Raw genomic sequence first — 57,671 nt, 5'->3', positions numbered from 1 at the left:
CAAATTGAAGCGGACCTTGGTGCTGTCCACCGCTGCCGATTCGAAGCTGCGCGCCAGCCTCGGGGATGTGGCACTGCGTTCGGTGGCCTATCCGGAAAATTCGGATACCCGCTGGGCTCAGGCCTACGAAATCCCTAATTCCGGTGGCAAGTTGTCGCTGACGCACAAGGAAAGCATGGACACCCCGGTTCTGATTCTAGGCGCCTTGGTCTTGTTGATTACCGTGCTGCTGGCCATTCCGGTTCCAAGCTCGCGCCGATTCGCCAACTACCGCAATAGCGATTATCGTTTCCGCGAACCTCGCGCTGCGGACGAAGAGCTAGCTGATGGTCATGAAGTCTTGGCCGCAGCTGAAGTTCGCAGCCCCTCAACGGCTACTGGCGTCCTGCCACAAAGCCGTCGCGAGGCTCGTGAGCGGGCCAGTGAGATCCGAGAAAACTTGACCCCGAAGCTCAACGACCGAATTTCGGACGATGAAGCCGAGCAGGAGAAGAAGTAGTGAGCGACGAGAAGAACGTTAACTCAGCGGATTCTGCTGATAAGCCTGAAAGCAAGGCTTCGGAGCAATCTAAGCATCCAATGTCTGCAGCGCTGACCCGCGCCGAAGAAAAAGCTGCCAAGATCAAAGCCAAAATCGACGCAAAGTTGGACAAGGCTCGGGCGAAGGAAGCAACACAACGCGCCAAGGCGGACGCCAAAAACGCTGCTGAGTCTGAAAAGGTTCAGAAGGCGCAGCAGGAAGCTGATGCCAAGGCTGAAGCTAAAGCCGAAAAGGCTCGTTTAGCGCAGCAGGAAGCTGACGCTGCCGAAAAGGCCAAGGCTGGCAAAAAGGCCGAAGCCCTGGCCGCCAAGCAGGCTGAAGCTGAGCAGAAGGCTGCCGCCAAGGCAGAGAAAAAGCCAACTGCTCAGAATCAGAGCGAGCAGAAGCCTGCAGTGACCTCGGCACCAGTTGCCGATCCTGACAAGGCTGAAAAGTCTGACCAGGCTGATAAGTCTGCCAAGGATGAGAAATCCGAGACCATTCAGCAGCCTGAGACTTCCCAGAAGTCTGCAACTTCTGTGCCTCTTGCAGTATCGAATACCGAACCGGCAAATGCTCCAGCGCAGGAGCCTGCAAAGCCAGTCGCTGCGCAGAAGCCTGAGCCGGTTGCTCACAAGGCTGAAGAGCACAAGCACGCCTCGCATAAGGCCGAGGAACCAAGCCACGCATCGCATAAGGCAGAGCCACAGCAGGATGAAACCTCAAAACCTGCACAGCTAGTTGCACCGTTGCCTGCTTCGCAGCAGCTAGGTGCACCCGTAGCTGCCGATAAGGCTTCGGATTCGGCGGCGACCAAGGATCCTGAGAGTGCCCCGCAACCAGCAAAGAGTTCAGCAACACCTGCTGCCGGGACTGCAACTGTTGCCGGTGCTACAGCTGCCGCTGGCGGTGTCGCAGCATCGAATTCCGCAGATGAGAAGAATCAGGTTCCTGCCGCGCAAGAGCCAGAAGACGCACAGGCTGCCAAGCGCCGCCGTAAGTTGGAAAAGATTCGTGCTGCTGAGGCAGCTAAGGAAGAACAGTCGCAGAAGTCGGAGGCAGTGGCTACCGTCCCGGCGTCCGAACCAAAAGATTCAAAGGTCAGCGCCCGTCGACGCAAGCTAGAAAAGGCACGTATTGCGGCGAGCAAGGATGCCGCAACGGCTCCTACTCGTAAGAAGACCGGGGCAGTGCTCCTGAGTCTGGCCGCCGTTGTTGCAGCCTGCGCGGTTGTTGGTGGCGGATCGATTATCGCCCCCAAGGCGGCAGAAAGTACTCTGCCAGCGGCGGTGACCAACCTGCCTGCAGGTGACGCCACGAGTATCTGTGCTTCAACTCCACAGCTGCTCAAGGGTGTTGATGGAACGGATCCGCAGTTTGCTGCCGGTGCCAAAAACGTGAACAGCAACGTGCGTTCCATTGCGGTCTCAGACCTAGCCAAACGTATCCCGGGCTCCTCGGTTGCCAAACTTGATGGTTCCTCACCCCGCACACTGACCAAACGCATCAAGGAAGCCGAAGCGGTAGAAGCTCGCGGCGCAGATGATGCTGGACAGACCGGGCGAGTCAGCAAGATTTCAACGCTGAATAACGTCGAGGGTATCCAGTCGTATTCGTTGCAGCCATTAGGCGGCCTGGCCTCGGAAGGTAGCGCACTACGCAGCTACCAAGCCTCGGACGGTGACCTTGAAGGTTTGGCCACGGCTACCTGCCAGGCACCTGCCTCCAACTGGCGCTTTACCGGCCTGCAGACCAGCACCGGATCAACCAGCGTAATGCACCTGTCCAACCCAACACACACCACCGCTCAGGTTGCACTGCAGCTGCGTGGTCCAGATGGACTGATCGATACCCCAACCCTGCAGAGCATTGTTCTTGCTCCGGGGGAGGACAAAGCCTTGGTCCTCGGCGGCTACGCGCAGAATATGGGCTCTGTTTCGGCTGAGGTCACTAGCGTTGGTGGAAAGATCACCGCAACGGTTCAGCAGGCAGCGCTTCGCGGTCTGACCCCGTCGGGTGTGGACTTTGTTGGTGCCAATGCTTCGGCTTCAAACAGTCAGGTAATCCCGGGCGTCTGGATTGATAGCAAGGAGAACATCTCCTCGCTGAGCAAGGACGATAGCTCCTTGGTGCCACAGCTGCACGTTTCTGCCACCGGGTCCTCAGGTGCCGGCTACAAGGTAAAGGTCCTTGGAGAAAATGGTGAAGTAGCAGCAAGCTTTGACGAGAACTTGGCGGCAGCATCAAACGCAACCAGTGTTGTGGATTTGAAGCAGCTGGCCGGTGGCTACTACACCGTCGTGGTTGAATCTGACGCTCCGGTGACCGCAGCAGTACGCATGGTACGAGGTGCTAACCCGAAGGATTCTTCGGACACCGCGTGGGCAGCGAGCTCCAATGTTCTTGCTGGCACTCAGGCCATGCCCATTTCTGCCAACGGCACCGGAAAATTTGCTTTGGCTGCCGTAGATTCGGATTCCTCCGTGGAAGCCACCGTAGTAACCAAGGACGGCAAACTGCAGAAAGCAAAGAAGCTACAGATTGATGCCGGTTCGTCCATTGTCTTTGATCCAAAATCAGTCTCGGATGATGGTCAGGCAGTAATTTTCTCAACCGACGCCAATACCTATATTGCTCAGGTGGCGCTCGGTTCGGATCGTTCGATTGCTTGGGCTGCGATGCCTCAGGCTAATGCCGGTCGCGACGGCATTGTGGTAAATATCGGCGGGTAGCGCCCCGTCACCAAGGAACAGTTTTATGATTACCCCCTTCGGCTGGCTAGCTAGCCGATACACCTTGGAGCGTCGTGCCTTGCGTGCGGCCAGCTTCACGGCCCTAGCTGCTGCCATCTTGATCATCGTGGGTGGCGGCGTGGTTCGCGTGACCGGCTCCGGGCTAGGCTGCCCGGATTGGCCGGCCTGCACCGATGGGTCACTTGCACCCACGGCGCAGATGGGCATCCACGCAACCATCGAGTTCGCCAACCGAATGCTCACCACGGTGCTCTGCGTCGCGGTGGGTTGGGTCATCATTGCAGCTCGTCTGCAACGCGAACCAGTTCCCACCATTACTCGGTGGGCCTGGCTACAGTTCTGGTTGGTCGTTTTGAATGCGGTACTTGGTGGCGTGACCGTATGGGTCAAGCTCAATCCGTTTATGGTCGCCGGGCACTTCCTTGCAGCGACTCTGTTGCTGACCGCTGCGGCTATTACCTGGGATAAAACTCAGAACCTTGAAGCCAGCGAACCACCGTCGAGCACCAGTGAACTTAGGCGATGGGGCACCATCGCGGTCATCATCAACGCGGTGCTGGTTGTTTTGGGAACCGCCGTCACGGGTTCCGGACCACATGCCGGAGATTCGGCCGACGTTCCACGTATGGGCTTTGACTGGCTAAGCATCACCCTCATCCACGCTATCGCGGCCTTTGCGGCGTTGGCAGTTACCTTGATCATCTGGCGCAAAGCCAAGACTCAGCAGGTCGCAGCGGTGTCTCGTAAGGCCAAGATCTACGTTCTGGTTTTCGCCGCTCAGGGTGTGATTGGCATCGTTCAGGCGCTGACCCATTTGCCTGAACTGTTGGTGGTCTGTCACCTGGTGGGTTCGGCCTTGGTATGGATCGGGGCGGTGCGCCTGATGCTCGCCACCCACGCGCCAGCACAAGTGCCGGCGGCTACGCGAAGCTAAAAGTCTTCGGGATCTTCGGGGAAGTAGGACGGGTCAATCTCGTTGATCGGTTTCACCCATAACTGCGCCACCTCGTGAACCACACACTGGTGAACGAGGTCCATCAGCTCTGCGGTGCTATCGGCGATCTGTTCAATCGGCAGACGATAGATCACCAACTCGGCACGCTTATGAGCGGTGGCCGGAGTTGACGATGCCAACGGGATACGATCGGAGACTGCTTCTGCCTGATTGATGAGTTTCTCGCTGGGCACCGGCTCAATGAGGAAATCAATCTGTTCAACTTTATTTGGCCAGCGTTCAGAAAGCCTTTGAGCGCTGGCCATTACTGCGTCGTCGAACCGTTCCGGACGGGAGCGGTAGGCCGGCAAATGAATGGGGATCAGTGGCCCGCGCCGTCCGCGGCCATGGCGATTACGCCGCGGACCACTGGGACGATCAGGCAACTTCGAGTTCATCGTCTCAGCCTATCGCTTAGCACGCTCATGGACCGGCTCCGGCCCACGAACACTGCTAGATCCCCAGCATCAGGGCATCCCACGAGTAGAATAAATAGCGTGGAAGGTCTTCGTCTTTGTTCTCGCCCAGCGTGCCGTGAAACGGCTCGTGCCACCCTCACCTACGTATACGCCGATTCAACGGCCGTGCTAGGTCCATTGGCTACTTACCCCGAGCCGCACTGCTACGACCTCTGCGCTCGGCACGCCAATCGACTCACTGTTCCCAGTGGTTGGTCGCTGATTCGAGGTGCCATGCCTGAAGTGCTTGAGCCCGAAGATGAGTTGAACGCCCTCGTGGACGCGGTGCGCGATAAGCAGCCGCAACCTCATGAATCACGTCATTCCTCCAGCACGCCAGCAGATTCGGTGCGCTCTCGCGATATCAGCAGCCAGCGTTTTGACTCTCGGGTCCGTTTGGCCATGCTCCCTGACGAAGAAAAGTAGTCTAGGCTCACGTATTTAGCCTTTGACGTCCTGCTTATCTCCTAGCCCAAACGTGATTTAGGTGTGGTAATCCGTCGGTTGAGCCCTTGCGGTGGATAAGCTGAAGGCGCGTGAGCCCTCGGTGGCTTACCAGTAACCTAAAACATCACACCATCGCGCGAATTGCAGGAGGTCTGCTCATGGCTGAGGCGGCGAAAAACCCAACCGAGGGGCAAGGAAATGCGGGTCAGCCTGCACCGGCTGCCCCGGAGCGAGCACCCAAGGCGTCACTGAGCCAAAAAGCAGAAGAGCTTGCCGCGCGTCTGGAAGCTCATAAGAATCAGGCTCAGGCCGAAGTAGCTGCCCGCAAGGAAGCTGTTCGCCGAGCCATGTCTGGCAAGTCTGAGTCTGGCACGAACGAATCCGAGACCAATCCAGCTGCTTCACAATCGTCACCTGCAAAGCCGGCTGAGCAGAAGCAGCCTGAACAGAAGCCTGCAGAGCAAAAGTCGACCGCGGACCAGCCAACTGCGCAGAAGCCTGCAGAGCAGAAGCCAGCAACGGCCCAGCCCGCAGCAGCTAAGACTGAGCAGCAGAAGCCAGCGGCAACTACACCTGCACCGGCAAGCACTCCAGCCAAATCTGCTGCTGAAAAACCAGCCGCTGCCAAGCCAGCAGCGAAGCCTCAAGCTCAAGAGCCGGTAGAAGACGTCATTCGCGCCATCAAACTGCCTCACGAACTTGAAGCAGAGAAAAATGCCAAGAACGAACCTGTTGCTCCAGCAACTACCGTTCAACCTAAGGCTGAGCCCGAGAGCAAAACTACCGTCCAGCAGGTCCCACCGGTAGCAGTTGCACCGAAGACCGGCTCACTGCCAACCACCAAAGCAGCCGTAGCCCAGGCACGCAATCGTGTCTTTGGTAGCTATGAACCAGAGCCAGAGCGGTCCGAAGCAGCACAGAAGCGTCGGGTGGCTCGTGAGCGGGCGCTGAACTCCAAACCACCACTGGGGCGCACTGCGCAGGTTGTTGTTGCCTTGATCTTCCCCGTGCTCACCCTGATTACGGCCATTCGCCTGATCGCCACCCCGGCATTCCTAGCGCTGTCCTATGGCCGCCCAGGATTCCCTAGTGACCTCTTCGGATTCAGCGATGATGAACGACTGACCTACGGCAGCTACGGACTGGACTACCTGAACAACTTTGCTGGCCCGGAATACTTGTCGGGGCTTAAGCTTTCCACCGGTTCAGCTATGTTCACCGAGGGCGAGGTTCAGCATATGGTGGACGTCAAGCACCTTATTGGTTTCTCCTACATCCTTGGCATCATCTTGGCAGTCATCTTGATTGTTGGTGTTTGGTACCTAGCTAAGCGTTATGCCGGTGGGGTACGCCGGGCCCTGTTCTCTGGAGCTATTCTCACTTTGGTGATGATTGCGGTCCTGACTGTCGCCGCGCTGATGGGCTGGGAAACCTTCTTTACCCAGTTCCACGCGTTGTTCTTCTCGCAAGGTACATGGACCTTCAGCGTCAAGGACACCTTGATCCGCTTGTATCCTGAGCAGTTCTGGGTCGACAGTGCCATTGGAATCGCTGTATTGGTTGTTGCCACCGTTGTTGTGGTTCTTATCAGTTGCTGGCCAACCGGACGCCGCCGTGAGGCCGCAAGGCTTCGGCAGGAAGCACGCGCCTTCGGTCTGGGTGGCTAAGAGAAAACTGCATAAAAACGAGCTGAGGTGCCGCACAAAAAAGTGCGGCACCTCAGCTCGTTTATGTCAGGATTTTATTTTGTGTAAAGGCCCTGGATCGTCTGATCAAACTGCTCAATGACGGCTTGACGCTTGAGCTTTAGTGAGTTGGTCAGATGTCCTGAGGCTTCAGTAAGTTCGTCGTCAAGGACCACAAACTTACGGATTGATTCGGCCTTGGAGACCGTCAGGTTTGCCGTATCAACGTAGGTCTGCACCTCCGCAATGACCTCAGGATGAGTGGCTGCCTCAGCCAGGGACAGCTCGCCCAGTCCCTTAGCTTTGCCCCACAAGACCAGTTCTTCATGGTCCAAGGTCACCAGAGCCGCGATGAACGGAAGCTGGTCACCAACAAGCACACACTGAGCAACAATTCGTCCGGCGCGAACCATTTCTTCCAAAGGCCCGGGGGAGACGTTTTTGCCACCAGCGGTGACGATTAGTTCCTTCTTGCGCCCGGTCACCTTCAAGAAGCCTGCTTCATCGAGTACACCGGTATCGCCAGTCTTAAAGAATCCGTCAGCATCAAAAGCTTCGGCGGTTGCCTTTGGATTGTTGTGATAGCTGGAGAAGACGCCGATGCCCCTAATGAGGATTTCCCCGTCCTCCGCGATTTTCACGCTGGTGCCAGGGATGGGCCGGCCCACCGTTCCCACACGGGTTCGAGATCCTTCATTCACCGTTGCCGGCGCGGTAGTTTCGGTCAGGCCGTAACCCTCCACCAGCTTGATTCCTGCCCCGCGGAAGAAGTGCGCAAGATCTTGGTTCAGAGCGCTGGCGCCAGAGATGGCGTAGTCGCATTCGCCGCCAAAGACATTGCGCAGCTTTGGATAAAGCACCTTGTTGAACAGTGCATGGCGGGCCCGAAGTCCTAGAGGGAAACGAGCCTTGTTTCCGCGTGCACGCGCGTCACGGATTTTGGATACCTCGATGGCAACTGCTTCAGCCTTGAGGAAGACCTCGCCCTTGCCACTGCTTTCGGCGGTAGCAAGCGCTGTGGTGCGGATCTTTTCAAAGACGCGCGGTACTGCCAGTAAGAACCCTGGCTTCACAGCGGCCATATCTTGAATCAGGGTGCCCATCGAACTTGAGTGTGCGACGATCGACCCGCCATGGATGCAGGTCTGCTGCACCGCACGGGCCAAGACGTGCGCCAGCGGCAAGAACATCAAGGTACGACGGTCCTTGCCTAGGACGTCGGGCATATTGCCTGCGAGGTTGTGAGCCACCATGGCAAAGTTCGAGTGGGACATATTGCAACCCTTGGGCCGTCCCGTGGTGCCGGAGGTGTAGACCATCGTGGCGACATCTTCGAGCTTCATTGAAGAACGGCGGGATTCAATGAGCTCCTCGTTCACCCGTTCAGGGGCAACCAGCAGCTGGTGTAGACCAGCCGAGGGGATCAGCGACTTGTCCGCCTGATCGGATCCTTCAAAAATGTGGGTGCGTACTTCTTCACCCAATTGTGCCACCGCGCGACGGACGTTGGCACGCAGCTCATGATCCTCGGCAAAGACAACCCGAGCACCTGAATCACGCAAGATCCATTCAATTTGGAAGGGACTGGAGGATTCATAGATGGGCACCGAAACTCCGCCAGCAAACCAGATGGCTTCTTCAGCAAGAGCCCATTCGTACCGAGTGCGAGAAATGATCGCGACCTTGTCGCCGGGCTGCAAGCCATCATTGACCAGCGTGGTGGCAAGGCGTTTCACGTCAACGAGGAATTTTGCTGCACTGATATCGTGCCACTGACTCTCGCGCTGCACGCTGAACAGGGGCAGATCCGAGCCGCGGGCGACGCGGTCAAGGAGTAGATTCGTCGTATTAAACTCGGGCGGTAGCTCGGTTAGTAGCTCGACGGAAACTTCTTGCATGGAAGCTAAATCCTTCTTGAATCGAAAATCATCAAAGTGGCCTATCTTATGGCTTTAAGGCCCAGCGACCACCGGTGCCTAGCCCCAGCTAGGGATCCACACATGGAGGCGCCACAGTTCATCCGCTATCATTTCCCCAGTCCAGATTGACCAGAAGAATGCTGAAGTGACTAGGAATATCACTAGTCCTAAGGTGACCACGACGATGCGTGAGCGGTACACGAGGGCAGAATTCGACTCCCGTGAAACGAACTTGCCAATCATATACGTCAACGAAAGCATCATGAACGGGACCAGCGGCAAGGTGTAGAAGAAGAACATGGTGCGTTCCGGGTACATCAGCCAAGGCAGGAAACCAGCTACAGCTGAGGACAAGATTGCCCCTGCGCGCCAATCTCTCGCGCCAATCCACCACAGGATCAGCAAGAACATGCTGATGGAGCAAGCCCACCACAATAGCGGGTTGGGAAGATCGGTGATGACCTCGGTGCAACGCTTGAGATCACAACCGTTGGCGCCCTTGTCGTAGCCTTCAAAGTAGAACAGCACAGGGCGCCCGGCAAAAGGCCAGGTCCATGGTGAGGACTGCCAGCCATGTTCTGAACTCAGCCCGGTATGGAACTCGTAGCCTGCCTGATGGTAGTGCCACAAGGACCGGAGCGGCGCTGGCAACCAGCTGACTCCTTGGCCAGGATTTTCCTCGGCCCAGTGCCGATAGCGTCCACCGGTTGTGACCAGCCATCCGGCCCACGTGGACAGGTAGGTCATAAATGCCAGGGGCACCATGGTGAAGAAGGAGTAAATTCCGTCACGAGTGAAGGTCGAACGCTGCCACTGATGAATGCCAGCGGTACGGCGAGCAGCAAAATCCCACAGGACGGCGAGCAAGCAGAAAACCGCGACGAAGGACAAAGCGGACCATTTGATCCCGACGGCTCCACCGAGCATGACAGCTGCTACCAGACGCCAGGGACGCCACCAGAGCATGGGACCTTGTTTTAGTAAAAAGTCATCGGGGCGGTTGCCTTCTGGGACGGCTAATTTGCGGGCCAGTTGTGTGCGCCCATGAACCCGATCTTTGAGCAGTGCGTAAAAGGCCGCCAAAACGAAGAACATCAGGAAGATGTCCAACAAAGCGGTACGGGACATCACAATTGAGTGACCATCAATGGCCATCAGTAGACCGGCGATACCGGCCAGTGTGTGGGAGCCGAAGAGCAACCGTGCACACAAGGTCACTAGAAGGACCGCCAAGGTGCCGAATAAGGCGGTGGAGAATCGCCAACCGAATCCGTTGAAGTCGCCAAAGACCAACATGCCCAGAGCGATTAACCACTTACCCAAGGGTGGGTGAACCACGAAGGAGGAGTCTGCGGACAGCTGCGGATTTCCAGCAATGAACTGCGGATCGCTTTCGTCTGCCCATTCGCGCTCATAGCCACTTTGGAGTAGCGAAAAAGCGTCTTTGACGTAATAGGTTTCGTCAAAGATCAGCATGTGAGGGTGGGCAAGATTTACAAAGCGGAGCATTCCGGCCAACAGCGTGACGGCTAACGGGATAATCCACATCAGTGGACCGGAGGCCACAGCGGTTGGCAAGAGCCGAGCTTTCAGGCTCTGAAAAGTGTAGGCCTGCCGTGCTGAGCGGACATGGCCAGCGTCCGCGGAGTATAAAGTCGAGGTGCCCATCACCAACTCATGCTACCGGCGGAAAGTACAGAAAGTGGGCTTTTCCTACTTCGCGTAGGCTTAAGAATGTGCAGATCTCAGAGAATGAGGGCGTAATCGTCCTGGGCGCCACCCCGATTGGCAATTTATCCGATGCATCCCCGCGATTGCGGGAGATGATGACCAGCGCGGATATTATCGCTGCGGAAGATACTAGAAACTTCCACCACCTCGCTCACGCCCTCGGTATCAAGATCACCGCCAAGGTCATGAGCCTCCATGAGCACAACGAAGCTCACAAGCTCTCCGAAGTCATTGAACTGGCTGCGCAGGGTGCCACCATCCTGGTCGTCTCGGATGCTGGCATGCCTGCAGTTTCTGACCCCGGTTACCCACTGGTGGCTGCTGCCCTCAGCGCGGGGGTCCGGGTCACCGCAGTACCTGGCCCATCAGCCGTACTGACCGCACTTGCCCTTTCCGGACTTCCCACGGGACGCTTCACCTTTGAGGGCTTTTTGCCTCGTAAGGCGGGGGAGCGACGCAAACGTCTGGACACGTTGCTCCATGAAGAACGCACCATGGTCTTCTTTGAAGCACCACACCGCCTCAGTGATTTTCTTGACGCTGCCATTGAAGCTTTTGGCGAAGACCGCCAAGCTGCGGTGGCTCGCGAACTGACCAAAAAGTTTGAAGAGGTTCGTCGTGACTCACTGGGTGCCTTGAAGACTTGGGCCGAGCCTGGAGTGCGTGGAGAAATCGTGGTGGTGATCCACGGTGCCGAAGAAGCTGAGCCAGCAACCATTGAGGAACTGCTGCCCAAAGTCTCAGATCTCGTGGAGCAGGGCACCCGAATGAAGCAAGCCGTGGCTGAGGTGGCGGAAAAGTTCGGTGCCAAAAAACGTGACCTGTATGAGGCTGTCTTGGCACAACGTCACGAAGCGAAGAAATAGCAAAATTCGCATAGGCTGATTGCACAATGAATCTACGCTTTTATAGTGCACAGGGCGATTTACAGTTTGCTCATGCCGAGAATAGCGTAGGCATCAACGACGATTAGTTTCATTTAGAGATTCAGGAGATGCGCGTATGTCGATCACTGCCCAGCGCGAAGCAGAACTGCTTGCCAAGGTTCCAACCGGTCTTTTGATTAACGGTGAATGGCGCGATGCCTCGGACGGCGGCACTTTTGATGTGCTTGATCCGGCCACCGGTGAAAAGCTACTGACCCTAGCCAGTGCCACCAGCGAAGACGCCATGGCAGCACTGGATGCAGCCGACGCGGTTCAGGCTGAATGGGCCTTGACCGCACCACGTGAACGTGCCGAAATTCTGCGCCGTGCCTTTGACTTGGTCACCGCACGCAAAGATGACTTTGCCCTGTTGATGAGCCTTGAAATGGGTAAGCCACTGGCCGAAGCCTACGGCGAAGTGACCTACGGTGCTGAGTTCCTGCGCTGGTTCTCCGAAGAGACCGTGCGCCACTACGGCCGTTACATCACCACCCCAGAGGGCAAGAACAAGGTCCTTGTTCGGCACAAGCCAGTTGGCCCATGCCTGTTGATCACCCCATGGAACTTCCCATTGGCGATGGCCACCCGTAAGGTCGGCCCAGCGATTGCTGCAGGTTGCACCATGGTGCTCAAGCCAGCAAAGCTGACCCCACTGACTTCCCAGCTGTTCGCAGCCACCATGATGGAAGCTGGCCTTCCAGCAGGTGTGCTCAACGTTGTTTCGGGCTCCTCGGCTTCGAAGATCTCCGCTCCACTGATGCAGGATGACCGCCTGCGCAAGGTTTCCTTCACCGGTTCCACCCCAGTGGGCAAGCAGCTGATGAAGGATGCCGCAGACAAGGTTCTGCGTACTTCGATGGAATTGGGCGGCAACGCACCATTTATCGTCTTTGAGGATGCTGACCTGGATGCTGCAGTTGAGGGCGCCATGGCTGCCAAGATGCGCAACATGGGCGAGGCCTGCACCGCAGCTAACCGCTTCTTGGTTCACGCTGACGTTGCCGAAGAGTTCACCGCGAAGTTCGCTGAAGCGATGAAGGCTCTCAAGCCAGGACGTGGCACCGAAGAGGGCACCACCGTTGGCCCACTGGTTGAAGAGAAGGCCCGCGACGAAGTGCATGCACTGGTCGAGGCTGCCATCAGCGCTGGCGCAACCGCCGTGACCGGTGGCGCACCAGTTGAAGGCCCAGGCTACTTCTACCAGCCAACTGTGCTGGCTAACGTTGCCAACGACGCCAAGATCCTTACCCAGGAAATCTTCGGCCCAGTTGCACCTGTCACCACCTTCACCTCGGAAGAAGAAGCCATCAAGCTGGCTAACTCCACCGAGTACGGTCTGGCTTCCTACATCTACTCGCAGGACTTCAACCGCATGTTCCGCGTTTCGGAGCAGATCGAATTCGGTCTGGTTGGCTTCAACGCTGGTGTTATCTCCAACGCTGCAGCACCATTCGGTGGCGTGAAGCAGTCGGGTCTGGGTCGCGAAGGCGGCGCTGAAGGCTTGGCCGAGTACACCACCGTGCAGTACATCGGCATCGCCGATCCATACGCTGCAAAGAAGTAATCTGTGCATCCATAGATGCCAATCATGAAATGAGGCCCAGCCATTTGGCTGGGCCTCGTTTCTTTAAGAAACTAGTCTGGGCGTCCCTATCTGGAACGTTGTTTGTCGCGGAGTCCTGACCGTAACGACGGCGGGACAAGGAATGTAGTTAGTCGTTGCCAGACCGACAGCTGAGCACGCAGTTGCTCTTGAATTCTGTGCAGGGCATTGAGCACAGGTACTTCATCGGTTTCACCAGGGTGGCGATCGGCGTAGAAACTCTGCTCAACAACTTGCTGAATCTGTTGGAGCTCTGGGGCCAAAGCCGGGTAGTCAACAGATAATCTAACCGTGTAGTCTCCAACGGACTCGTGAGTACCAGCCGGGAGCTTCGCGTCGGCTCCGACACTGAGCAGTTCCGCCCACAAGGCTTGGGCAGCCTCTGGTGTGCCAGCACGGATTTGTTTCAGACGTTCCTGCCGGATGCGATTACGACGCCAAGGGCCGATGCACAACACAGCGCCAATCAACACCAGCGCCACAGGAAGCAACCATAGGTTCGTTGCACCCTGTTCACTGGTTTGTGGCGTTGCCGCCTGAGCCGAGGGAGTTGCCGATGGTGTACGAGTCGGAGTACTGCGGGTTGTAGGTACTTCAGGTGCGGTGCTTTCCGAAGGGGCCGCGCTCCGGGTTGCTTCTGGCGCATAACTTGGGGTGTAGCCTCGACCTGGTGTTGGCTCAAAGGGAACCCAGCCTAGGCCGGTGATAAATAGCTCAGGCCATGCGTGCGCCTGTTGTCCGCTGACGGTATAGCCTTCAAGTTTGGTGCCAGGCTTGGCGGTTCTTTCAAACCTCTGCGGACTTCCAATTTCTTCAGCATTAATGGATTCACCCGTAGCAACGCCTGGGGCGTAGCCCACGGCAATGCGCGAAGGGATTCCTGCTTCACGCGCCATCAGCGCCATTGCCGAAGCAAAGTGAACACAGTATCCCTGCCTGCGGTCTGGGAACGCCTCGACCACTTGTGCATTGGCTCCGTCGTATCCTTCACGCAAAGGGGTGCGCTCTGAGTAAGCGAACTTTCCAGAACGGAAGAAATCTTGGATGGCTGCTGCCTTAGCCAATTCGGTGTCCGGGCTCGCCCCATCCGCATAGGCTTCGTCGAGGGTCTCTCGCAACAAGGGTCGCAGCGAGTTTTCTTCATCTGTCGGAAGCCGAGAATATTCGCTGGATACACTAGGCCCGCTCATCGCACCCCACCCGGCAAGTTCTTCAACTAGTTCAGGCGTGAATTGAAGTTGTTCATAAGCTACGGAGATATCTTTGGTTGCGCTTAACGCGTCGCCACTGAGTCTGGCCACAGAGGTTTCATGAGTCCAACGCCAATCGCCTTGGATGCCTTGGACAAAATAACTTTGAGTCGGCAGCGGGAGTAACGGGTTGGTGTTGTTATTGGGCCAGGTCATTCGCAGTACTTGTTCAGAACTACCAAACGAGGAGTAATCACTGGTGACCGCGGTGTCACCGTAGTAATCAGAATAGAAAAGGTTCTCGCTCGGTTCCCAGCGTTGCTGGGTCAAATCTGTGATGACTTGGGTCCGCAGATATGGAGCTTGGTCTGCACTGGTGTAATACGTCAAGAACGGTTTTTTACCGTTTGATCGTAGATCTCGCCCCAAATTGATGAGTGGGTCTACGTTATTGGCCAGCAATTCTCCCGAGGGGCGTTTACCCTCGGGGAACATGCCTGCACGAAAACCGGGCATCCATAAACTCGCGGCGAACAGCGAACTTATACAGGCCAGTGCAGTAATTCCAAAGACGCCCAATGTCTTGGCTGGCGGGAATTTATGTTGAGCTGCGCCCTGAGAAACGGAAGTGAACGTGTACGGCAACAAAGCTACATAGCCCAGTACACCAACGACCAGAAGGGCGAGAAAACCTATTCCGGCACCTTCCTGCTTAAACAGGGACGCAACGATAGGGGCAAAAGACAGCGGAATAACGGCCAGCAAAGCGGTGCGTCGGAATGTGGCAAGTATTTGCGTCAGCAGACTCACTACGAGGGCAAGAACCAGTATCGAGAGGTCGATATACGCTGAGCTAGCCACCGGCGGAACTTGAGTTGCCAGTTGCAATCCTGCTTCAGAGATCGAAGAGAAAAACCACTGCATTGGTGATAGACCGTAGGTATTTGAGTCCATGGCGTCGTGGCCCATGACCGCAGCCAAAGCTACAAGGGCTGCAGCTGGCAAAGCTAACCAGCGGATCACCCGGATCCCGCGGATCAACCCGTAAACCAGATGAAGTACAACAACGGGGAAGATCAGGTAGGGCAGCCATGAGGTGCCCTCAACCACTCCGGTCAGTGATGCTGTTCCGGCCAGAACCGCTAGTGCTAAACAAAGCGCGGCCAGGCCTCGGGCTAGTAAATGATCTATTGCTGGCGCGCGAGAAGACTCAACGGACGGCTGAGCCTCAGAAGGGTTGGTCACTGGTGAATCTTGCACTTCGACACCCACTAGTTTCCCCAAATCTGTTCGACGCCAGAGGTGCCGGGCAGGAGATGAATTTTCCAACCGGTTGTTGAGAGCTCTTGCTGAACCGCCGCATATCGTTCTGGGTGGGTAACGAGAATAAATAGCTCCACACGTCGTACCGTGCGAGCCAATGTTGCTAGCCAGCTGGCTTGGGCAACGGTGAGTTCTCCCAAGATCATGATCACTGGTTCTTCGCGAGAATCTAGCATGTCCTTTTGCAGACCTGAACCCAATAATTCAGTTGGGTCAGTTGCTTGAGTGCTCGTGTCTAAAGCAAGTCCTGCTGTGGCGGCATGGAAAGTGTCAAAGCTTCGATGCGCTGAATGATCCGAAGCTACCTGGTGCTGTCCGACGATAATCGGTGTTCCCGATAGGTCACGGAACGATAAGTTGTAGCCGCTGCTGGCAAAACGAAGTCCGATACTGCTTGCCAAGGACAGCGCCGTCTCAAAGCGACGGCTACTTGGTAAGTCTTCTTGGGAACCGTTGGGGATCGCTAGACGAAGATCTGAACCATTTTGACACCAGTGTTCATGGTCAGTATCCAAAATCAGCAGAGCATGAGCGGTGGCTACGTGATTCTCTTGACGAACCATTAGCTTGCCTTGACGCGCGCTAGCCTTCCAATGAACCTGTCGGATGGAGTCACCCTGTTGATAGTCACGGATGGCCACGTCATAGTAATCAGCTGTGGTGCTATGCGAATGTCGTGCATCGCCCGAGAGCATTTGTTCGCCGAGGTTCGCGAAGCGCTGGAGATCCAAGAGCTTGGAACGGACAGGGACGTTGAGGGTATCTCCTGCGTTGACCATCCCACGGATGAGGCCCAAGGAGTCGGTAATGATTTGCTGTGCCGGACCAACCTGGTGGACGCCACGGGTTCCGAACACCAATTCGTACTCACAGTAGCCGGGTGCATCAAGAACTGGTCCACGGGCGAAAGGCTCAGGTAGCTGCTCCTGAATCATCGATGATTCACTGGCGCTTAGACGGAATCTAGATACGTCCCCGACGCTGGGTTCCACGGAAACAAGTTCTCGGTGTATTTGAGTACGTGCTCGAAGGCTTGATGCCAACGCCCAACTGATGATCGCCAAGACCAGTAAACAGATCCCGAGAGCCATCAACTCGTGGCGACCGAATAGATAAGCCAAAAAAATCATGAGGGCTCCTGCACCAATGGTGCACCAGCCACGAATCGTAAATAGATCTAATCGGAATCGACGTAGCGCTAAGGGCACAGAACTTTCCGAGCGTACCCACGAAAGAGTATCGCTTGAGTCATAGCGGGGGATCTTGCCCATGGGGTGCCAGCTAGCTAACCGGGGTATTGGACAGCAGGTCTTGAATAATGTTTGACACTTCTGCACCTTCAGCGACAGCACGTCTGGTCAAAATCAATCGGTGGTTCAAGACCATGTGTGCCACACTGCGAATGTCTTCTGGCAAGACATGGTCCCGGGCGTTGATGGCCGCATGCGCTTTGGCCGCACGGACCCACTGAAGAAGGGCACGCGGTGAGGCGCCTAGCTCTATTTGCGGATGGTTACGCGTTGCGCGACCAAGATCCACCACGTAGGTCCCCAGCCGTTCGGTCACGGTGACCGAATTGACCTGTTCGATCATTTGCTGCAAATCGACGAGCTGAAGTACTGACTCCAATGACTCAATCGGTTCATGCTGATGGTGGCCAGCGATCATTGAGATCTCGGCTTCTCGTTCTGGGTACCCAAGTGAAATTCGTGCCATGAAACGGTCACGCTGTGCTTCAGGAAGAGCGAAAGTACCTTCTGAATCCAATGGATTCTGTGTGGCAACAACCATGAAAGGATGCTCAAGAGTATGAGTGATAGAGTCCACCGTCACCTGAGCTTCTTCCATACATTCAAGAAGCGCCGATTGTGTTTTAGCATTGGCACGATTGATCTCGTCAGCAATGACAATGTTGGCGAATACCGGCCCAGGATGAAAAGTGAACTCGTGTGTTTGTGGTGAATACACCGAAACGCCAGTAACGTCGCTTGGCAGAAGATCAGGGGTGAACTGGATGCGATGAACCGTGCCGTTGACGCTCTTTGCCAAGGACTTCGCCAGTATGGTTTTGCCGACGCCCGGGACATCTTCGAGTAATAGATGGCCCTGTGCCAACAAAACGATGAGCGCGTTAGTGATGACCTCTGGTTTACCGGTGATCACCGTTTGCACAGCACCAGATATCCGTTCGCAGTTTGTACGGAATGTTGAATCCAACGACGGCATCGTGGGGTTGGCACTCATTCAAGTTCCTCCTGCGCAGTGGTTCAGTCGCGAGACACTTCGCATCCTGAGGTATTCAGCAAACTCTTAGTGACTATCATATGGGCATGTTTTATCCGTATAAATAGGCTAACTGGCTCAATGACAAAAAATAAATGTGGCTCATTTGCGAGTTGATGACAGACTAAAATTGATAGTGGTCTGTAGTAACAAAGTGCAAAGGAAAATCGTGTCAAAGAAGTTGGATACCGACATCACCCGAATCCCTGAGGCCTACCGACCCACGTTGGAAGAGCTGCCGGCTGGTCACGAGGGCCGGGCTCGTAAGAGCGAAAGTGAAAAGGGTGGCAGTAGACGGAACCTGCAGTATCCCGAAGCGCCCGAAGCCTTGCCGATAGCCGTGGTAGATAACCATACGCATTTGGATTTCTTAGACGGCACCGTCAAAGTCTCACCCGCTGATGCACTGGCCGCAGCCGAATCTGTAGGCGTCCAAGGACTGATCCAAGTCGGTTGCGACGTAGAGTCATCGGAATTTGCCGTGCAACTTGCCAACGAATACCCGAATGTTCTGGCAGCAGTCGCCATCCATCCCAATGATGCTGCACGACTTGCCGAACGCGACGAGCTGACAAGTGCACTGGCGAGAATTGAAGAGCTGGCTGCAGACCCACGGGTACGTGCGCTGGGGGAGACCGGCCTGGACTACTTCCGTACCGGTGAGGAGGGACAAGGCGCTCAAGAGCAATCCTTCCGTGAACACCTTCGGATTGCAGTCGAGCTGGGCAAAGCTGTGCAGATTCATGACCGTGACGCGCACGAAGATGTGGTGCGAATTCTCAAGAGTTCCAAACTCCCTGAGAAAGTGGTCTTTCACTGCTTCTCCGGAGACAAAGACTTGGCGCAGATCTGTAACGACAATGGCTGGTACATGTCATTCTCTGGAACGGTGACTTTTAAGAATTCGTTTGGTCTTCGAGAAGCGCTGCAGATTGCTGACCCAAAGTTGCTGCTGGTTGAAACTGACGCACCATTTTTGACACCGCATCCATTCCGCGGACGCCCCAACGCAAGCTACATGATTCCGTACACCACCCGGTTCATGGCGCAGTCATTGGGTATGGATCTTGAAGAACTCTGTGCACAGATTAATGCAAATACCGGTGAAGTGTACGGAGGATTCTAGACCCGCTTGCTGTGCGTCTGGTTACAGAACTCTTGCAATGAATATAACGATTCGGTTACGGTAGATGTGATGTTCGAGATAATTCCTGTCAACTAAAGTGGCGGCGTTGAGTCGAGGCAGCCTGAAACTCGCCTGTTTATCAAGCGAGAAAATGGCCAAGAATTTGATTACTAACTAAGCAGCGGGTGCTGCTGGGCTCAACTGAAAGCTGAATTACCTTCAGCTCCTGAGCCATTAAACGATGGGGATCTCACTACCGTGACTCACTTGCTCAAGAAAACCTGGGTTAAATACCTGGCTCAGGCGCTCGCCGTGGCTGTGGTTATCGCCGGTGCCGTGTTCTACGTTGCCGGTCAAAAATCCGTAGTCATCTCCGTTGACGGAGAGCAAGAAGAAGTCTCCACTCGTGCAGCAACTGTCAGCGAACTGCTGAATCAGCAAGAAATCACCTTGGCGGAACGCGACGAAATTTCTGCCGCGCCAGAATCCGGACTGTCGGACAACCAGCAGATCGATATCAAGCGCAACAAGTCCGTTGAAGTAACTATCGACGGAACCGAGCGAGTCGTTCACACCACTGGCATGACCGTGGCAGACGTCGTTAACCAACTGAACCTTGATAAGGGCTCAGAAGTTTCCCTCGATGAAGACATGCAGCTCACCGCAGTGAGCGACGAACTTGAAGTGATCACTCCTAAAGACGTAAAGCTGATTGTTAACGACAAAAAGAAGACTGTCGCAAGCACCGCATCAACCATCAAAGAACTGCTCGCCGAGCAGAAAATCAAGGTTGACGACAACGACGAAATCAACGTCAAGGTTGACGATAAGAAGGACAAAAACGTCAAGGCCAGCGTAGCTATCGAAGCTGGCGCTGAAGTTGAGGTTATCGACGTCTCCATAAAGACTTGGGACGAAACCCGCGACATCGACTTTGATACCAAGGAAGTTAAAGACGACTCCTTGGAAAAGGGTGAAACCGAAGTAGAGACCACCGGCGAAAAGGGCGAGCGCGAGCTGACCCTTCGTCAGGAAACCCGAAACGGCAAAAAGGGTGAGGAAGAAGTTCTCAAGTCCAAGGTCTCCAAGGAACCTGTGGTTGAGGTAGTCAGCGTCGGCACCAAGGACTCGGCCAAGGAAGCTCAGGAAGCCAAGGAAAAGGCCGACAAGGAAGCCGAAGCGAAGGCTGAGGAAGAAGAATCTTCAGCTAAGAAGAGCGAAGCTAAGGAAGAGAAATCATCCAATAGCAGCGAAGAAAAGGAAGAATCCGCTCCGAAGCCTTCCACCAACACCAGCAACATTTCCTCCACCTGGAAGGCTCTGGCCAAGTGTGAGTCCGGTGGTAACTGGGCGATCAACTCCGGAAATGGTTACTACGGTGGCCTGCAGTTCTCTGCTTCTTCATGGAGGGCAGTCGGCGGTACCAAGTACGCACCACTTCCACACCAGGCTTCGCCTCAAGAACAGATCGCAGCAGCTGAAAAGCTTCGTGCATCGGGCGGCTGGGGCCACTGGCCAGCATGCTCGTCCAAGCTGGGCCTGCGCTAAAAATTAACAAGCCTAACGACGCGACGCGTTCACCATCACGGTGGACGCGTCGCGTTGTTATGTTTGGATCTATCTGACTGAACTAGAATTGGACTTGTGATGTCTAAGGAATCTTTGCCGCTGCTTGGGGCCACCGAAATCCGTCGTCTGGCCGAAGAGCTAGGAATCCGCCCTACCAAGACCTTGGGGCAGAACTTTGTGATTGATGGAAACACCATCCGTCGCATCGTTGCCGCCGCCAACGTTGACCCAGCCGAGACCGTGCTGGAAGTCGGCCCGGGGCTCGGTTCGCTGACCCTTGGCATCATGGATGCTGCAGCCAAAGTTGTCGCGGTGGAAATTGACCCTCCACTAGCCAAGCGCCTGCCACAGACCATGGCTGAGTTCCGTCCAGGGCGTGAAGATGATCTGACCGTGATCCTCAGTGATGCCATGAAGGTCACCGAACTGCCGCATAACCCCACTGCATTGGTGGCCAACCTGCCCTACAACGTTGCGGTACCGGTAGTCCTGCACTTACTGGAGCACTTCCCAAGCATCCGTCATGGACTGGTGATGGTTCAGGACGAAGTTGCTGACCGCATGAGCGCAACTCCGGGCAACAAGATTTACGGCATCCCATCGGTCAAGGGTGCCTGGTATGGCACCATGCGCAAGGCTGGCGTTATTGGTATGAACGTCTTCTGGCCAGCTCCGAAGATCCACTCTGGTCTAGTCTCGTTCACCCGGGACAAGGACCGCAGTGATGCGCCGGATCGCAAGGAAGTTTTTGCCATCATCGACGCCGCTTTTGCCCAGCGCCGCAAGACACTACGCGCAGCTCTGTCCGGATGGGCAGGCTCCGGTATTCGTGCCGAAAAGATTTTGGTGTTGGCCGGTATCGATCCAAAGGAACGCGGCGAAAAGTTGGATGTCGAGAAGTACATCGATATCGCTCGAGCCGCACAGCAGGTTCCTGCCGACAAACTAGCCAGCGAGGGCTAATCGTGGCCAAGCAACGAGTCATCGCCACTGCGCCGGGAAAGATCAACTGCTATTTCCGTGTTGGTCCGCCTCGCGAAGACGGCTATCACGAAGTGGCAAGCCTGTACGTAGCAGTGTCACTGACCGAGCAAATTGAAGCCAGCGTACGCACCGATGGTGAGCTTCTGCTGAGCTTGGAACCAGATTCGCCGGTAGTCCACGACCCAGAAAACTTCCCCTTGGGTGAAGGCAACCTCGTGTACCAAGCTGCTTCGCTACTGCGTGAGCACACCGGAACCACGCTGGGTGCAAACCTTCACATCACCAAGCGGGTACCCATCGCAGGCGGAATGGGTGGGGGATCAGCGGACGCTGCCGCCACCCTGGTGGCCTGCAACGAATTATGGCAGACACACCTAGACCGCGAGGAACTAGGACGATTAGGTGCACGGCTTGGCGCTGACGTACCTTTTGCCTTGATGGGTGGCGCAGCCATCGGTTTGGGCATTGGAGACAAGTTGGCTCCATTGCTTACCCGCGCCAAAACTCAGTGGGTACTCATCCCCGCCAGCTACGGTCTGTCCACGCCTCGGGTCTACGGCATGTTAGATCGTTTGCGCGCAGGTATGGAAATTGACGTACCTCAGGAAATTGATCCTGCAGTCATTGAAGCGTTGATGGCCTCTGACGCACCGGCTCTTGCCGAAGTTCTGGCCAACGACCTGACCCAAGCGTCCCTAGCCCTAGCACCAGAATTGGGCACCATGCGTGATCTGGCCGAAGGCGCCGGTGCGCTACGCGCGATGGTTTCCGGCTCAGGGCCAACCCTTGCTCTACTGGTGCGCGATCACGAGCATGCTCAGGAAGTCATCGCGCAGTTGGGCGATGAGGTAGGAGTAGCCACGATCCCGGTTACCGCCCCAGCTGCCGGAGCATATGTCACGCTCAGTGAGTAGCTGACCTTACTTTGTAGATCCTTGTAGCTTCGTGTAACCGCAAAGTTAACTTCCACCCATGCCTCTTGTCGTGCAATAAAACTGGTCATAGGCTGATTTCCAAGCGATGAATGAAAGTGGTTCATTTACGGAGTTCGGGGGAGTAGACCATGCTCAATGGACAGGTTTCGCATTGGTGGCAACAAATTGGTGCTCAGGAGCCTCGCCCCAACCTGCGCGGGCACGGCACTTTTGACGTCGCCATTGTTGGCGGTGGTTTTACCGGATTGTGGACGGCCTATTACCTAGCCAAGTCGGCTCCTGAACTGAATATCGCGATCTTTGAAGCTAGACATGTTGGCTACGGCGCTTCAGGACGTAACGGCGGTTGGCTGACAAATACCATCACCGCTGGCCGTGAACGCTACCTGAAAACACATCCGGTTCAGGCCATCAATGATTTCCAATTAGCCATGAATGACTCCGTTGAAGAGGTCATCAAGGTCTGCGAAACGGAAAATATCGATGCTGATATCTTGCGCGGTGGAGAATTTGAAGTCGCTTACACCCCTGCCCAAGAACATCGGCTACGCGCTCAAGCAGAAGCTGATCAGGGCTGGGAGCACACAGATGTTCGATTGCTAGAGGCCGCCGAAGCACAATGCAAGATCAGTGTTGCCGGAACACGAGCAGCCCTATGGCACCCACATGCTGCAAGAATTCAACCAGCAAAGCTTGTCCGAGGTCTGGCCCAAACGGTGGAACGTCTCGGCGTGAAAATTTACGAAGATACTCCGGTGCGCTCTATTCGTCCCCGTCAGGTTGATATCGAAGGCGGGACGGTTAGCGCGGAATACATTGTGCGTGCCACCGAAGGATTCACCGCGCAACTTACCGGTCACAAGCGGCTGTGGTTGCCCATGAACTCGTCGATGATTGTGACCGAGCCACTGCCGTCTTCTGTTTGGGATGAGTTGAATTGGAGCCAGGGAGAAGTGTTAGGCGACTTTGCCCATGTCTACATGTATGCCCAGCGCACCGCCGATAATCGAATCGCTATCGGTGGGCGTGGAGTGCCCTACAAATATGGTTCGCGCACCGACACCGATGGGCAAACCCCGCAAAGCACCATCGATGGATTGCAGGATGTTCTGCACAGGATGTTCCCACAAACTCATCACGCAAAAATTGATCATGCCTGGTCTGGCGTTTTAGGTGTTCCTCGGGACTGGGCTGCCACGGTGGGGTTGGACCCCATGACCGGCATAGGTTGGGCCGGCGGATACGTGGGCACGGGAGTAGCCACAACCAATCTTTCTGGTCGCACGTTGCGAGATTTGATCCTTGGGGAACAAACGGCACTGACAGAACTGCCGTGGGCCAACCATGCTGTACGCAAATGGGAACCTGAACCCCTACGCTGGCTGGCCACCAAGGGACTTTATGCTGCCTACGGCGCAGCGGATCGAAGCGAGCTGCGTGGAAGGGAAACGTCTTCGCCACTAGCCCTGCTTGCCGACAAGATCACCGGCAAACCCTAACCGCAGGGCCGCACATGTGATGTCGGGTTACAGACCCTCAATACGATAGTCGCGCTGGATCCCTGTAGTCCCTTGACCCCATGCACTGGAAGCCATGCGCTGCTGGTGCGCGTGGAAAGCTGAGGGACTGACGAATCGCTCAGCGACCTCCCACACCAGCGGGTCTTCGGTGGGTTGCACTTCAAATGAAATACAACCTTGCTCGGCCCGAGTCAGTTGGATATGGCTCGGCAATAAAGCACGTACGGTATCCGTTTCAGAAGGATTGCGGCAGATAAGGCGCCCGGTCAGGCTAACAATTTCCATATTTAGAGTCTGTCATATTCGCTGTGCAGCGCTGGCAGCAGTGGCTGAATACGACGTTGGCCCGGAATCTCAAAAAGATTCCGGGCCAACGAATGGTTGTCGCTCGCAGCTAGCGGGGACTACTCAAACAGTTCAGTCAGTTCCAGCCAGCGCTCTTCCAGCTCATCAATTTGAGCTTGGTATTCATCGATTTCCGCGGTGAATTTGCCCAGACCTGCATAGTCGCTTTGGTCATGACCAGCCATTTTGGTATGCACCTTGGCGATTTTTTCGTTCAGCTGTGAAACCTTGCGCTCGTTCGCGTTCAGTTCCTTTTGAGCCGCACGTAATTCGGCGCCGGAGGGACCTGCTGGCTTGGCAGCCGAGGAGTCACTCTGAGACTGCGATGGGTTGGAACCACCAGTAGAGCCTTCAGCGGCGCGAAGCTTTAGGTACTCATCTACGCCACCTGGCACATGACGGAATTTTCCGCCCAAAATGGCGTACTGCTGGTCAGTGACTCGTTCAAGTAAGTAACGGTCGTGGGAGACCACGATCAGGGTGCCTGGCCAAGAATCCAAGAGATCTTCTAGAGCCGCCAACATGTCGGTATCAACATCGTTAGTCGGCTCATCGAGGATCATTACGTTGGGCTCATCCATCAGGATCATCAGCAACTGCAGGCGACGACGTTGCCCACCAGAAAGCTCAGCGACCTTGGTGGATAGGTGTGCCGAAGAGAAACCAAGGCGCTCCAGCAGCTGTGCCGGAGTCAGGTCCTTGCCGTCCACATTAAAGGTCGTGCGGTAGCGGGCCAGGATTTCGCGGACCTTGTCCTGTCCGATCTGCTCCAGCTCGCGGAACTGCTGATCCAGTACAGCCAGCTTCACGGTTTGCCCCCGCTTGATCTTGCCACCGGTAGGTTCGACGGTGCCAGCGATCAGACCCAGCAACGTAGACTTGCCCGCTCCGTTGGCGCCAAGCAAGCCGCTGCGCTCGCCCGGACCGATTCGCCAGGTAAAGGGTTTGAGGACTTGTTTGGAACCGAAGGAAACCTCGGTATCCAACAGATCAATGACGTCTTTGCCCAGACGGCTGGTGGCCATCTTTTGCAGTTCCAGCGGGTTACGCGCCGGTGGCACATCAGCAATCAGCTGGTTGGCGGCTTCGATACGGAACTTTGGCTTGGACGTACGGGCTGGGGCGCCACGACGTAGCCAAGCGAGTTCCTTTTTCATCATGTTCTGGCGCTTGTTTTCGGTGACCGCGGCGATGCGGTCGCGTTCTACGCGCTGCAGTACGTAGGCGGCGTAGCCACCTTCAAAAGGTTCCACGATCTGGTTGTGTACTTCCCACGTGGTGGTGCACACTTCGTCAAGGAACCAACGGTCGTGGGTGACAACCATCAGGCCGCCGGAGTTTTTGGACCAGCGGTTGTTAACGTGCTCAGCCAACCAGGAGATGCCTTCAACATCAAGGTGGTTAGTAGGCTCATCGAGGATGACAACGTCCCAGTCTTGAACCAATAGAGCAGCTAGGGCAACACGGCGGCGCTGGCCGCCGGAGAGCGTGCCGACCTTTGCCTCCCAGTCCAAGTCGGCTACGAGACCGGCAATGACGTCACGAATACGAGCTTCGCCAGCCCACTGGTGATCATCCATCTCGCCGACCACACTGAAGTGCACGGTAGCCTCAGGATCTAGGGTGTCAGACTGATCCAACACGCCAACCCGCAGGCCGTTGCGTGAGGTGACACGTCCGGAATTGGGTTCGATTTTGCCCGAAAGCATACCGAGCAGCGAGGACTTGCCTTCGCCGTTGCGTCCCACCAAGCCGATACGGTCTCCATCGGAAATACCGATGGTGATCGATTCGAAGACAGTATGGGTGGGATATTCGAGATGTAGGGCTTCGCCCCCGAGTAAATGAGCCACGATTTCTATTTTACGTTCCGGGTGCAAATCGAAGTCTGAGCGCGGTGCCAGGTGCCACTTCGTGTACTCGTATTTAGCCATGGCGTTTTGCGATTTCACTCACGGGGCCGAACATGGCAGAATAATTAGCGTGCTTGTGGGGGATGACCCACATAAGCCGTTTTCCGCCCTGGTGTAATGGCAACACTCCAGCCTTTGGAGCTGTGTATTCTAGGTTCGAATCCTAGGGGCGGAACCAAAGAAAAAGCGTCACGCATGTGGCGCTTTTATTCTTTAACCAGTTCAGCCAATCTGGCTATGCACGTTAGACTTGTCTAAGGGTTATTCTTCTCTGCCCGAAACCTTGAATCTAATATGCAGGAGAACGCACTTGAGCGATCAGGTCAATGCACCAGTAGCTGTCATCGTCCTCGCCGCCGGCGCTGGTACCCGGATGAAGTCCGCCAAGCCGAAGATCATGCACGAAATCGCAGGTCGATCCATGATTGGGCACGCACTTCACGCAGCTTCTGCATTGGAACCAAAAAATCTTGTGGCCGTGGTTCGCCACCAGCGAGACCTGGTAGCTGAGCACATCCTCAGCCAGTTCCCTTCGATCACCGTCGCTGATCAGGATGAAATTCCGGGCACCGGACGCGCAGTTGCACAGGGCCTTGAAGCCGTGGACCCATCCCTTGAAGGCACCGTCGTGGTGACTTACGGTGATGTGCCATTGCTCACCAGCGAAGTACTGCAGGATCTTGTGGCTACCCACGAGACCAACCGCAACTCGGTGACCGTGCTGACCACCTCGTTGGAAGACCCCAACGGATATGGTCGTATTCTGCGCGACGAGAACGGCGAAGTTGCTGGAATCCGCGAGCAGAAGGATGCTTCGGCAGATGAACTGCTGATCAAGGAAATCAACTCCGGAATCTACGCATTTGATGCACAGATGCTGCGTTCGGCACTGACCGAGGTCACTACCGACAACGCGCAGGGCGAGATGTACCTGACCGACGTTTTGGCTATCGCTCGCGGTCGTGGCGGCCGTGTTGCTTCCTCGCAGATCGCTGACCGTTGGCAGATTGAGGGCGCTAACGACCGCGTCCAGGTCTCCAACTTGGCTCGTATTTACAACCAGCGCAAAACCGAATTCTGGATGCGTCAGGGTGTAACCATCGTTGATCCAGCCACCACGTGGATTGATGCAGACGTGATCATCGGTCAGGACACCACTCTGATGCCAGGCACTCAGCTGCACGGCGAAACGATTATTGGCGATAACGCCATCGTCGGCCCAGACACCACATTGACCAACGTCGTGGTTGGCCAGCGGGCCACCGTCAAGCGCACCGACGCCACCGACTCGCGCATCGCTGCAGGCGCCTCGGTTGGTCCCTTCGCTTACCTTCGCCCAGGTACCGATTTGGGTGTCGATGGCAAGATTGGCGCTTTCTACGAAACCAAGAACGTCACGATCGGTCGTGGCTCCAAGCTCTCGCATCTCGGCTACGCCGGCGATGCTGAAATCGGTGAATTCACCAATATCGGGTGTGGCAATATCACCGCGAACTACGATGGCGAAAAGAAGCACCGGACCAAGATTGGTTCGCACGTGCGCACCAGCTCTAACACCGTATTTGTTGCCCCAGTGGAAATTGGGGACGGCGCATACACCGGAGCTGGCGCCATCGTCCGCAAAAACGTCCCCGCCGGTGCCTTGGCACTGTCTGTGGCCCCGCAGCGTAACTCTGAGGGGTGGACGCTTGAAAAGCGCCCAGGTACCCCTTCGGCAGACGCCGCATTCAAGTCCTCTCTGAATTCCTCGGGCACCGAGTAATCCGGTCACGGACTTTATTTCCTCGACAACAACCTCATACGTGATAGCGAAGCGAGCGAGAAAGCATACCCAATGAGTGAAATCAGCCATAACGTCGACAAAAAGCTGGTGCTGGCCAGCGGTCGTGCACACCCGGAACTAGCCGCCGAGGTCGCCAAGGAACTTGGCACCGAACTTCTGCCGCTGAACGCCTATGACTTCGCCAACGGCGAGATCTACGTGCGCTCGGACGAGTCGGTCCGCGGTAAGGACGTCTTCCTGCTGCAGTCCTACCCAGCGCCAACAAACAACTGGCTGATGGAACAGCTGATCATGATTGACTCGATGAAGCGCGCTTCGGCTCGTCGTATCACCGTGGTAGCTCCGTTCTACCCTTACGCACGACAGGACAAGAAGGGCCGTGGCCGCGAGCCTATCTCGGCTCGTCTGGTTGCCGACCTATTCAAGACTGCCGGCGCAGACCGTATCATCTCTTGCGACCTGCACACCGCGCAGATTCAGGGCTTCTTCGACGGCCCGGTTGACCACCTCTTTGGTTTCCCAATGCTGGCGGACTACATCAAGACCAAAATTGATGTTAACGAAGCCACCGTGGTTTCCCCAGACACCGGACGTGTTCGCGTAGCAGAGCAGTGGGCTGACCGTTTGGGCGGCGTTCCTCTGGCCTTCGTACACAAGTCCCGCGACTTGACCGTGCCTAACCAGGCAGAGTCCAAGACCGTTGTGGGTCAGGTTGAGGGCCGCACCGCGATCCTGATTGACGACATGATTGATACCGGTGGAACCATCGCAGGTGCTGTGCGCGTGCTGAAGGAAGCCGGCGCCAAGGACGTCATCATCGCAGCTACCCACGCTGTCTTCTCGGATCCTGCTGCTCAGCGTTTGGCTGATTGTGGTGCACGCGAAGTTGTTGTCACCAACACCCTGCCAATCCCTGAAGACAAGCGTTTTGAGAACCTGACGGTGCTGTCCATTGCACCGACTATCGCTCGCGCGATCTCGGAAGTATTCCACGACGGTTCGGTCACGAACCTGTTTGACGGCCGCGCTTAGTAGCCCTCGTTTCGCATAGCTTCTGGCCGGTCCCTTTTGGGGCCGGCCAGAAGCGGTTAAGCCGAGTTGCTGAGAAGCTCAGGTAAAGGGCTTGAGCCTCTCCTACACTATGCAGAATCAACGTCCTCTAGTGCAGTTGAAACTGATCGAGATAGTAGCCGGACGGCTGTGTCTAGACAAAATCAAAACGGTCTTGGTTGGTGAAACCATGACTGGGCAGATCCGGACTGACAGATGGCGCAGGCATTGGCCAGCTGAACGACGTCTGGTCCGGATTCGTAATTGGCATGGGAAAGGCACGCCCTCCGACTTCATCCATTAGAAGATTTGAGTCAACCTCAAGATCAGCCTAGAGGCTCAGCCCGTAATTTGATCGCTGATGAGTGCGACAGTATCCGTCAGTATTTGGGTGACTTAACCTGTCGGTGACGCACGGTAGGGTCACGAGTGAGGGTACTAAGGAGAAAAGCATGGGTACGTGGATCACAAGTATCAGAAAACTCGACGGCGACTACATCGGCGGCAAAGAAGACTATTGGCTCGGGAAAGCAATCTATGACTTATGGGACGAGCGCTCTTTACACAAAGTAGAGGATGGGAAAACGACCTATCAGTATCGTCTGTCCGGCAAGGTTCAACCTGTCTTGGATCGAATGAAGACGGAACTGGACAAATCATCCGTTCCATCGTCCATTGAACTCTATTCAGGGATTGTTGAGCGGCTTTCAGCACTTGATCCGGACTCAGAACTGTACATAGAACTTTTTGACTGGTGACTCATTCCCTTTTGGGAAAGGTAGTAATTTGTAGATGCTCTGCTGCCATTCCAGTCTCAGTGAAAACACTCCGGATCATTGGTTAGTCAGGGGCAAGACACCACGCCGAGACTAGTCGGCAGACAGTCCCTATGATCCTCTTTTGGAGACTGTCAAAATAGATAATGGGGAGAGAGGCATCGATGCGAGTTGCCCGGTCGATGGCTTTTCCATGGAACGGGTGACTCTGAATGGAGGCAACGACTTGACCTTCGCCTACTCTGATCTCTGCCTTTGGATGACAGTGAGGACCTTCGCTGTGAGCCGCGAAGGCATTCTTCGTGGAATCTAACTAAGCAGCGGGGGAGCGTTATTACCGAATTGTTATCGTTTCGACAACTAAGCTGATTTAGTGGCGTTCGCTACAGGTTTTCTTCCTTGGAAGCGGAACTGGTAGAATTATTGACTGTGCCCAGGCGAGGGAATCACCAGAAATGGTGGGACCGTTATCGACAAGGCCGGAAAAGCTCTAGATCTCTTAGATGTTAGTTGCTTCCCGAGTCCACGCAAGGGCCTTAACGAAGCATCTATTTCCTAAGGAGAATCATCATGGCATCTGTAAACCTTGACGCCGTAGTACGCACCGATTTCGGTAAGGGCGCTGCCCGCCAGGCTCGTCGCGACGGCCAGATCCCAGCAGTAATCTACGGTGCAGGCTCGGAGCCACAGCACGTATTGCTGCCAATCCACGAAACCACCCTTGCTGTTCGTGACCGTAGCGTTGAGCTCGTTCTGAACGTTGAAGGCAAGACCGTAAAGACCAGCATCAAGGACATCCAGATCCACGCGCTTAACCGCACCGTTGATCACCTGGACCTCTTGATCGCTGCCTAATTCCAGCGAACTAGGTTTTAGCTAAGCATCATGAGTGATGGCACTTGGCTCGTAGCCGGACTCGGGAATCCCGGGTCCGGCTACGCTGGCAATAGACACAATATTGGGCAAATGGTGCTCGATGAACTGGCCAACCGTGTGGGATCGAAATTCAAATCTCACTCCTCACGGTCACAAATCGTTGAAGGCCGCATGGGTGTCGGCGGTCCGCGCATCGTGCTGGCCAAGCCGACGGTATTTATGAATCTCTCCGGAGGGCCGGTGGCCAACGCCGCTAAGTTCTTTGGAATCGACGTTGATCACCTGATCGTCGTTCACGATGAGATCGATATTCCTTTTGACACCGTCAAACTCAAACGTGGCGGGGGAGAAGGTGGACATAACGGTCTGCGCGATATCTCCAAAGCAATGGGTTCCAAAGACTATCTGCGCGTTCGCGCAGGAGTTGGTCGTCCACCAGGACGCATGGACACGGCTAAATGGGTCCTGCAAGATTTCTCGAAGACGGAAAAGCAAGATCTTCCGTTTTTGATTGATAACTGCGCAGACGCTGTTGAGCTACTAATGAGCTCGGGTCTCGAAGCAGCCCAAACAAAATTCCATACCAGCTAATCTGTATCACGTTGCCTTGCATTGTGCTCACACTTAGTTTTCGAGGATCGCGGGATGGCTCAGCCAACTCACCGCGGTCCTTGATCCGTTAAATAGGTCCCGTTTGAGGTGTTACTTACTAAGGCCAAACTTAGATGTACTTCTTGAGCCGGAGTGGAATAATTACCCAATGTACACCTTGCCTAATCCTTCAACGGTTTCTGACAACCGGCGAAACATGGCATCCCATGACAATTATTCGGAGGACCACGTGCAGACGATGACCGGTCAGCCAGAAGCCAATGTATCGCTCAGCGCCGTCGAGGTTCAGCGAATCAAGGCAGACTTTGAAATTCTGGAGCATCAAGTCAACAGCACCGACGTCGTGTACTTAGACTCTGGTGCAACCAGCCAAAAGCCACGTTGCGTGTATGAAGCGGAGCAGCACTACTACGAAAACGCTAACGCGGCCGTACACCGTGGCGCTCACACGCTAGCCGTTGAGGCCACCGAAATCTATGAAGAGGCGCGCGAGACCGTCGCGAAATTCATCGGCGCACGCACCAATGAACTGGTGTGGACCTCCAACGCAACAGAAGCACTGAACTTAATCAGCTACTCAATCTCCAATGCCTCATTGGGCCGCGGAGGAGAAGCCGCGGCACGCTTCCGCATTGGTCCTGGCGATGAAATTCTCACCACCGAAATTGAGCACCACGCCAACCTGATTCCGTGGCAGGAACTTGCGTTCCGCACTGGTGCTACCTTGCGTTACGTTCCTGTCAGCGAAGACGGATCATTGCGTTATGACTTGATCGATGAGTTGGTGACCGAGAAGACCAAGCTTGTAGCCTTCACCCACGTCTCCAACGTCTTGGGAACTATCACCGATACTCAGCGTTTTGTCGATGCTGCCCGCAAGGTTGGTGCACTGACTGTTCTTGATGGTTGCCAGTCAGTACCGCACCTTCCGGTAGACGTGAAGGCCCTTGACGTGGATTTCATGGCTTTCTCAGGACATAAGATGCTCGGGCCAACCGGCATCGGGGCGCTCTATGGTCGTGAAGAACTACTGAACGCCATGCCTCCGTTCCTCACCGGCGGATCAATGATCACCGTGGTTGATATGGAGCACGCAGAATTTCTTCCGGCTCCGCAGCGCTTTGAAGCCGGGACCCAGCGCATTGCCCAGACCCATGGTTTGGCTACCGCGGTAAGTTACCTGCAAGAAATTGGCATGGACCGCATCGCTCAGTGGGAAGAACACCTGGGTACTTTGCTCTTTGAAGGATTATCCAAGATTGAAGGCGTGCGCGTCTTTGGACCAAGCGACGTCCGTCGAATCGGTACCGTGCCATTTGAGGTCGTAGGAGTGCACCCACACGACGTAGGGCAATACCTAGACTCGCGTGGCATTGCCGTACGAGTAGGACATCACTGCGCACAACCACTGCACCGAGCCCTGGGCGTCACTGCGACCACTCGTGCAAGCACTTATCTGTACAACACGGAAGACGATATCAAGGCTCTACTAGTCGCCTTGAGCTCCGTGCGCGAATACTTTGGAGTCTAAGTGAACGAATTAGATCAGCTATACCAACAGGTCATCCTGGATCACTCCAAGCGACGCTTCGGCTCGCCACTGGTGGAGACCACCGAAGGGCTTCTGCACGGTGAATCACACCAGCACAACCCCATTTGTGGTGACCAGATCCGCGTGCGCGTGGAATTGAACGATGAAGACCATTTTGAAGCCATGAGCTGGGAAGGCGATGGCTGTTCTATCTCCATGGCCTCGGCCTCAGTACTCAGCGAGATGCTCCCGGAGATGACCAAGGAAGAGTTCTTGGACAAGCTGGAGATCTTCCGCGAGATGATGCGCTCCAAGGGAACCTTTGAACCAGATGAAGAGGTCCTAGAGGACGCTGCCGCCTTCGTGGGCGTCTCCAAGTTCCCTGCTCGCGTCAAGTGCGCGATGCTCGCTTGGGTCGCTGCTGAAGCGGCCATGTTTGGCGCTAATAAGTAGCCAGCACGCAAAGAACTGTGGCGCTTGCTCTCCATCCCGGAGGGCAAGCGCCACAGTCTTTTAACTACTAGCTACGAATTCTGCACGCTAGTTATTTTCGCCATCTTGCTGATACACATCAGGCACACCATCAGCATTAGCGTCCCGAGTCTCACGCTCATTGATCACCTTGTAGCGACGATTGCGCGGGACAAGCCACAGGGCGCCGAGGATAGCTGCGATAAACGAACCGCTGAGGATGGCAACCTTCGCATGCTCATAGTGAGCAGATTCCAGACCAAAGGACAGCTCGGAAACCAGCAGCGAGACGGTGAAGCCAATTCCTGCCAACAGGGTTACCCCGAGCAAGTCACCCCACTGAGCATCCTTGTCCAAGGAAGCCTTGGTGAATTTGGTCAGCAACCAGGTTGATCCCATGATGCCAATCGGCTTGCCCAACACAAGACCCAGAACAATGCCCCAGAAGACAGGGTCAGTAAATACGTTGCCACTGGCTGGATCGGATGAAACTACGCTCACGCCGGCCGCAAAGAACGCAAAAATTGGGATGCAGATACCGGATGACAACGGGCGGAAGCGATGCTCAAACTGTTCAGCAAGCCCGATTCCTTCGCGACCGTCCGTGCGCTTGACTGGGACACAGAAGCCCAAGACTACGCCCGCGATGGTGGCGTGAATGCCGGAGCCAAAGACGAAGATCCAGGTGATGATGCCCAATGGCAACAAGATCACCCAGGCAGCCCAAGCATGCTTGGCAAAGAACTTGCCGAAGTAGCGTGCCAAGAGAGTGAAAAGAATGATCGGGATCAGCGATAGCCCAAGATAGGCCAGCTTAAGTTCATCAGTGAAAACAAAGGCAATGATGACGATGGCGATTAGGTCATCCACCACTGCCAAGGTGAGCAGGAAGATTCTTAGTGCGGCTGGAAGTGCCGAACCGATGACGGCCAGCACGGCGACAGCAAAGGCAATGTCAGTGGCTGTTGGAATGGCCCAACCGCGTAGTAGTTCTTGGCCACCGCCAGAGCCCGAAGCAATGGCCACAAAGATGAGCGCCGGTACGAGGACACCGCCGAATGCTGCAGCCACAGGGACAGCTGCAGTCTTCACGTTACGCAGGTCACCGATGACAAATTCTTTTTTCAGTTCCAAACCGGTGAGGAAGAAGAACACCGCAAGCAGCGCGTCCGCAGCCCAGTGGCCGATGGAGAGATTTAGATCTACACCTAACAGCGTTGGGCCAAAGTGGAAATCACGCAGTGCAAAGTAGGACTCGCGTAGGGGAGTGTTGGCCCAGATTAGTGCCAGCAACGCTCCGGCGATAAGCACCATGCCACCGACGGTTTCTTTGCGCAGGATATCTCCGATGCGCACGGACTCTTTGTAGCTTGGGCGGGAAAACAGGCTCTTGTCGGAACCCGAAGACGGAGTTTGGTTCATGCGTTAACTCGCTTACTTCGTTAAATGAATATTTCTCGCCGACCAGACTTCCCGGCACACCTTATTCCAGCTTATCGCGATCGATGATCAAGAGCACAAATCCCCGGATGTATTGCGAAATTCGCAGATCCGGGGAATGCGCTCAGAGCGATCTTTTGAGTCGTTGGCCTACTTGGAGAGCCAAGCGTTAACCTGTTCTGCCTGCAAGTTCAGGGCCTTGCCAATGTAGGGTTCGGCGGCGGAAGCAAGCTTGCCGCCGATGAATGGAATCGAGGAAGAGACTTTGGCATCAACGGCTAGCTGCGAGGTTTCGCCTTGTCCGGTGAGCTGCTCGGTGCCAGTGACAGTCACAGGAACGCCGCCGATGGTGATTCGCACTCTTGCAGAACGGCTTCCGCCGGCATCCGGTGCGGTCCACTGTTCTACCTGAGTGATTTCAATGGAGGCTCCAACAAACTTGCGAGCGAAGTCAGGAACCCGGTCAGTAGGCACGGAACGGACTGTCGTTAGCGTAAAGGCCCCTGCGACATCGCCATCTACGGTGAATTCGTTCAGGGTGCCGTTGGCGACCTTGGTCAGATGCTCGGCGAAGCCGCGATCGCTTAAAGTAGCGATGACCTGCTGTGCAGGATGGCCGATCTGAGTACTTGCGTTCAATGCCATGAAAGCTAATCCCAATCTGGAAATTTGGCTGGGCGGGCAACAAAAAGTGCACGCCCGGGGACGGACAGTATTAACACTATCCGCTGGGATGTATTAGGTAGGCTAGGACTGCACCTAAAACAACATATTGGCGTTGAGTCGACCGCGGAATATCATTTGCGGTCGGTGTTCGTGGTGTCGAATTGGTTCAGGAATACAACTGAGCACACGGCTTCAAGCGCCTGCACGAGAGGATACGAACCCCCATGAGCCTGAGCGGACTTCATGACTTCCTGCGCGAGGAACCATCCTTCCGTCGCATCCACCAAAGTGCAGCGAACAGCTTTTCGACGCGGAGTGAAGAGCTGGAGATCGCGGCCCCGCAAGGCATGCGTGCGATCCTCGCCGCCCAGATTTCTCAGGCGCTGAGCGAGAGCAAACATTCTGGAGTGACCCTGATTGTCACTGCCACCGGTCGTGAAGCCGAAGAAGTATCAAGCTCACTGAACGCCTTTCTTCCAACAGAGCAGATTGCTGAATTCCCATCGTGGGAGACCTTGCCGCATGAACGCCTTTCGCCTCGAAGCGACACGGTGGGACGTCGCCTCGAAGTACTGCGCCGGCTACACAACCGGGACGAAAATCTCAACGTGGTGATCGCACCCATCCGAGCAGTGCTGCAACCACTCGTTGCTGGCCTAGGTGAACTGCGCCCGGTGACCTTGGAACTAGACGCCGAACCTGGATTTGATCAGGTCATCAAGGATCTCGCATCAGCTGCCTATGCTCGGGTGGACATGGTCACGCACCGAGGCGAGTTTGCCGTACGTGGTGGCATCATCGATGTCTTCCCACCAACGTTGGACCATCCGGTCCGTATCGATTTTTTCGGTGACCAAATTGATTCGATGCGTTTCTTCGCCATCGCCGATCAGCGCTCCACCGATGACCAGGGCCCACAAAAGATTATTGCCACGCCGTGCCGAGAAATGTTGATCACACCACAGGTCATGAGCCGGGCTGCCAACCTGAAAAACCATTTCCCAGCCGCTGAAGAAATGCTCACCAAAATTGCTGGTGGCATCGCCGTGGAGGGTATGGAATCTCTGGCACCCCTTCTGGTGGACCACATGGTTCCGTTGCTTTCCCTCCTGCCGGAATCCTCGATTGCACTGGTCATGGAACCAGAACGAGTGCGCGCCCGTGCACAGGATCTGAATGCCACTAACGCGGAGTTCCTTGCGGCCGCGTGGGCTTCGGCCTCAGATGGCGCCACAGCCCCACTGGATTTGAACACCGCCAGCTCGGAGCGCAAGCTCGCTAGCGGCGATTTTGCCTCGCTTTCCGAAACCCTTGAGCACGCCAAGGCCGCGAAGGTGTCCTGGTGGGCGCTGACCGCCATGGGCGCGGATGAAGAGCTGGAAGTCGGCGCGTCAACCATTCGCATCCCTGCGCGGGAACCACACGGCTATCAAGGCGACATTGAGGCGATGATGGAATTCATCGCTTCACGAGTTAAAGATCAGTGGCGTTTTGTTGTGGCCACCGACGGACCTGGTCCAGCGCAACGGCTATCTGAGCTGTTCGCTGAATTCAGCATTCCAGCCCACCGAGTTGAAACCCTTGACCAGGCGCCAACCGCGGGACTTATCGAAATCACCCAAGCGACCGCTGGGCGTGGATTTGTCTTTGAAGAGCTCAAGTTTGGGCTACTCACCGAAGCCGACCTTTTGGGTCGTTCAAGCGCGTACCCAAATCGTAAGGGACGCAAGCTCACCGCAAAGCGCAAGCGCAATGCCGTAGATCCACTCAGCCTGCAGGCAGGGGACTTCATCGTCCATGAGCAGCACGGCATCGGTAAATTTGTTGAATTGATGGCTCGCAAAGTTGCAGGTTCAGGCAAAGACGCCAAACGAGAATACTTGGTCGTTGAATACGCCTCCTCCAAACGTGGCGCACCGGGGGACCGACTATTCGTTCCCACAGACCAGCTGCACATGGTTACCCGATATGTCGGCGGCGAAGCACCCACCCTGTCCAAGATGGGTGGCTCAGACTGGGCCAGCACCAAGTCCAAAGCGCGCAAAGCGGTCAAGGAGATCGCTGGCGATTTGATCAAGCTGTATTCGGCACGCATGGCCAGCCGTGGGCACGCCTTCGGCCAAGACACTCCTTGGCAACATGAACTCGAAGAGGCCTTTGCCTTCATCGAAACTCCTGACCAGCTAACCGCAATCAATGAGGTTAAGTCGGATATGGAAAAGGAAATCCCGATGGATCGGTTGATTTCTGGTGACGTGGGCTTCGGCAAAACCGAAATTGCTGTCCGTGCAGCCTTCAAGGCCGTTCAAGACTCAAAGCAGGTTGCGGTACTGGTACCGACCACATTGCTTGCCTCCCAGCATCAGCAGACGTTCACCGAACGCTATTCGGGATTCCCGGTTCGAGTGAAAACACTGTCACGTTTCCAGACGGCCAAGGAATCCAAGGAGATCATGGCCGGACTGCAAGATGGCAGTGTTGATATCGTCATCGGTACCCACCGTTTGCTCTCCAAAAACGTTCAGTTCAAAAATCTTGGCCTTGTCATCATCGATGAGGAACAGCGTTTTGGTGTTGAGCACAAGGAAGAACTTAAGAAGCTGCGCACTAACGTGGATGTGCTGGCAATGAGCGCCACGCCAATTCCGCGTACCTTGGAAATGTCGCTCACCGGAATCCGTGAGACCTCCACTTTGGCCACGCCACCGGAAGAACGTCATCCGGTCTTGACCTACGTTGGCCCGCGAAGCGACAAGCAGATTTCGGCAGCCATCAAGCGTGAACTCATGCGCGATGGGCAGGTCTTCTTTGTCCACAACCGAGTTTCATCCATTGAGCGAGTGGCAGCAGAACTTCGCGAGCTGGCCCCTGAAGCGCGCATTGAAGTGGCGCATGGCAAGATGAGTGAGTCACGACTGGAACGGATCATCCAGGACTTCTGGGAAAAGAAATTTGATGTTCTGGTCTCCACCACCATTATTGAAACCGGCTTGGACATTTCCAACGCCAACACTTTGATTGTGGACCGGGCCAACAACTATGGTCTCTCCCAATTGCACCAGCTTCGTGGACGAGTCGGTCGTGGCCGTGAGCGTGCCTACGCTTACTTCCTGTGGGATGTAGAAAAGCCGTTGGGCGAGATTGCTCTTGAACGCCTCAAAGCGGTAGCAGCGCACAATGAGTTGGGTTCCGGCTACCAACTAGCGATGAAGGACTTGGAGCTGCGTGGAGCTGGCAATCTACTTGGTGGAGAGCAGTCCGGACATATTGCTGGGGTTGGCTTTGATTTGTACCTGCGCCTCGTGGGCGAGGCTGTCGCCGACTACAAGGGTGAGGGTGAAGAAGAAGCCACCGAGATGAAAATCGACCTGCCGGTCAACGCTCACCTACCGCACGACTATGTTCCCGGTGAACGTCTGCGCTTGGAGGCTTACCGCAATATCGCCGCCGCGGAAACCGACGAGGCGCTGACCGAGGTGCGTGAAGAACTGGTGGACCGCTACGGAAAGCTACCGCAACCGGTCGAGAACCTGATGCGGGTAGCAGCACTGCGCATCCGTGCTCGGGCTGTCGGGCTCAATGACATTCAGCAGATTGGCAACAACATCAAGGTGTCACCAGCCAAGATTGAAGACCTACCAGCGTCACGACAAGTCCGACTGGAACGCCTGTACCCAGGGGCAGCAAATAAGCCAGCGCTTAACTCGATCTTCATTCCAAAGCCAAGAACTTCACCTATTGGCGGGCGCGACCTAGTGGACGAAGAAATTTTGGAGTGGGCCGAAAAGCTGCTCTACGCGATCTTCGAACCAACCCCGGCACCGGCTACGAAATAACCGCCGGCCAGACGGAGAAGGGCTTAGCTTTGCGCTACGCCCGGGGCGGAAAGGTCCTGGGCGTAGGCGGATAAGGCTCTGGCGTAGAGTTTGTTCGCTGGCGCCAGAGCAGTCACAGCAATTCGCACGGCTTCGGTCTGTCGACCGGCATCCGATAAGGCGAGCGTGAGAAACCCCTGTGCGTCGATGTGTAAGTCGGAGTCGGGGGAAACCTGTTCCAACAGGCTAATTGCTTGGTCAAAATCTCCAAGATTTCGCAATGTGCTCGCTAGTTGGATCCGAGCCTCATCCTGCTTTTGACCCGGTAGACCAGCCTGCAGTGCCTTGCTGTAGGGCTCTACTGCCAGTTGCTCTTCACCGAGAAAATCATGCAGGGAAGCAATTTCAAATAGGACACGTGGATCATTGGGGTCCAAGCCGGATAGCAGTTCATCAAGTTCAGCACGAAGCTGCTCGCCGCTCTTTGCCGCCGAAGCGTTCCAATAATCTTCTACCTGCTGATCCCACGACTTATCCATAACCCAAGTTTATGGCCGGCTTTTGGATTCACTACAGCTTAAAGAAAAGTTGGGCGATCCCGTAGGACCGCCCAACTATCGAAAGTCTGAATTACTGCTGGTGAGCAGCGCTTGCAGCGATGCGAGCTTCAGCCTTTTCGGAGTGGCTCATCAGGTGCATTGGAATAGCAAAAGCCAAGAACATCAGGGCGAAGCCCAGAAGAGTTGGCAACCACGCATTGTCCAGTTCCCAGAAGCCCAGGGTGTAAATGCCAGCTGAGAACATCACGAAGAAGATCACAAAACTAACAATGTTGCCGACAAGGCGGCCTTCACCTGAATGGGCAGTGTTCTTGCCGTTCGAGTACACTTTTTCTCCTTGAGGAAACAGATCGGTGCGATGTCCTAGTAGCTGGAACCGCTTTGCTCTCCTTCTAGGATAGCAACTCCTGAGCTAGATCCCAGACGGGTTGCTCCAGCGGTGATCATGGCACGGGCAGTTTCAACGCTGCGCACCCCGCCGGAGGCCTTAACGCCGAGTTCAGCGCCGACGGTCTGGCGCATCAATGCGACATCTTCAACAGTGGCCCCGCCGGTGGAGAAGCCAGTGGAGGTCTTCACGAAGTCAGCACCTGCTGCCTTAGCGGCCTCGCAAGCCAAAACCTTGGCTTCTTCGGTGAGCAGGCAGGTTTCGATGATGACCTTCAAGATCGCGCCACCCTCGTGAGCGGCCTGAGCGATAGCAAAGATCTCGTTGACCAACGCGTCGCGATCTCCGCGCAGTGCAGCAGCAATATCAATGACCATGTCGATCTCGTTGGCACCGTCAGCTACTGCGTGCTTGGTTTCAAAAACCTTGGTGTCGGTGGCCGAAGCACCAAGTGGGAAGCCGATCACCGAGCAGGTCAAGACGTCGGAGCCTTCAAGCTCGCGAGCCACGGTGGAAACCCACAGTGGGTTGACGCATACCGACTTGAATTCATACTTCTTGGCTTCTTCGCAGATCTGCACAATCTGTTCCCGGGAGGCGTTGGGAGCCAACAGGGTGTGATCAATGTAGCCAGCAATGTCGCGGGCGGTAAGTTCAGTCATCTATTCCTCTAACAAATACGGGTTCAAGCCATTCAGCTGAAAGTCTTGAAGGGGTAAGCCTAGTTGGCATTTAGGTATGCTGCCAATTCCTGCTTGATGGTTTGGACCTGAGCGGTGGCGCGTTCACGTGCAGCAGGAACCTGTTCCAGCTGGTCAACCGGTTCAATGGTTTCCAAGTAGCACTTGAGTTTTGGTTCGGTGCCCGAAGGACGAACGATGACGCGTGCGCCGGAGAAGGTGTGCAAAACAATGGCGTTGGTTGCCGGCAGCTTATCTGTGCCCTTGGACAGATCCGTGACCTCAGAAACTTCCGAACCACCTAGGGACTCAGGAGCGTTCTGACGGAAGCGATCCATCAACACAGGGATCTGCGCCAGGTCCGTGAAACGCAAAGACAATTGGTCGGTGACGTGCACACCATGACGGGCAGCTAGCTCATCAAGGCGGGCCGAAATTGTGCTGCCCTCATCCTTGAGCTGGGCAGCTAGGTCGGCCAATGCGATACCGGCAGAGATTCCATCTTTGTCGCGGACAAGATCTGGAGCGACGCAGTAGCCCAGTGCTTCTTCATAACCAAAACCAAGATCTTCAACTCGTGAGATCCACTTAAAACCGGTCAAGGTTTCCTCATGCTCACGCCCCGCGTCCTTGGCAATAGCTGCCAGCATCCGGGAGGAAACGATGGAATTAGCCAGCTTTTTGCCCTCGGGCAAAGTCTTTGAAATTTGGTCACCCAAAAGCCAACCGACTTCATCACCGCGCAGCATACGCCACGTATCCCCAACGATGATCGCTGCTGCGCAGCGGTCAGCATCCGGGTCATTGGCGATTACTAGATCCGCGTTCACCTCACGAGCCAAGGCCAAAGATAAATCAATGGCTCCTGGTTCTTCAGGGTTTGGGAACTTTACAGTGGGGAAGAGTGGATCTGGACGCTCTTGTTCGACAACCATGTGAACGTCGCTAAAACCGGCATTGAGCAATGCCTGTTTCATGGTGTGCCCACCAACCCCATGCATGGCAGAAACAACAACGCGCAGGTTCTTGCGGGACGATCCTTCGGGCTGATCTTCTGGGATCACCGGATGAATCGCAGCCAAGTAAGCTGCCTCAATATCACCTTCAGTGCCCAGCGCGGGAAGTACTTCCCAGCCAGAGTCCGCCAGCTCAATCTGTGCAACAGGCTGTTGGTGATCAATCAAGGCAGCAATCTGAGCATCAATAGGGGAGACGATCTGTGCGCCACGGCCCGAATCATCGGTAATCCGCCCGCCCACGTAGACCTTGTAACCGTTATCGCGTGGTGGGTTATGGCTTGCCGTGACCATGACCCCTGCTTCAGCAGAAAATTCACGCACTGCCCACGCCAAGACGGGTGTTGGCAGTGGGGAAGGCATCAGCAATACCTCGAAGCCGGCGGCGGCGAACACGCCGGCCGAGTCCTTGGCAAAAACGTCAGAGTTAAACCGAGCGTCAAAGCCGATCACAACTTTGGGGGTATAGGCAGATGCTGCCTTCTCTTTGAGGAATCGAGCGATACCTGCGGCGGTACGCAAAACAACAACGCGGTTCATGCGCATTGGACCGGCACCCAGTTCAGCGCGCAGCCCGGCCGTGCCAAATTCGAGCACACCAGAAAAACGGTCAGAGATGTCCTCGAAGGCCAACGCGTCACCTTCGGTGACCCGCTCGATGAGCAAGTTCAACTCTTCTTGAGTCTCGGCGTCCGGATCTTGGGCAGCCCATTTGCCGGCCACATCGAGCAGCTCGATCTTATCTGTATGATTCACTGATTTCCCTTTGAGAAAAACACCATTATTTGCCTATACCGCCCGGAGAACCTTAGAGCTTGGCGATGATCTGGGCTAGAAGTTTGGAGATGCGCGGGCCAGCAGCCTGGCCAGCTTCGATGACTTCTTCGTGGCTCAGTGGAACTGGGCTAATACCAGCGGCCAGGTTCGTCACCAATGACATGCCAAAGATCTCCATGCCAGCGTGGCGTGCGGCAATCGCTTCCAGCGCGGTGGACATGCCAACCAAATCTGCACCAATAGTTTTGGCGTATTGCACCTCGGCTGGGGTTTCGTAGTGTGGGCCGGTGAACTGCGCGTACACGCCTTCATCTAGGCTTGAATCTACTTCGCGAGCGATTTCACGAATGCGTGAAGAGTAAAGATCGGTCAGATCAACAAAGGTGGCGCCTTCCAATGGGGAAGTGGCCGTGAGGTTGATGTGATCGGAGATCATCACTGGGGTGCCGGGGGTCCAGTTCTCATTCAGGCCACCGCAACCGTTGGTCAGTACCAGGGTTTCGCATCCTGCGGCTGCAGCGGTGCGGATTGGGTGGACGACCGAGCGAACGCCGCGTCCTTCGTAGTAGTGGGTGCGTGCGCCCAGTACGAGCACTCGCTTTCCGGTGGAGGTCAGGATCGAGGAGATGCTGCCCTTGTGGCCTGGGACGGCCGAGGCGTGGAAGCCTGGAATCGTGGTGGCGTCCAAGGTGTGGGTGGTTTCGCCGATCAATTCGGCGGCCTGGCCCCATCCGGAGCCCAGCACTAGCGCGATGTCGTGTTTTTCGACGTTGGTCTGCTCAGCGATTACCTGTGCAGCCTGCGCTGCTAGAGCCTGTGGGTCATTATGCGTATCAGTCACGGGCAATACGCTACCGGTAGCGGGGCTATTTGTCAGGTGAAGCTAGTGCTTCAGAATCAATGTCACGTCCAAAATCTGGCTTTCGATGTGCGCATTGAACGCACATGGTGAACAATAGAAATTGTGAGCGCAGACAGTAGTAGTGAAGCAACCCGTTTAGTAATTCTCGGCGGAGGACCTGGTGGCTATGAAGCTGCCATCGGAGCAGCCCAAATGGGCGCCAACGTCACCGTTGTAGAACGTGCCGGCATGGGCGGTTCGGCAGTGCTGACCGATGTCGTCCCATCCAAGACCCTAATTGCTACCGCCGACGCTGTGCGCCGCGTAAAGCAAGCTGAAGCATTCGGAGTCCACGTTGAAGGACTCGACTCAGCGGTTACCGACTTCTCGGTGGTCAACCACCGACTCTTGGCCTTGGCCAAAGAGCAGTCCTCGGACATTCGCAACACCCTAGAACGTGGTGGCGTGCGCATTGTGATTGGTGAAGGTCGTCTTCTCGACGCGAACACCGTCGCTGTGGCTCACCCGGATGGAACCGAGCAGAACATCGATGCTGACGCCATTCTTCTGGCCGTCGGTGCCCACCCACGCGAATTGCCTACGGCTAAGCCAGATGGCGAACGCATTTTTAACTGGACCCAGATCTACAACATGAACGAGGTGCCAGAGCACCTGATCGTGATCGGTTCTGGTGTCACCGGCGCTGAGTTCGCTTCCGCCTACAAGCTGCTAGGCGCCAAGGTCACCTTGGTGTCCTCGCGTGACCGAGTCCTTCCGGGCGAGGACGCAGACGCAGCGGCAGTGCTGGAAGATGCCTTCAAGGAAAACGGCGTTAACGTTGTTTCCCAGGCTCGCGCCGAAGGCGTAGAGCGCAAGGGCGACAAGGTCTTTGTCACCTTGGCCGATGGCCGTGTACTTGAAGGAAGCCACTGCCTCGTTGCAGTTGGCGGCATCCCCAACACCGCAAACCTCGGTCTGGAAGAGGCTGGCGTACAGCTCAGCGAATCTGGACACATCAAGGTCGACGGTGTTTCGCGTACTACCGCAACCAACATCTACGCCACCGGTGACTGCACCGGCGTCTTCGCACTAGCATCGGTAGCTGCGATGCAGGGCCGTATTGCCGTAGCTCACCTTCTTGGCGACACGGTGAAGCCGCTGAACTTGGATTTGGTTGCCTCGAACGTTTTCACTTCCCCAGAAATCGCTACCGTTGGTGTCACCCAGCGCGCAGTAGCTGAGGGCAAGTACCAGGCGAACATCATCAAGGTGGACTTGAACACCAACGCTCGCGCCAAGATGATGAACGTGGAGCACGGCTTTGTGAAGATCGTTTCGCGCAAGGGCTCAGGCACCGTCATTGGCGGTGTGGTGGTAGCACCGCGAGCTAGTGAACTGATTTACTCGCTGGCCTTGGCAGTTCAGAACGGCCTGCACGTTGATGACGTGGCAGAGACCTTCACGGTCTACCCATCCTTGTCCGGTTCGTTGGGCGAGGCGGCACGTCGCCTTCACCGACACCTCTAAACACCGGTTAGCATCCAAGAACGGCAGCTGAGTTTTCACAACTCAGCTGCCGTTCTTGTGTTGTTTAAGGGGAGTCGCAAGTAATAGTGATTGCTTTCACCTTGACCCTGCCTTCAGCGGAAGAAAACTTTTCTTTTTGCTAGTCATATCTCATTATATGAACGGCGAAATTCGGCTATTTCCCCGGGAAGTAAGAGGGTAGTGAACGTCAGGTGGGGATTTAGTGTCCAAATAATGGACATCAATATCCGAATACTGGGCAGCGAGGCTTAAGATTGTGACATTCGTAAATGACCGACCAACTCGTACTTTCACTCTAAGGAGCAGCCTCAATGTCGCAGGCTAACCAGACAGTGGTGCCCAAGGGGAACTCACGCGGACGCGTGCTATTCGCCAGCATGATTGGCACTACAGTCGAATTCTTCGATTTCTACGCCTACGCCACCGCGTCGGTGCTCGTGTTCCCAGCACTGTTCTTCCCGAACGCCACCGCAATCAACGCGATCCTTTCTTCGTTCGCGATTTTCGGTGTTGCCTTCCTGGCCCGTCCATTGGGATCGATTGTCTTCGGTCACTACGGCGACAAGCTGGGACGTAAAGGCACCTTAGTTGCCTCGCTGCTGCTCATGGGTATTGCGACATTCCTGATTGGCTTCCTGCCGCCAGCTGCCGGTCACTGGACCATCTTGGCGCCGCTAGCTTTGGTCATCCTGCGCTTTGCACAGGGCTTGGCCTTGGGTGGTGAGTGGTCCGGTGCAGCACTGCTGGCCACAGAAAATGCTCCAAAGAACAAGCGTGCCATCTACGGCACGTTCCCACAGCTGGGCGCACCAATCGGTTTCATCATTGCCAACCTAATCTTTGTGGCTCTGCAGACCTGGAGCACCCCAGAGCAGTTCCAAGCATGGGGCTGGCGTATTCCGTTCTTCTTCTCGGCTGTTATGGTTCTCATCGGTTTGTGGGTTCGCCTCAAGCTGGTTGAGTCCGCTTCCTTCCAGAAGGTTCTGGATCAGAAGAAGGTTGTAAAGTCGCCATTCGCGGTGACCATGAAGAAGCACTGGCGTCCAACCTTGGCTGGTACCTTCATCATGCTGGCAACCTACGTGCTGTTCTACCTGATGACTTCCTTCACCCTGACCTATGGCACCCAGCCCGCTACCGTTGAGACGGCTTCTGCGGCTGCTGCAGCCAAGGGCAAGGCCTTTGACGCAGCCGGATTTGTTCCAGGCTTGGGCATTGAACGTCCAACCTTCCTGACCATGCTGATCATCGGTGTTGTCTTCTTCGGTATCTTCACCGTTGTCTCCGGCCCACTGGCTGAGAAGTTCGGCCGTCGTAAGTTCCTGATGTGGGTTTCTACCGGCATCTTGGTCTTCGGCCTTGCCTGGACCTTGTTCTTCGGTCCAGGTCAGGCAGCCGCTATGGCAGGCTTGATTGTTGGTTTCGCGCTGATGGGCATGACCTTTGGCCCAATGGCTTCCTACCTGCCTGAGCTCTTCCCTTCCAACGTTCGCTACACCGGCTCTGCGGTTGCCTACAACATGTCCTCGGTGATCGGCGCTGCTCCTGCATCATTTGTTGCAGTAGCCCTGTGGAAGGCCGGAGACGGCAACACCGTTGGTGTTGGTATCTACCTCTCAATTGCCGCAGTACTGACCTTGATTGCCTTGTTCCTCACCCGAGACACTTCGGATGTTGACATGGAAGAATTCATTGAATAATTGAACTGCGCTTCACGCCTAAGGCCTGCCCAAACACCACATGATGGTGTTTGGGCAGGCCTTAGTTCGTTGTTTCCGTTCGTTGCATCCGTACATAGATGTGCGAGCATGCGAACACAGTCACTGTGGATCAAAAAGGAGCAGTCATGCGCGTTGCAGTTGCCGGAGGCACCGGAATGTTAGGACGCCAAGTCGTTGAAGTACTCAGAACTCTTGGTCATGAGCCGCTGGTTCTTTCACGTTCCTCAGGATGCGACCTGACTAACCAGAACTCCGTACGGCAGTGGCTGACCGACTGCGAATCGGTCATTGACGTCTCTGGCTCCGCGACCACCAGCGCATCAGCTTCGATGCGTTATTTCACCCAGTCCACCGCGAACCTGGTCAGCGCCGGACGCGAGGCCGGGGTGCAGAACCACGTGGCTCTGTCCATCATCGGTGCTGCAGCTATCGACTCCGGCTACTATGCCGGCAAAGCTGCCCAAGAACGTATGCTGCAAATGCTGGACGGCGGATACACGTTGTTGCGCACCACTCAGTTCCATGAATTTGTGGGTCAAAACATCACTCGCCTTGGCGCAGGCCCCGTGCAAATGGCCCCAAAAATGCGTCTCCAGCCGATTGCCGGCAGTGAAGTAGCGATCGCGCTAGCCGAGCTGGCGTTGGCTCCTGCTCAGGGTGTGGTTCAGGATCTGGCCGGACCGCAAGAAGAGAGCATGCCGGATCTTTTTGCCCAGTACCTTGCACACCAAGGCAAATCACCAAAGATCGTTGAAGTCCCGGTTCCCGGTGCCATGGGTAAAGCGATGCGTACTGGCGGAATCCTGCCTGGTAGCTCTGCCCGGCTAGGACAAGTGAACTTCACCGATTGGCTTGCTGCCCAGTAGCCATACAGGAAAGTTAAACACCGGTGGGGGTTCTTTCAAGGAAAATACCTTAAAAGAACCCCCACCAGTTTTGCGAAAGAAACTAGCTTGCGTCACCAATCGAAGCGATCACAGCACCGGAAGACAAGGTCTCGCCGGGAGCTACCTCTAGGCCACTAACCACACCATCGCGGTGCGCGGTGATCGGCTGTTCCATCTTCATGGCTTCAAGCACCACGATCAGATCGCCCTGAGCTACCTCTGCGCCATTTTCAACGGCGACCTTCACGATCGTTCCCTGCATAGGGGAGCGCAGCTCAGCGCTGTTGGCACTGGAGCCAGCAGCTGCCTTACGGCTGGACTTACGCTTCTTCTTAGCTCCGCCCTGATCGGCGCTGCCGGCAGAGATTGAGCCCAGCGAGGAAGGAAGGGTCACTTCTAGGCGCTTCCCGTTAACCTCAACGGTGACGCTGGTGCGCTGCGAATCTTCAGCGTCCTCTGACGCTCCTGGCATTGGGTGCGGTTCAATGGCGGTGGCAAATTCGGTCTCGATCCAGCGGGTGTGGACCGTGAAAGCACCTTGTGTAGGAACAAATGCTGGGTCGCTCATCACTGCACGGTGGAATGGAAGAACGGTAGCCATGCCATCAATCTGGAATTCCTCCAGTGCTCGACGGGCACGTGCTGCAGCAATTTCACGGGTGCCGCCGGTGACGATGAGCTTAGCGATCATCGAGTCGAAGTTACCGGAGACGCTTTCGCCCTGCTCGATACCCGAGTCAACACGCACGCCAGGACCCGAAGGCAGGTTCATCTTGGAGATGGTGCCCGGGGTTGGCATGAAGTTGCGGCCAGCGTCTTCACCGTTGATGCGGAATTCGAAGGAGTGACCACGAACTTCTGGATCGGTGTAGCCCAGCTCTTCGCCACGGGCGATGCGGAACTGTTCGCGAACCAAGTCCAGTCCGGTCACTTCCTCGGAGACTGGGTGCTCTACCTGCAGGCGGGTGTTGACCTCCAAGAAGGAGATCACGCCGTCCTGGCCCACCAAGAACTCGCAGGTGCCAGCGCCGGTGTACTTAGCTTCACGCAAGATCGCCTTGGACGCTTCGTAGAGTCGGGTGATCTGATCTTCGCTCAAGTATGGTGCCGGAGCTTCTTCAACCAGTTTCTGGTTGCGGCGCTGTAGCGAGCAGTCGCGGGTGGAGACAACAACAACGTTGCCGTGCACGTCGGCCAAGCACTGAGTTTCTACGTGGCGCGGTGCGTCCAGGAAGCGTTCGATGAAGCATTCGCCGCGGCCGAAGGCTGCGACGGCTTCGCGAACTGCAGAGTCATAAAGCTCGCCAATTTCCTCGCGGTTGCGAACCACCTTGATACCGCGTCCGCCGCCACCGTAGGCAGCCTTGATGGCTAGTGGCAGACCGTGCTCATCGGCGAAGGCGTAGACCTCGTCAGCTGAAGCGACAGGATCTTTGGTACCTGGTACCAGCGGAGCGCCAACCTTCTCAGCGATGTGGCGGGCCTTGACCTTGTCACCGAGCTGATCGATGGAATCTGGCGAAGGGCCGATCCAGGTCAGGCCGGCGTCGATGACTGCCTGAGCGAATTCCGCGTTCTCCGACAAGAAGCCGTAACCCGGGTGGATAGCGTCCGCGCCGGAGCGTTCGGCAGCGTCCAAGATCTTCTCAATGCGAAGGTATGACTCGGCAGCGGTGATGCCGCCCAGCGCGTAGGCTTCATCAGCCAAACGCACATGCAGTGCATCGCGGTCGGAGTCGGCGTAGACCGCTACGGACTCGATTCCTTCATCGCGTGCGGCACGGATAATGCGCACTGCAATCTCGCCGCGGTTGGCGATTAGCACCTTCGTCAATTGATTCATCGTGAACCTGTCTTCAAAAAATAGGGTTTCTCATCTAGGAGCCTATCGTTTTTGTGGGAACTATATGTAGTTAACCCGCCAAACCCGGGTGTTTGAGATGAAACTTTGGAGGAATCCTACAAATATTAGGTCTCTGAAAGGCTGTTCAGCGGAGCTGAGCAGAGCCAGCGGGGTAGGCGCGGCTGAACGTGAGGGGACGTAGGAGGAACTACAAGTGAAAGCTTGATTGCTGTCCGGGATGTCCGCGTGGGATTTTGCCGATGAACCTTTAGGCCTGACGCACGCGGTGGCGACGGACCGCAGCTCGATTGGCGCAGCGCACCGAGCAGTAACGCTGTCGTCCATTGCGCGTTACATCCACAACCACCTGGGTGCAGGGTTCGGCTTCGCATCGACGCAATCGGTGCATGCCGCGGGTGCTCAGATGCAGGGCCGTTCCCACCGCAATGACCGACCGCAGTACCAGTGGCATATTCTGCCCGTTATCGCGATAGTGCAGATGCCACCCTTCTCCATCGTGATTGACCATGCGTGGATACGCGGAAGCTTGGGCCATCTGCAGATTTAATAGCTCAGCACGTTCTTCATCCGAAGCCGCATCAACGATGCGCAACCAGTCATCAATCATGGCGCGCGTTTGACTATGGTCGGCACTGCGCCGCGGAAAAGGCATGGTCATGCCGACCTCGCGAGTGCGCGCTTCGATCTCATCGCGGTTTTCCGGCCAGTTATTTGCCAAGGAAGCAGCGAGTAAAACCGCATACTCTCCGTAAGGGTTGAGTTGCATAAGGACATTACATCATGCTGATTCTATGACCACAACGAACTACAGCCCCAGCATTGATCAACGATCCTCAACGACCAGCCATGAGCACTTCTGGGAAGTGCAATCTAGTCACCAGACCTCCCAGGGGATTGTGCAATACCTACAGTGCCACGACTGCCGCACGCACCAGGTGCGCCAGCTTGGTTTGAGCGCGCAGACAACTTTGGCCAGCAAAGAACTACGCGCCTAGGAGCAGTGCTCCTAGGCGCGTGATTCAGTGATTATTTCCAAAGATCTATGATGCTGATTCCGCCTTGAGTCAAAAGCTTGCGTAGAACAAATACGTCCACACCGACAACGTTCTGGAAGTTGCCCTCGATGGATTCGATAAAGGCTGCGGCCAGTCCGTCGATGGTGAAGGCTCCGGCGCAAGGTAGTGGCTCACCACTGGCCACGTAAGCCTGGATCTCCGCCTCTCTGACCGTGGAAAAATGCACGACCGTCGAGGAGACTTCTCCAGCAGATTTGCTTGGATCATTTGGATCAATCAGCCAATGACCAGAATGCAGAATTCCGGTGGAACCGCTTAGTTGCTGCCACCGTTCACGCGCAACCTGTTCAGTGTGCGGTTTGCCGTAGGCTACACCGTTCAGTTCAAAGACCGAGTCGCAGCCAAGCACCACGGTGCCTTGAGGATGCTGGCCAGCTGCGACATCTTCAGCTTTGGCCTTAGCCAGTAGCTGCGCTGTTTGCGCTGGACTCTGTTGACCGAACTGAGCGACTGCATTGGCTAAAACCGCATCTTCATCCACCTTCGAAACCTGAGTTTCAAATTGCAGACCAGCATCGCTAAGCACTTTCTTGCGTCCCCATGAAGCCGAGGCCAAAACCAGTTGCGCTGTTGATTTATTCAAATCGCTCATACCGAGACATTTTCCTTGGTGTAGTCCTGATCTCGCTCATCATCGTTGCCAGAGTCCTCGGACTCAAGCATCTGATTTAACTTAGATCCTTCCACATCAACATCGGGCAGGATCTTGTCCAGCCACTTTGGCAGGTACCAAGCCTTGTCGCCCAGCAAGTGCATCACTGCAGGAATCAAGGTCATGCGGATGATGAAGGCATCGAAGAGCACTCCGAATGCCAAGGCAAAGCCCAACGGGCGGAGCATGGCCAGATGCGAGAACATAAATCCGGCAAAGACGGAGATCATGATCAACGCTGCCGCGGTAACCACCGGAGCCGCCATCGAGAAGCCGGAACGAACTGCATCCTTGGCTGGCTCACCGTGCGCGTAGCGTTCACGCATGGCCGATACCAAGAACACTTGGTAGTCCATGGCCAAACCAAAGAGGATACCGGTGAGCAGAATCGGCAGGAAGCTGAGCAAGGGACCGGGGACATTGACGTCGAAGATCTTGGAGAACCAACCGAACTGGTAGACCAAGGTGCTCGCGCCAAAGGCCGCTGCCAAAGACAACAGGAAGCCGCCGGTTGCCAAGAGCGGAACCACCACGGAGCGGAAAACCAAGAGCAAGAGAATCAGCGACAGACCAACCACAATGCTCAGGTAAGGAACCAGTGCCGCGGTGACTTTTTCAGACACATCGATCTGAGCGGCCACCTGACCGGTCACCGCGATGCTTGCGCCGGTAGCGTCCGCAATCTTGGTGTGGTCAGCACGTAACTGGTGAACCAGCGCCTCGGTCTGTTCGGAGGAGGGGCCGCCGGTCGGAATGACCTGGATGGCTGCCAAACGGTGGTTATCGGTCATTGTGACCGGAATGGCTGCGACCACTCCGTCGTATTCACGGATCTTGTCAGCCACGTCCAACGACTTGGTCTGCGCATCCCGCTCGTTCAGGTTCTCCGGCAGATCAGCCAGGACCAGCAGGGGACCGTTGTAGCCGGCACCAAATTTATCGCTGGTCTGCTCGAAGGCTTGGAATGCCTGTGAGTCAGCCGGTTCAGCACTGCCATCTGGCAACGCGGTGCGCATCTGGGACGCAGGCAGGGCGATTGCCCCAAGGAGCACCACAACCAACAGCGTGACTGGAACGGCAAACTTGGTGACGGTGCGAACCCAACGTGCGGACAGCGGCTCCTTGATTTCTGGGTTCTTTACCATCGTCGCGGCCTTGTTGCGGGCACGCTTGGAAACCAGGCGGTGTCCGACCAAGGAGAGCAATGCGGGCAGCAAGGTGATGTTCAACAGTACCGAGCAGAACACGGTGAACGCCGCCGATAGACCCAGCACGGTCAAGAATGGCAAGCCCGGCACTGCCAACGCGGCCAGCGCGATGATCACGGTCAAACCGGCGAACACCACGGCGTTGCCACTGGTGCCAACCGAACGCGCTATGGATTCACCCACCTCCATGCCACCAAGTAACTGCGTGCGGTGACGGTGAATGATGAACAGTGCGTAGTCGATACCCACCGCGAGGCCCAGCATCAAAGCGAGGGCGGGAGTAATCGAGGCCATGTCAATCAGTGAGGAGAAGGCCATGGTGGTACCAACGCCGGCACCCACACCCAGTATTGCTAGTACCAGCGGGAGACCAGCGGCAACAAAGGTGCCCAGCATGACCAGCAGAACGATGGCCGCAATGACCACACCAATGATTTCCGAGGAGCCGAAGACCTCAGACATATCCTGCATGATGTCCTTGGAGAACAGCACCTCAACACCATTGGCCTGCGGGCCAGCGGCGATGGCTTTGATCTGTTCGCGGTCTGCCGGCGTTAATGCATCGGTCTGCACTTTGAAGCTGACCTGGGAGACGGCAGTGCTCTGATCTTCAGAGACAAAACGCATATCCGAATTGGCGCCAACCTGACGTGAAGCGAACTGCAGTTCGGCCTGGCCAGAGGCTAACTCTTTCTCGCCCTTTTCTACGTCTTTTTCGCCTTGTTCAAGCTCGGCAGTTTTTTCCTTAATGGTTTTTTCGCCGGTCTCAAGCTTTGCTTTGGCCGCGGCAAGCTGCGCCTTACCTTCGAGGAACTCGGCCTTCTTCTGGTCGAATTCTTGCTGACCAGCATTCAGCTTGGCCCAACCAGAATCTAGCTGTGCCTGCCCCTGATTCAGCTTGGCTTTGTTAGCTGCAATTTCAGACTTTGCCTTATCCAGCTCGGCCTTTGCGTCAGCCAGCTGAGACTTGGCTGCGGCGAGTTGGGGCTTATTGGCGTCCAATTCTTTACGGCCCGAGGTGATCTGCGCTTGGCCATCATCAAGTTTTTTCTTTGCCGCATCAAGCTTGACTAAACCAGCTTCGCCCTGAGCAATCTGGTCCAACGCGGCATTGGCTTCTTCCTTGCCGGCTTGGGCTTGCTTGACCCCTGCTTGCGCGGTGGCCTTGCCCTCTTCAGCTTGCGCCAATCCGGCTTGGAGCTGAGTTAGTGTTTCGGTGTATTGAGCAACGGCTTGTTCATCCTCATCGCTCTTTGCTTGTTCTAGTGCCTTTTCGGTGGCCGAGATCTGCTCGTTGAGCTGTTTGATGGAGGCATCTGCCTGTTCAACACCGGCAGTGGCCTTGGCCAGTCCATCCTCCGCCTGCGAAAGGCCCGCCTGTGCTTTCTTCTTTCCTGTAGCTAATGAGGCTTCGAATTCGCTTCGTGAAGAGTTGCCTAGAAGCTTCTTTTCTCCGGCTTCATACTGCTGTTCACCGGTAGCCAGCTGCTTTTGTGCGGCGGCAAGTTTGTTTTCTCCCGCGGTGTACTGAGCCTGGCCAGCATCATAAGACTGCTTGCCCGCTTGGTACTTCGCTAGACCGTCGTTGTACTTGGCTTCACCGGCCGCAAGCTTGGACGCTCCGGAGTCGAGTTCGGCTTGTCCGGCATTCAGCTGCGCGCGACTGTCCGCCAGCTTTGTTTCGGCAGCGGTGATCTGAGGTTCGCCATCTTTGATCTTCTTTTCGCCGTCGAAGTACTGTGCCCATCCGGTTTTTAGTTCTTCGCGACCGTCTTCGAGCTGTACCTTGCCGTCAGCAATTTTCTTTTTGGCGTCTTCTAGCTTCTTCTGACCATCAACGAGCTTCTTATTGTTTTTATCAAGTTCAGGCTGGGCATCATCAAGCTTCTTTTGAAGCTCAAAAGGGCTCATCGCGTCAGCAACCTGTGGGTGCAGTGAAAGCTGCTCCAAGGACTCGCCAATGGATTTCTGCTGAGAGGGGCTTAGCTGTTTGCCGGTGCTTTCGCGGAAGACGATCGAGCCAGAGCCGCCGGCCAGATCAGGAAGTTCTTCCTTCATCCGGTCCAGGGTTCGCTGGGTTTCAGTGCCGGGCAAGGTGAACGTGTTGGAGAGCTGTCCCATGAACAGACTGGCGCAGATTCCGATGAAAATGAACGTTGCTAACCACATGGAAATGACCCGGAAACGGTGCAGATGTGCCCACCGTGCCAGGCGGTAGAGGAATGATGCCATGAGCTTAGATGTCCTTCGAAGTGCTGATGCTGTTCATCGCAGGTGGTGCGAATCCTTGATCCAGTGTGTTCATTGCCTTGGTTACCAATGCGTGGAACTTAGCAATGAGCTCAGGAGTGATGTCCATGCTTGCGTTCACATTGGACGGGACGTGTTCCATCCATTCATCAAAGGCGGCTTGGCCAGCGCCCAAAACTGAATGGGTGAGAACACGCAGTGAAAAACTGTCTGCTTGCGGGTAGCGGGCGATGACTTTTGCAAAGAGATCATTGGTTGCCTTTTGCCATTCGCTGACATTGGCCGGCAGGCAACGGCTGTCTTCATCGGCTATGACAAAAGCGCCAAAGTAGGCCACCTGACCCAGAAGCTGAGCAACCTTGTCAGATTTTAGAGCCTGCATAATCGAGTCAAGCAGGGTGAAAGTCTCGGTCGGCTCACTCATGGTTTCCACCGTGACATCTAGTAGCTGATGCAGGGGATAGGAATAGACGGCGTCCACTGTTGGGAAGTAGTTGAACAGCGTGCGCCTGGAAATCCCAGCAGCGTCGGCGATGTCGTTCGCGGTCGGTGCAGTTGAGGATCCTTGATGGAGAAGCTGCGCAACAGCATCCACGATGGCCTGTTTAGTGGCACGTTTGTTTTGTTCTCGGCGAGTGCCGGCGCTCAGGGTAGTCACATAATTACACTACGTGCAAACTTGCACGCTGTGCAACTTCTTTTGGTTTAAAGAGATAGGTGATTAACGACAATGGCGTCCGAGCTCAATTGCTCGGACGCCTTCGCGCTAGTACTCAGAAGCTATTTGGCAGCTACTGGCTCTGCGTTTGTGTTGTTATCCGAAAAGGAATCCTCAGCAAATGGGTTGCCGTTACGCGCAGCGTTGTACATCTCAAGATCCAAGATGCCCTCACGTTTAGCCACAATCGTTGGGACCAAGGCTTGGCCAGCAACGTTCAGCGCGGTACGGCCCATGTCAATGATTGGGTCTACGGCCATAAGCAGGCCCACACCGGCAAGTGGCAATCCCAAAGTCGACAGGGTCAGGGTCAACATGACCACAGCGCCGGTAGTACCAGCGGTAGCAGCTGAGCCCAGCACCGAAACAATGGCAATCAAGATGTAGTCCGTGAAGCTCAGATCAATATTGAAGAACTGGGCGACAAATACCGATGCCACAGCTGGGTAAATCGAAGCGCAACCATCCATCTTGGTGGTTGCACCCAGTGGCACTGCGAAGGATGCGTAGCCCGAAGGTACACCGAGGTTTCGTTCGGTGACACGCTGGGTCAAAGGCAAGGTGCCGATTGACGAGCGGGAGACAAAGCCTAACTGCACGGCTGGCCACACACCAGAGAAGTACTGCTTGACGGATAGGCCATGGCTACGAACCAAAATTGGGTAGAACGCAAAGAGCACTAGGGCGAGGCCAACATAGATAGCTACGGTGAACTTACCCAGGGCACCAATGGTGTCCCAGCCGTAGGTAGCGACGGCGTTACCGATCAAGCCGACGGTGCCAATCGGGGCAACGCGGATGATCCACCATAAAACCTTCTGGATGATAGCCAGTGCCGAAGCGGAGAAAGTCAGGAATGGTTCGGCAGCTTTGCCAACCTTGAGTGCGGCAACACCCACGGCGATGGCAACAACGAGAATCTGCAGCACGTTGAAGCTGACCGAGGTGGTGGCTGCACCATCTGCAATAGTGGTGCTCGCTCCCAAGCCGAGGAAGTTCGATGGCACTAGACCGGTAAGGAAGCCGAGCCAATCGCCGGTTTTGCCTTCGTAGTCTGCTGGTGCGCTCTGGCCGGTGTTGGCGCCTGGCTGGAATACTACGCCCAGGAGCATGCCGATGGTTACAGAGACCAGTGCGGTAATTGCGAACCACAGTAGGGTCTGCCATGCCAAACGTGCGGCGTTGGTGACCTTGGAAAGGTTGGCGATAGACGCCACTACTGCGAAGAAGATCAGGGGGATTACTGCGGTGCGAAGCAAAGAAACGTAGCTTGAGCCAATGATCGAAAGGAATCGACCTAGCCCGTTTGGTTCCTCGGCGGTGCTACCGGTGTACTTTGCAATAAGACCCAGAACGAGACCGACAATCAGTGCTGCAATGATTTGCGGCCCGAAGCTGGTCATCCATTTAGGGAGTTTGGATGATGGCGCGGAGTTAGACATGTCTTTAAGGCTAGGGTGATCGCTAATCTCCGCCGCACTCAATAGTACGAGGTGTTACAAATAAGTGCTCATTGTGGGTATTGACATACTTTTCGCGGTCTCCAAGCGCTGAAATAAGGGAATTTTCGCCAATATTCCCTCGACTCTCTCACCGACAATTTCTGCGTGTTTGAGGCCGCGGGCACCTCAGCGCTTAGGTGTGAGTTGGATTAGTCAGTCAGTGTGTGGCATACGTCAGGCCTGCGCTCAGGCCTTGAGAAATGCTCACAGCATGGAAAGCTGAGAGTCACTGATATATGGAGCAAAGCTAAGGACTAAGGGAATGCGCGTATACATCACTAGCGTCTTTGTTGATGATCAAGAAAAAGCCAAAGAGTTCTACACAAACATTTTGGGTTTTAAGGTTAAGCATGATGTGCCAGTCGGCCCCTACAGTTGGCTGACCCTAGTCGCACCTGATCAGGAAAATGGGCCCGAGCTTCTGCTGGAGCCTGCGGCCCACAGGGCTGTTGGACCATATCGAGAAGCGCTCAAAGCTGATGGTGTCCCCATCACCTCGTTTGCCGTCGATGATGTTCAAGCCGAATATGAGCGCTTGAGCGACTTGGGTGTGCACTTCACGCAAGGCCCAACGGACGCAGGCACTGTCTTTGTCGCAACTTTCGATGATACTTGCGGAAATCTGATTCAGATATCCAGCTATCAGCCATAAAAAGCTGGGCTCCGAATAATCATTCGGAGCCCTGGCTTTTTGGCAATACTTACTTAAGTAGCGCGCGCTTCAAGGTGTCCAGACCGA

Annotated in this window: 47 protein-coding genes and 1 tRNA gene (2 of these 48 cut by a window edge); 26 read left to right on the top strand and 22 right to left on the bottom strand. The window is 55.6% G+C overall.

Going from position 1 to position 57,671, the window contains the following annotated elements:
- The 3 genes in view from EYR88_RS12910 to EYR88_RS12900 are tightly spaced (at most 25 nt apart) and all read left to right on the top strand, a layout consistent with a single transcriptional unit that may run on beyond the window.
- Nucleotides 1-499, top strand: partial view of a glycosyltransferase family 2 protein gene (locus EYR88_RS12910; RefSeq protein WP_131090168.1) — the final stretch only. It extends 3,032 nt beyond the left edge of the window; the window shows 499 of its 3,531 coding nt (coding positions 3,033-3,531); the start codon falls outside the window, past its left edge; the stop codon is at nt 497-499.
- Nucleotides 499-3,252: a DUF5719 family protein gene (locus EYR88_RS12905; RefSeq protein ID WP_131090167.1), complete on the top strand. Its 2,754-nt coding sequence runs from the start codon at nt 499-501 to the stop codon at nt 3,250-3,252. The genes EYR88_RS12910 and EYR88_RS12905 overlap by 1 nt, the downstream gene beginning before the upstream one ends.
- 25 nt (nt 3,253-3,277) lie before the next feature.
- Nucleotides 3,278-4,207 carry a COX15/CtaA family protein gene (locus EYR88_RS12900; RefSeq protein ID WP_131090166.1) on the top strand — a complete coding sequence of 310 codons (930 nt, stop codon included), beginning with the start codon at nt 3,278-3,280 and terminating at the stop codon, nt 4,205-4,207.
- Here EYR88_RS12900 and EYR88_RS12895 read toward each other — a convergent pair.
- The gene (locus EYR88_RS12895) at nt 4,204-4,665 is read right to left on the bottom strand and encodes a metallopeptidase family protein (RefSeq protein WP_131090165.1); all 462 of its coding nucleotides are present in this window, start codon (nt 4,663-4,665) and stop codon (nt 4,204-4,206) included. The genes EYR88_RS12900 and EYR88_RS12895 overlap by 4 nt on opposite strands.
- 99 nt (nt 4,666-4,764) lie before the next feature.
- Between EYR88_RS12895 and EYR88_RS12890 the strand changes: the two genes are divergently transcribed.
- Nucleotides 4,765-5,151 carry a DUF3499 domain-containing protein gene (locus EYR88_RS12890; RefSeq protein WP_131090164.1) on the top strand — a complete coding sequence of 129 codons (387 nt, stop codon included), beginning with the start codon at nt 4,765-4,767 and terminating at the stop codon, nt 5,149-5,151.
- 179 nt (nt 5,152-5,330) lie between these two features.
- On the top strand, nt 5,331-6,839 hold the full coding sequence (locus EYR88_RS12885) for a TIGR01906 family membrane protein (protein ID WP_131090163.1): 1,509 nt from the start codon (nt 5,331-5,333) through the stop codon (nt 6,837-6,839).
- Nucleotides 6,840-6,913: 74 nt separating this feature from the next.
- Here the strand turns inward: EYR88_RS12885 and EYR88_RS12880 are convergent, their stop codons facing one another.
- On the bottom strand, nt 6,914-8,755 hold the full coding sequence (locus EYR88_RS12880) for an AMP-dependent synthetase/ligase (protein ID WP_131090162.1): 1,842 nt from the start codon (nt 8,753-8,755) through the stop codon (nt 6,914-6,916).
- Between the two features lie 78 nt (nt 8,756-8,833).
- Nucleotides 8,834-10,444: a phospholipid carrier-dependent glycosyltransferase gene (locus EYR88_RS12875; protein ID WP_131090161.1), complete on the bottom strand. Its 1,611-nt coding sequence runs from the start codon at nt 10,442-10,444 to the stop codon at nt 8,834-8,836.
- Between the two features lie 68 nt (nt 10,445-10,512).
- Here EYR88_RS12875 and rsmI point away from each other — a divergent pair, with 68 nt between their 5' ends.
- Together rsmI and EYR88_RS12865 are read left to right on the top strand one after the other, a co-directional pair.
- A complete protein-coding gene (gene rsmI, locus EYR88_RS12870) occupies nt 10,513-11,373 on the top strand; it encodes a 16S rRNA (cytidine(1402)-2'-O)-methyltransferase (RefSeq protein WP_131090160.1) in 861 nt (286 codons plus the stop codon).
- 136 nt (nt 11,374-11,509) lie between these two features.
- Complete coding sequence (locus EYR88_RS12865; RefSeq protein ID WP_131090159.1) at nt 11,510-12,997, top strand: NAD-dependent succinate-semialdehyde dehydrogenase; 1,488 nt, start codon at nt 11,510-11,512, stop codon at nt 12,995-12,997.
- 86 nt (nt 12,998-13,083) lie between these two features.
- On the opposite strand, the gene EYR88_RS12860 is transcribed toward EYR88_RS12865, so the two are convergent.
- From EYR88_RS12860 to EYR88_RS12850, 3 genes are all read right to left on the bottom strand, one after another.
- The gene (locus tag EYR88_RS12860) at nt 13,084-15,471 is read right to left on the bottom strand and encodes a transglutaminaseTgpA domain-containing protein (protein ID WP_131090158.1); all 2,388 of its coding nucleotides are present in this window, start codon (nt 15,469-15,471) and stop codon (nt 13,084-13,086) included.
- 26 nt (nt 15,472-15,497) lie between these two features.
- The gene (locus EYR88_RS12855; protein ID WP_165477362.1) at nt 15,498-16,679 is read right to left on the bottom strand and encodes a DUF58 domain-containing protein; all 1,182 of its coding nucleotides are present in this window, start codon (nt 16,677-16,679) and stop codon (nt 15,498-15,500) included.
- Nucleotides 16,680-16,830: 151 nt separating this feature from the next.
- On the bottom strand, nt 16,831-17,793 hold the full coding sequence (locus EYR88_RS12850; protein WP_131090156.1) for a MoxR family ATPase: 963 nt from the start codon (nt 17,791-17,793) through the stop codon (nt 16,831-16,833).
- 265 nt (nt 17,794-18,058) lie between these two features.
- Here EYR88_RS12850 and EYR88_RS12845 point away from each other — a divergent pair, with 265 nt between their 5' ends.
- The 5 genes from EYR88_RS12845 to EYR88_RS12825 all read left to right on the top strand — a co-directional run bounded on the left by EYR88_RS12845 (nt 18,059) and on the right by EYR88_RS12825 (nt 23,945).
- Entirely contained in the window at nt 18,059-18,958 is a 900-nt protein-coding gene (locus tag EYR88_RS12845; RefSeq protein ID WP_242632599.1) for a TatD family hydrolase, read from the top strand.
- Nucleotides 18,959-19,216: 258 nt separating this feature from the next.
- Complete coding sequence (locus tag EYR88_RS16385; RefSeq protein ID WP_131090154.1) at nt 19,217-20,506, top strand: resuscitation-promoting factor; 1,290 nt, start codon at nt 19,217-19,219, stop codon at nt 20,504-20,506.
- Between the two features lie 99 nt (nt 20,507-20,605).
- A complete protein-coding gene (gene rsmA / locus EYR88_RS12835; RefSeq protein ID WP_131090153.1) occupies nt 20,606-21,490 on the top strand; it encodes a 16S rRNA (adenine(1518)-N(6)/adenine(1519)-N(6))-dimethyltransferase RsmA in 885 nt (294 codons plus the stop codon).
- Nucleotides 21,491-21,492: 2 nt separating this feature from the next.
- Nucleotides 21,493-22,425, top strand: coding sequence for a 4-(cytidine 5'-diphospho)-2-C-methyl-D-erythritol kinase (locus EYR88_RS12830; RefSeq protein ID WP_131090152.1), 933 nt, complete (start codon nt 21,493-21,495; stop codon nt 22,423-22,425).
- Nucleotides 22,426-22,574: 149 nt separating this feature from the next.
- Complete coding sequence (locus EYR88_RS12825) at nt 22,575-23,945, top strand: FAD-dependent oxidoreductase (RefSeq protein WP_131090151.1); 1,371 nt, start codon at nt 22,575-22,577, stop codon at nt 23,943-23,945.
- 27 nt (nt 23,946-23,972) lie between these two features.
- Here the strand turns inward: EYR88_RS12825 and EYR88_RS12820 are convergent, their stop codons facing one another.
- Complete coding sequence (locus EYR88_RS12820) at nt 23,973-24,251, bottom strand: antibiotic biosynthesis monooxygenase (RefSeq protein WP_131090150.1); 279 nt, start codon at nt 24,249-24,251, stop codon at nt 23,973-23,975.
- Between the two features lie 119 nt (nt 24,252-24,370).
- A complete protein-coding gene (locus tag EYR88_RS12815) occupies nt 24,371-26,164 on the bottom strand; it encodes an ABC-F family ATP-binding cassette domain-containing protein (RefSeq protein WP_131090149.1) in 1,794 nt (597 codons plus the stop codon).
- Between the two features lie 163 nt (nt 26,165-26,327).
- On the opposite strand from EYR88_RS12815, the gene EYR88_RS12810 reads away from it, so the two are divergent.
- From EYR88_RS12810 to sufU, 8 genes are all read left to right on the top strand, one after another.
- A tRNA-Gln gene (locus EYR88_RS12810) sits at nt 26,328-26,402 on the top strand.
- Nucleotides 26,403-26,534: 132 nt separating this feature from the next.
- Entirely contained in the window at nt 26,535-27,986 is a 1,452-nt protein-coding gene (gene glmU / locus EYR88_RS12805; RefSeq protein WP_131090148.1) for a bifunctional UDP-N-acetylglucosamine diphosphorylase/glucosamine-1-phosphate N-acetyltransferase GlmU, read from the top strand.
- A 72-nt stretch (nt 27,987-28,058) separates the two neighbouring features.
- Nucleotides 28,059-29,039: a ribose-phosphate diphosphokinase gene (locus EYR88_RS12800; protein WP_131090147.1), complete on the top strand. Its 981-nt coding sequence runs from the start codon at nt 28,059-28,061 to the stop codon at nt 29,037-29,039.
- A 470-nt stretch (nt 29,040-29,509) separates the two neighbouring features.
- Nucleotides 29,510-29,815: a hypothetical protein gene (locus EYR88_RS12795; protein WP_131090146.1), complete on the top strand. Its 306-nt coding sequence runs from the start codon at nt 29,510-29,512 to the stop codon at nt 29,813-29,815.
- 588 nt (nt 29,816-30,403) lie between these two features.
- Nucleotides 30,404-30,688 (top strand): 50S ribosomal protein L25, encoded by a 285-nt coding sequence (locus EYR88_RS12790; protein WP_131090145.1) that lies wholly within the window; start codon nt 30,404-30,406, stop codon nt 30,686-30,688.
- Nucleotides 30,689-30,718: 30 nt separating this feature from the next.
- Nucleotides 30,719-31,300 carry an aminoacyl-tRNA hydrolase gene (gene pth / locus EYR88_RS12785; RefSeq protein ID WP_131090144.1) on the top strand — a complete coding sequence of 194 codons (582 nt, stop codon included), beginning with the start codon at nt 30,719-30,721 and terminating at the stop codon, nt 31,298-31,300.
- 259 nt (nt 31,301-31,559) lie between these two features.
- Complete coding sequence (locus tag EYR88_RS12780) at nt 31,560-32,852, top strand: SufS family cysteine desulfurase (protein ID WP_131090372.1); 1,293 nt, start codon at nt 31,560-31,562, stop codon at nt 32,850-32,852.
- Nucleotides 32,853-33,305, top strand: coding sequence for a Fe-S cluster assembly sulfur transfer protein SufU (gene sufU, locus EYR88_RS12775; RefSeq protein ID WP_131090143.1), 453 nt, complete (start codon nt 32,853-32,855; stop codon nt 33,303-33,305).
- Between the two features lie 87 nt (nt 33,306-33,392).
- Here sufU and nhaA read toward each other — a convergent pair whose 3' ends face one another.
- Both nhaA and EYR88_RS12765 read right to left on the bottom strand, forming a co-directional pair.
- Complete coding sequence (gene nhaA / locus EYR88_RS12770; protein ID WP_131090142.1) at nt 33,393-34,745, bottom strand: Na+/H+ antiporter NhaA; 1,353 nt, start codon at nt 34,743-34,745, stop codon at nt 33,393-33,395.
- A 168-nt stretch (nt 34,746-34,913) separates the two neighbouring features.
- Nucleotides 34,914-35,408 (bottom strand): DUF2505 domain-containing protein, encoded by a 495-nt coding sequence (locus EYR88_RS12765; RefSeq protein ID WP_131090141.1) that lies wholly within the window; start codon nt 35,406-35,408, stop codon nt 34,914-34,916.
- Between the two features lie 245 nt (nt 35,409-35,653).
- Here EYR88_RS12765 and mfd point away from each other — a divergent pair, with 245 nt between their 5' ends.
- On the top strand, nt 35,654-39,265 hold the full coding sequence (gene mfd, locus EYR88_RS12760; protein ID WP_131090140.1) for a transcription-repair coupling factor: 3,612 nt from the start codon (nt 35,654-35,656) through the stop codon (nt 39,263-39,265).
- 23 nt (nt 39,266-39,288) lie between these two features.
- On the opposite strand, the gene EYR88_RS12755 is transcribed toward mfd, so the two are convergent.
- The 5 genes from EYR88_RS12755 to EYR88_RS12735 all read right to left on the bottom strand — a co-directional run bounded on the left by EYR88_RS12755 (nt 39,289) and on the right by EYR88_RS12735 (nt 43,512).
- Entirely contained in the window at nt 39,289-39,783 is a 495-nt protein-coding gene (locus EYR88_RS12755) for a tetratricopeptide repeat protein (RefSeq protein ID WP_131090139.1), read from the bottom strand.
- Between the two features lie 91 nt (nt 39,784-39,874).
- The gene (locus EYR88_RS12750) at nt 39,875-40,132 is read right to left on the bottom strand and encodes a hypothetical protein (RefSeq protein ID WP_131090138.1); all 258 of its coding nucleotides are present in this window, start codon (nt 40,130-40,132) and stop codon (nt 39,875-39,877) included.
- A gap of 35 nt (nt 40,133-40,167) precedes the next feature.
- On the bottom strand, nt 40,168-40,854 hold the full coding sequence (gene deoC, locus EYR88_RS12745; protein ID WP_131090137.1) for a deoxyribose-phosphate aldolase: 687 nt from the start codon (nt 40,852-40,854) through the stop codon (nt 40,168-40,170).
- Nucleotides 40,855-40,913: 59 nt separating this feature from the next.
- Nucleotides 40,914-42,644 carry a phospho-sugar mutase gene (locus EYR88_RS12740; protein WP_131090136.1) on the bottom strand — a complete coding sequence of 577 codons (1,731 nt, stop codon included), beginning with the start codon at nt 42,642-42,644 and terminating at the stop codon, nt 40,914-40,916.
- A gap of 52 nt (nt 42,645-42,696) precedes the next feature.
- The gene (locus EYR88_RS12735; RefSeq protein WP_131090135.1) at nt 42,697-43,512 is read right to left on the bottom strand and encodes a purine-nucleoside phosphorylase; all 816 of its coding nucleotides are present in this window, start codon (nt 43,510-43,512) and stop codon (nt 42,697-42,699) included.
- Between the two features lie 117 nt (nt 43,513-43,629).
- Between EYR88_RS12735 and EYR88_RS12730 the strand changes: the two genes are divergently transcribed.
- From EYR88_RS12730 to EYR88_RS12720, 3 genes are all read left to right on the top strand, one after another.
- On the top strand, nt 43,630-45,033 hold the full coding sequence (locus EYR88_RS12730) for an NAD(P)H-quinone dehydrogenase (protein WP_131090134.1): 1,404 nt from the start codon (nt 43,630-43,632) through the stop codon (nt 45,031-45,033).
- 332 nt (nt 45,034-45,365) lie between these two features.
- The gene (locus tag EYR88_RS12725; RefSeq protein ID WP_131090133.1) at nt 45,366-46,754 is read left to right on the top strand and encodes an MFS transporter; all 1,389 of its coding nucleotides are present in this window, start codon (nt 45,366-45,368) and stop codon (nt 46,752-46,754) included.
- 146 nt (nt 46,755-46,900) lie between these two features.
- Nucleotides 46,901-47,641 (top strand): SDR family oxidoreductase, encoded by a 741-nt coding sequence (locus tag EYR88_RS12720; protein WP_165477361.1) that lies wholly within the window; start codon nt 46,901-46,903, stop codon nt 47,639-47,641.
- An 82-nt stretch (nt 47,642-47,723) separates the two neighbouring features.
- On the opposite strand, the gene EYR88_RS12715 is transcribed toward EYR88_RS12720, so the two are convergent.
- Nucleotides 47,724-49,505, bottom strand: coding sequence for a biotin carboxylase N-terminal domain-containing protein (locus EYR88_RS12715; RefSeq protein WP_131090131.1), 1,782 nt, complete (start codon nt 49,503-49,505; stop codon nt 47,724-47,726).
- A gap of 268 nt (nt 49,506-49,773) precedes the next feature.
- Nucleotides 49,774-50,292: a CGNR zinc finger domain-containing protein gene (locus EYR88_RS12710; protein ID WP_131090130.1), complete on the bottom strand. Its 519-nt coding sequence runs from the start codon at nt 50,290-50,292 to the stop codon at nt 49,774-49,776.
- Between the two features lie 25 nt (nt 50,293-50,317).
- Between EYR88_RS12710 and EYR88_RS12705 the strand changes: the two genes are divergently transcribed.
- Nucleotides 50,318-50,521, top strand: coding sequence for a hypothetical protein (locus EYR88_RS12705; RefSeq protein WP_131090129.1), 204 nt, complete (start codon nt 50,318-50,320; stop codon nt 50,519-50,521).
- Nucleotides 50,522-50,552: 31 nt separating this feature from the next.
- Here the strand turns inward: EYR88_RS12705 and EYR88_RS12700 are convergent, their stop codons facing one another.
- The 4 genes from EYR88_RS12700 to EYR88_RS12685 all read right to left on the bottom strand — a co-directional run bounded on the left by EYR88_RS12700 (nt 50,553) and on the right by EYR88_RS12685 (nt 56,872).
- Nucleotides 50,553-51,194 (bottom strand): nucleoside triphosphate pyrophosphatase, encoded by a 642-nt coding sequence (locus EYR88_RS12700; protein ID WP_131090128.1) that lies wholly within the window; start codon nt 51,192-51,194, stop codon nt 50,553-50,555.
- Nucleotides 51,191-54,694, bottom strand: a complete 3,504-nt coding sequence (locus EYR88_RS12695) for an MMPL family transporter (RefSeq protein WP_131090127.1) — start codon at nt 54,692-54,694, stop codon at nt 51,191-51,193. Before EYR88_RS12695 ends, EYR88_RS12700 begins: the two co-directional genes overlap by 4 nt.
- A gap of 4 nt (nt 54,695-54,698) precedes the next feature.
- The gene (locus tag EYR88_RS12690) at nt 54,699-55,370 is read right to left on the bottom strand and encodes a TetR/AcrR family transcriptional regulator (protein WP_131090126.1); all 672 of its coding nucleotides are present in this window, start codon (nt 55,368-55,370) and stop codon (nt 54,699-54,701) included.
- A 122-nt stretch (nt 55,371-55,492) separates the two neighbouring features.
- Nucleotides 55,493-56,872, bottom strand: coding sequence for a dicarboxylate/amino acid:cation symporter (locus tag EYR88_RS12685; protein WP_131090125.1), 1,380 nt, complete (start codon nt 56,870-56,872; stop codon nt 55,493-55,495).
- A gap of 322 nt (nt 56,873-57,194) precedes the next feature.
- Between EYR88_RS12685 and EYR88_RS12680 the strand changes: the two genes are divergently transcribed.
- Entirely contained in the window at nt 57,195-57,584 is a 390-nt protein-coding gene (locus tag EYR88_RS12680; RefSeq protein ID WP_131090124.1) for a VOC family protein, read from the top strand.
- A gap of 49 nt (nt 57,585-57,633) precedes the next feature.
- Here the strand turns inward: EYR88_RS12680 and EYR88_RS12675 are convergent, their stop codons facing one another.
- Nucleotides 57,634-57,671, bottom strand: the end of a protein-coding gene (locus EYR88_RS12675) for a DUF885 domain-containing protein (protein ID WP_131090123.1). It continues 1,630 nt past the right edge of the window; only the last 38 of its 1,668 coding nucleotides appear in the window; the start codon falls outside the window, past its right edge — the gene reads right to left on this strand; the stop codon is at nt 57,634-57,636.

Origin of the sequence: Arthrobacter sp. S41, assembly GCF_004320535.1 — a bacterium.
In the GTDB taxonomy this organism is placed as follows: domain Bacteria; phylum Actinomycetota; class Actinomycetes; order Actinomycetales; family Micrococcaceae; genus Glutamicibacter.
The sequence above is the reverse complement of the archived record's forward strand: the minus strand, read 5'-3'. Positions and strand labels throughout refer to the sequence as shown.

Bases quoted from the DNA above. Each gene is read 5' to 3' on its own strand.
- mfd (WP_131090140.1), top strand. From the start codon at position 35,654: ATGAGCCTGAGCGGACTTCATGACTTCCTGCGCGAGGAACCATCCTTC.
- EYR88_RS12895 (WP_131090165.1), bottom strand. From the start codon at position 4,665: ATGAACTCGAAGTTGCCTGATCGTCCCAGTGGTCCGCGGCGTAATCGC.
- EYR88_RS12695 (WP_131090127.1), bottom strand. From the start codon at position 54,694: ATGGCATCATTCCTCTACCGCCTGGCACGGTGGGCACATCTGCACCGT.
- EYR88_RS12725 (WP_131090133.1), top strand. From the start codon at position 45,366: ATGTCGCAGGCTAACCAGACAGTGGTGCCCAAGGGGAACTCACGCGGA.
- EYR88_RS12855 (WP_165477362.1), bottom strand. From the start codon at position 16,679: ATGATTTTTTTGGCTTATCTATTCGGTCGCCACGAGTTGATGGCTCTC.
- EYR88_RS12765 (WP_131090141.1), bottom strand. From the start codon at position 35,408: ATGGCATTGAACGCAAGTACTCAGATCGGCCATCCTGCACAGCAGGTC.
- EYR88_RS12790 (WP_131090145.1), top strand. From the start codon at position 30,404: ATGGCATCTGTAAACCTTGACGCCGTAGTACGCACCGATTTCGGTAAG.
- EYR88_RS12865 (WP_131090159.1), top strand. From the start codon at position 11,510: ATGTCGATCACTGCCCAGCGCGAAGCAGAACTGCTTGCCAAGGTTCCA.
- EYR88_RS12705 (WP_131090129.1), top strand. From the start codon at position 50,318: ATGACCACAACGAACTACAGCCCCAGCATTGATCAACGATCCTCAACG.
- EYR88_RS12885 (WP_131090163.1), top strand. From the start codon at position 5,331: ATGGCTGAGGCGGCGAAAAACCCAACCGAGGGGCAAGGAAATGCGGGT.
- EYR88_RS12900 (WP_131090166.1), top strand. From the start codon at position 3,278: ATGATTACCCCCTTCGGCTGGCTAGCTAGCCGATACACCTTGGAGCGT.
- EYR88_RS12800 (WP_131090147.1), top strand. From the start codon at position 28,059: ATGAGTGAAATCAGCCATAACGTCGACAAAAAGCTGGTGCTGGCCAGC.
- nhaA (WP_131090142.1), bottom strand. From the start codon at position 34,745: ATGAACCAAACTCCGTCTTCGGGTTCCGACAAGAGCCTGTTTTCCCGC.
- EYR88_RS12880 (WP_131090162.1), bottom strand. From the start codon at position 8,755: ATGCAAGAAGTTTCCGTCGAGCTACTAACCGAGCTACCGCCCGAGTTT.
- EYR88_RS12875 (WP_131090161.1), bottom strand. From the start codon at position 10,444: ATGGGCACCTCGACTTTATACTCCGCGGACGCTGGCCATGTCCGCTCA.
- EYR88_RS12680 (WP_131090124.1), top strand. From the start codon at position 57,195: ATGCGCGTATACATCACTAGCGTCTTTGTTGATGATCAAGAAAAAGCC.
- EYR88_RS12720 (WP_165477361.1), top strand. From the start codon at position 46,901: ATGCGCGTTGCAGTTGCCGGAGGCACCGGAATGTTAGGACGCCAAGTC.
- EYR88_RS12715 (WP_131090131.1), bottom strand. From the start codon at position 49,505: ATGAATCAATTGACGAAGGTGCTAATCGCCAACCGCGGCGAGATTGCA.
- EYR88_RS12850 (WP_131090156.1), bottom strand. From the start codon at position 17,793: ATGAGTGCCAACCCCACGATGCCGTCGTTGGATTCAACATTCCGTACA.
- pth (WP_131090144.1), top strand. From the start codon at position 30,719: ATGAGTGATGGCACTTGGCTCGTAGCCGGACTCGGGAATCCCGGGTCC.
- EYR88_RS12795 (WP_131090146.1), top strand. From the start codon at position 29,510: ATGGGTACGTGGATCACAAGTATCAGAAAACTCGACGGCGACTACATC.
- EYR88_RS12780 (WP_131090372.1), top strand. From the start codon at position 31,560: ATGACCGGTCAGCCAGAAGCCAATGTATCGCTCAGCGCCGTCGAGGTT.
- EYR88_RS12700 (WP_131090128.1), bottom strand. From the start codon at position 51,194: ATGAGCGATTTGAATAAATCAACAGCGCAACTGGTTTTGGCCTCGGCT.
- EYR88_RS12685 (WP_131090125.1), bottom strand. From the start codon at position 56,872: ATGTCTAACTCCGCGCCATCATCCAAACTCCCTAAATGGATGACCAGC.
- rsmA (WP_131090153.1), top strand. From the start codon at position 20,606: ATGTCTAAGGAATCTTTGCCGCTGCTTGGGGCCACCGAAATCCGTCGT.
- deoC (WP_131090137.1), bottom strand. From the start codon at position 40,854: ATGACTGAACTTACCGCCCGCGACATTGCTGGCTACATTGATCACACC.
- EYR88_RS12755 (WP_131090139.1), bottom strand. From the start codon at position 39,783: ATGGATAAGTCGTGGGATCAGCAGGTAGAAGATTATTGGAACGCTTCG.
- EYR88_RS12820 (WP_131090150.1), bottom strand. From the start codon at position 24,251: ATGGAAATTGTTAGCCTGACCGGGCGCCTTATCTGCCGCAATCCTTCT.
- EYR88_RS12710 (WP_131090130.1), bottom strand. From the start codon at position 50,292: ATGCAACTCAACCCTTACGGAGAGTATGCGGTTTTACTCGCTGCTTCC.
- EYR88_RS12825 (WP_131090151.1), top strand. From the start codon at position 22,575: ATGCTCAATGGACAGGTTTCGCATTGGTGGCAACAAATTGGTGCTCAG.